A 57,671-nucleotide genomic window follows, 5' to 3' on the forward strand; every position below is an offset into this window, starting at 1 on the left:
GGTTACATTCCGAACCCGGAAGCTAAGCCTCACAGCGCCGATGGTACTGCAGGGGGGACCCTGTGGGAGAGTAGGACGCCGCCGAACTAATTTTAGGGAAAAGCCCGGACCGGGATACGGTCCGGGCTTTTCTGCGTTTAGGGTCGAATTCAAGCATCGTCCATTGGCCCGCCCATCCGGTCAAAGGCGACCGGCGGATTTCAGGGCCAGGTAGGCGTCCGCAAGGGCTGGAGCCAATTCGGATGGGGTGGCGTCCACGACGGTGACGCCGTGGCGGGTGAGTTGTTCGGCTGTGCGGAGACGTTCGGCCTTTGCCTGGGCTGCTGACGCGGCATCGTAGATGGCTTCTGTGGTGCCCCGGGACGATGCCATCGATTCGATTTTCGGGTCGGCCACCGATGCCAAGACGACCGTGTGACGTTTCGTGAGGCGCGAGAGCACGGGGAGGAGGCCCTCTTCGATGGGGGCCGCGTCCAGGGACGTAAGAAGGACGATGAGGGAGCGGCGGTGCGCTGTGTGCAGAGCTGTTGCCGTGAGGCCGCGGGCGTCCGTTTCGATCAGTTCTGGTTCCAGCGGAGCCATGGCGTTGACCAGGGCAGGGAGGACGTCGCCTGCGGTTCGGCCCTGGACCAGGGCGCGGATACGGCGGTCGTAGGCCAGCAGGTCCACGCGATCGCCGGCTCGGGAGGCCAGGGCGCCCAGGAGGAGTGCGGCGTCCATGGAGGCGTCGAGACGCGGGGCGTCACCGACGCGGCCGGCGGAGGTACGGCCGGTGTCGAGGACCAGGAGGATGTGGCGGTCGCGTTCCGGGCGCCAGGTGCGGACGGCCACGGCGGAGTGGCGGGCCGTTGCGCGCCAGTCGATGGAGCGGGTGTCGTCTCCGGGGACGTACTCGCGGAGGCTGTCGAATTCTGTGCCCTCGCCTCTGGTCAACACGCTGGTGCGGCCGTCGAGTTCGCGTAGGCGGGCCAGCTTGGAGGGGAGGTGCTTGCGGCTGTGGAAGGGCGGCAAGACGCGGACCGTCCAGGGGACCCGGTGTGTGCCCTGGCGGGTGAACAGGCCGAGGGGGCCGTAGGAGCGGATGGTGACGCGGTCGGCCGTGCGGTCGCCTCTGCGGGTGGGCTGGAGGCGCGTGGTGACGCGGCGCCTTTCGCCCGCGGGGATGTTCACGCGGTGGCGGGACGACTCGTACTCCATGCCGGCCTGCCAGCTGCTCGGGGGCCAGGCGTCGCGGAGTGCGGCGCGCAAGGGGCGGCGCGCGGGGTTGGTGATCGTGAGCGTGACGTCGGCCGGGTCTCCGAGGCGTACGGAGGTGTCGCCCGAGCGGGTCAGGCGCAGGCGACGTACGGGGGCGGCCAGGGCGAAGTCGCAGGCGCAGGCCAGGGCCAGCGGGGTGTTGACGGCCAGGATGCCGGTCCAGCTGGGGTCCCAGATGCCGACGGGGAGGGAGCCCAGGGCTGCGAGAAGGGCCGTACGTCCGGTCAGTGCCATGGTGGTGTCGTCCTCCGTTGGATGTCGGGTCAGCGGGGGACGGGGACGTGGGTCAGGATCGCGTTGATGACGGAATCCGGGGTGACGCCTTCCATTTCGGCCTCCGGGCGCAGTTGGATGCGGTGGCGGAGGGTGGGGAGGGCGAGGGCTTTCACGTCGTCGGGGGTGACGTAGTCGCGGCCGGTCAGCCAGGCCCAGGCGCGGGCTGTGGCGAGGAGGGCCGTGGCGCCTCGCGGGGAGACGCCGAGGGTGAGTGACGGGGATTCGCGGGTCGCTCGGCAGATGTCGACTACGTAGGCGGTGATTTCGGGGGAGATCGTTGTTTTGGCGACTGCCGTGCGGGCCGTCTCCAGGTCGGCTGCCGTGGCCACCGGGCGGATGCCTGCCGCTTGCAGGTCGCGGGGGTTGAAGCCGGAGGCGTGGCGGGTCAGGACGTCGATCTCATCCTGGCGGGTGGGCAGTGGAACGTTCAACTTGAGGAGGAAACGGTCCAGTTGGGCCTCGGGGAGGGGATAGGTGCCCTCGTACTCGACCGGGTTCTGGGTCGCGACCACCATGAACGGGTCCGGAAGCGGCCGCGGTGTGCCGTCCACCGTCACCTGGCGCTCCTCCATCGCTTCGAGTAGGGAGGACTGGGTCTTGGGTGGCGTGCGGTTGATTTCGTCCGCGAGGACGAGGTTGGTGAAGACCGGGCCCGGCTGGAAGGAGAAGCGGGCGGTGTTGGTGTCGTAGACCAGCGAGCCCGTCACGTCGCTGGGCATCAGGTCGGGGGTGAACTGCACACGCTTCGTGTCGAGTTCGAGGGATGCGGCGAGGGCGCGGACGAGGAGGGTCTTGGCCACGCCGGGCACGCCTTCGAGGAGGACGTGGCCACGGCAGAGCAGGGCCACGACCAGGCCCGTGACGGTGGAGTCCTGGCCGACCACGGCCTTGGCGATCTCCGTGCGCAGGGCCTCCAAAGACGCCCTTGAGCTGCGGGGATCCGTCGCGGGCCCGGCGTTGTCAGTGGTCGGGTCCATCATGAATTCCGTACCTCTCTTTCGAGGGCGTCGAGGTGGTCGGCGAGTGCGATGAGTGCTGCGTCGGTCGCGGGTGGCGGGCCGAAGAGGAGGGTGTGCGGGTCCCGGGCGGGCGTGGGGAGTTGGCGTGCCAGGGCCGGGAGGAAGGTCTCGGGCGAGTGGGCCTGGGAGACGGGGACGCCGATGAGGGGGGCGAGCTTGGTGCGGGTGGAGATACGCAAGGCCGTCGCCGCGCGGTCGCGGGCGTTCGCCTTGCGGTAGAGGCGGGCGCGGCCTTCGACGGTTTCGGAGGCGCGAATCGCGACGGGCAGGCGCTCCTGGACCAGGGGGCCAAGACGGCGTGCGCGCCAGAGCGCGGCCAGTGCTGCCGCGATGAAGAGCTGAAGTGTGCCCCAGAGCCAGCCCTTGGGGATCAGGTCGACGAAGCTGCGGTCGTTCTGTGCGCCGTCCGCAGCCGAGTCGTCGGAGAGGGAGGGGAGGTACCAGACCACATGAGGGCGCGAACCGAGGAGTTGAAGGGCGAGCGAGGCGTTGCCCTGTTCGTCGAGGCGGTCGTTGAGAAGGATGTCGGGGGCGCCGAGGACGATCGTGTCGCCTTCGCCGGAGGGGGACGGCAGGCGCAGGAGCGTGGGGGAGCCGTGGCTCTGGTAGCAGGAGTCGGCGCCGGTGAGTGTCGTGCTGTAGCGGTGGCCGCCGGTGTCCGCGGGGCCGGCGCGGCGGGCCTCGGGCAGCGCGCAGCCGGGTGCGAGGGGCTTGTCGGCGGCGGGCTCGGGGTCGGTGGAGACGCCGGGGGCCAGCGTCTCGACCGCGGCGGCGCCGGGGGCGACGAGGACCGTACGGCCGTCGGAGTCGGCGGTGGCGGCCTGGAGCCGGGACTGCTGGTGGGCCGTGAGCCGGTCGGGCGTGGCGACCAGGAGGGTCGTGTCGGGGCCTGTCGCCGCGCGGGCCTCGGCGGTTGTGGTGACCACGCGCGTGTCGACGCCCCGGTCGGCGAGGAGTTCGGCGACGGCGCGGCTGCCGCGCTGGTCGGCGGAGCGGGGGTCGAGGGCGCCGTGCTGGTCACTGGAGCGGGCCACCGCGAGGAGCACGGCCGCGGCCAAGAGGAAGACCAGGGCCAGGGCGATGCCGCGGGTGCGGGTCCAGATTTGGCGGGCGGTGGGGGTGGTGGATGTGGTGCCGTTGGGGGGCGGCGGCGGTGGTGCAAGTGGGCCGTCCTCAGGCCGCGGGGCTCCGCCCCGGACCCCGCTGCTCAATCGCCGCAGGGGTTTGAAATGCCCACCTGTGCTCAGGGGGTTGATTTGATCATCCGGGCCCAGGGGGTTGATTTGTTCACCTGTGCCTCGGGGGGCGGTTGGTTCACCCGTGCCGCGGGGGTCGGTCGGTTCGGTCACCGGGAGGCTCCCGCGGCGGGCGTGAGGTTGGGGGTCGTGCGTTCCACCTCGGTGTCCAGGGTGGACAGGCGCTCGTACGTCTCCGGGGTCGCGGTGCGGCCGCCGTACGCGATGTCGTCGAAGTCGCGGGCTGCCGCGCGGAGGCGGTCCGCGTGCTGGGGCAGTGGGCGGGCGGCTTCGGCGGCGGCCTCGTCGGCGGTGCGGCCGGGGCGTGGGTCGAGGAGGGCGCGCTCTTCCAGGGAGCGTACGAGGGCGCGCATCCGTTCCTGGACGGCCTGGTTCCAGTGGCCCTGGGCGGCGTGCGCCGCGGCGGCCGAGCGATGTTCTGCGGCGCTGCGCGGGCGGTCGTCGAAGAGCGGGGGCGCGGAGGTGGGAGAGCGGCGCGGTGTGCCGAGGCGCCACCACAGGGCGGCCGCCACGGCGACGACGGCCAGCAGGATCACGAGCAGGCCGACGGTGCCGCCGGGGGCGGCGCCGGACGCGGCGGAGAAGAGCTCGTCGATCCAGTCCCAGAACTTGTTCAAGGCGCGGATGAACCAGTTCGGGTCGTCCTGGTGGTACGCGGGTTTGGACAGTTCGTCTTTCGCCGCTTCCCGCGCGGGGGCGCGCGGGATCCTCACCGGCGGCTCGTCGCCGCCGGTGAGGACCGACGAGATCGTCGTGTGGAGCACTCCCCCAAGTGCGCTCACCCCATCAACTCCCCGGAGTGGCGCCGGGGGCGGACCCGTAATCGTGCAGGCCTGCGGCGCGGGCGAGTTCGAGGTCGAGGGCCTCGCGGCGGATCCGCTGGTCGATGTAGAGGAGCACGGTGACGCCGGCCGTGATCGGGAAGGTGATGGTGGAGCCGACGACCGAGCCGATGCCGGTGATGATGAGGAAGGCCCAGCCGAAGTTCCCGCCGCTGTCCAGGAGTCCGCTGAAGCCGTCTCCGCTGACCGCCCCGGCGATGGCGGTGAACGGGAAGATGATGATCTCCGAGACGATCGCGGCGATCAGGGATGCCAGGATCGTGATTCCGAAGACCCGCCACCAGGAGCCGCGGACCAGCTTGGTGGAGCGGCCCATGGCCTTGCGGACGGTCTGCTTCTCCAGCATCAGCGCGGGCGAGGCCAGGGACAGGCGGACCATCAGCCAGATCGTCACGGCAAGGCCGACGAGACCTCCGACGACCCCGAGTGCGATGCCGCCCGCGGTCGAGCCGAGTGCGCCGACGAGGATGCCGGGCGCGATGCTCACGAGCATGATCGCGGCGGCGATCAGCGGGAGCAGCAGCGTCAGACCGAGCAACCTGAGGATCTGCGGCCGGGCGTCGCGCCAGGCCTCTCCTATGGTGACGGGCCGGCCGAGCACGGCGCGGCTGGTGACCGTCGTCAGCAGGGCCGTCGCGACGATCGTGCCGAGCAGCGTGACGACCGCGACGAGCGCGGAGCCGATCAGGAGCGTGCCCAGGGCGCTGAGGATCTCGCGCGGGGTGGCGTCGGGGTTGTCGAGGGTCGTGGTGGTCGCCGCGTCGTTGAGAGCGAAGCCCTGGAGGAGGACCGCCAGGAGTTGGGTGACCACGGCGACCGTCAGCGAGATGCCGAGGACGGTGCGCCAGTAGGTGCGCATCGTCGACACCGCGCCGTCGAGAATCTCGCCGACGCCGAGCGGGCGCAGCGGGACGACCCCGGGCTTGGCCGCGGAGGGCTTGCTCTGCCAGCCGCCGCCCCAGCCGGGGTAGCCGCCGCCTGCGGGGCCGCCCGGCCCCTGGCCGTAGCCACCGCCTCCGCCTTGGCCGCCCCAGCCTTGGCCGCCCCAGCCCTGGCCCTGGCCGGGAGCCGGCGGGGGCGGGGGAGGGGTCTGGGCGGGGCCGGAGGGTGCGGACCACTGGGCGGGCGGCGGCTGCTCCTTGGACCACTTCGGGTCCTGGCCTGCGGCGTCCTGCGGGGCGGCGTCCTGCGGACCGGTGCCCGGCGCGTCGCCGTTCTGGTCGGGGCCGTCCTTGCGGTTGCCGTCCGGGCCGTCGGAGGGGGCAGATCCGGGCGATGCCCAGCCCGGAGTGTCGTTCATCGTCGCTCCTTCAAAGTGCCCGTCCGCGGTCGCGGCAGCAGGTTGGCTGCCATCGTGCCATGGGGCGGGTGCCGGATGACCTGGCCCCGTGAGGGCTGCACGCCTTCAATTGTCGGGTCGGTACGGGGCAGACTGGGCGGATGGCTGATCAGTACGCGCAATCCGGCGGGGGCATACGGCCCATCGACGGCATACGGTCCGAGGCTGTCGACATCCCGGCGATCCGGTGGGAGGAGCCGGCGGAGGGGCCCGTTCTGGTGCTGCTCGACCAGACGCGGCTGCCCGCGGAAGAGGTCGAGCTGGTGTGCACGGATCCGCAGGCCTTGGTGCAGGCGATCCGTTCCCTGGCCGTGCGCGGTGCGCCGCTGCTGGGGATCGCGGGGGCGTACGGGGTGGCGCTCGCGGCCGCTCGCGGCTTCGACGTCGAGGAGGCGGCGGAGGCCCTGGCGGACGCGCGGCCCACCGCGGTCAATCTGGCGTACGGGGTGCGCAGGGCGCAGGAGGCGTACCGGTCCGCGTTCAGTGGCGGGGCGGATGCCGGGCAGGGTGTCGGGGCGCGGGAGCGGGCTGCCGCGGCGGCGCTCGCCTCGGCGCGGGCGCTGCACGCGGAGGACGCCGAAGCCAGCGTCGGGATGGCCGAGCACGGCCTGCGGCTCCTGGACGAGCTGGTGCCCGGTGGCAATCACCGCATCCTGACGCACTGCAACACCGGGGCGCTGGTCTCCGGCGGTGAGGGCACGGCGTTCGCGGTCGCGCTCGCCGCGCATCGGGCGGGGCGGCTGCGCCGGCTGTGGGTGGACGAGACGCGCCCGCTGTTGCAGGGTGCTCGTCTGACCGCGTACGAGGCCGCGCGCAACGGGATGGCGTACACATTGCTCACGGACAACGCGGCGGGTTCGCTGTTCGCCGCGGGTGAGGTGGATGCCGTGCTCATCGGCGCGGACCGGATCGCGGCCGACGGTTCGGTGGCCAACAAGGTGGGGAGCTATCCGCTCGCGGTGTTGGCGCGTTATCACCATGTGCCGTTCATCGTGGTCGCGCCGGTGACGACGATCGACCCGGAGACCGCGGACGGGGCTTCCATCGAGGTGGAGCAGCGGGCCGGGCATGAGGTGACGGAGGTCACGGCGCCGCGGGTGCCGCTGGCAGGAGTGGAGGCAGGTGGCGGGATTCCGGTGGCACCACTGGGGACGCAGGCGTACAACCCCGCGTTCGATGTGACGCCACCGGACTTGGTGACGGCGATCGTCACGGAGTGCGGCGTTGTGTCGCCTGTGACAAGTGATGGCTTGAGTGAACTGTGTGCCAGTTCACTTCAGGCAACGATGAGCTAATGGGATGATGTGGTCCATGAAGGGACGAGTCCTTGTCGTCGACGACGACACCGCACTGGCCGAGATGCTCGGCATTGTGCTGCGTGGTGAAGGTTTTGAGCCGTCGTTCGTAGCTGACGGCGACAAGGCGCTGGCCGCTTTCCGTGAGACCAAGCCCGATCTGGTGCTGCTCGATCTGATGCTGCCGGGCCGGGACGGTATCGAGGTGTGCCGCCTGATCAGGGCGGAGTCCGGGGTGCCGATCGTGATGCTCACGGCGAAGAGCGACACCGTGGATGTGGTGGTGGGCCTCGAGTCGGGGGCCGACGACTACATCGTCAAGCCGTTCAAACCGAAGGAGCTGGTCGCCCGGATCAGGGCGCGGCTGCGGAGATCGGAGGAACCTGCGCCGGAGCAGCTCGCCATCGGTGACCTGGTCATAGATGTGGCCGGGCATTCGGTGAAGCGGGACGGGCAGCCGATCGCGCTGACGCCGCTGGAGTTCGATCTGCTGGTCGCGCTCGCGCGCAAGCCCTGGCAGGTGTTCACGCGTGAGGTGCTCCTCGAGCAGGTCTGGGGCTACCGGCACGCGGCGGACACCCGCCTGGTCAATGTGCACGTCCAGCGGCTGCGCTCCAAGGTCGAGAAGGACCCGGAGCGGCCGGAGATCGTGGTGACCGTCCGAGGCGTCGGTTACAAGGCAGGACCGAGCTGACGTGTCCCGAAACAGTGCCGCTTCGGCGCCCGGGACCCCGGGGTCCCGCCCGGAGCGGCCTGTGGGACCCGCGGCGGGGCCGACCGCCGCTCGGGGTTCACGGCTGCGCCGCGCCGTCGACGGGAGTCTGCTGCTCCAGGGCGGGATGAAGGGCAGCCCTGTGCTGCGCCTGTTCGCGCGCTGGGTGCGGCGTCCGTTGCTGCCCGCGATGCGGCTGTGGCGGCGGAACATTCAGCTGAAGGTCGTCGTCACGACACTGCTGATGTCGCTCGGTGTCGTGCTGCTGCTCGGCATCGTCGTCATCGGCTCGGTGCGCAACGGGCTGCTCGACGCCAAGGTGAAGGCGTCGCAGAGCCAGGCCGAGGGTGGCTTCCGCGCGGCCAAGGACAAGGCGGACTCCGCGGCGGCCGGGGTGCGGGACGGCGCGTCCGGTGACAGTCGCACCACGTTGAACCCCAACAACTGGATGAGCGAGCTCGTCACGCAGCTCGCGAGTGGCGGCAAGGGCGCGTTCGACGTCGTGACCCTCAGCTCGAGCGATGCCGACAGTGGCAACGGGCGGGCGCCGCGCGGCTCAGGTCTGGTGGACCCGAACCGCAGCGTGCCCGACGACCTGCGGGGACAGGTCGACCGGATCGCCGGCGCGTCGCAGCAGTACACGAAGATCGTTTACGACGGCGGCAAGGACGCACAGGCGGGCCTCGTCGTCGGCAAGCGGCTCAACGATCCGCAGGGGCACGCCTACCAGCTGTACTACCTCTTCCCGCTGACGCAGGAGGAGAAGTCCCTCGGCCTGGTCAAGGGGACGCTCGCGACGGCCGGGCTCTTCGTCGTGGTGCTGCTCGGGGCCATCGCCTGGCTCGTCGTGCGGCAGGTCGTCACGCCGGTGCGGATGGCGGCAGGTGTCGCGGAGCGGCTCTCCGCGGGCCGTCTCCAGGAGCGTATGAAGGTCACCGGCGAGGACGACATCGCGCGCCTGGGCGAGGCCTTCAACAAGATGGCGCAGAACCTGTACTTGAAGATCCAGCAGCTGGAGGACCTGTCGCGGATGCAGCGGCGGTTCGTCTCGGACGTGAGCCATGAGCTGCGTACGCCGCTGACGACGGTACGGATGGCCGCCGATGTCATCCATGAGGCGCGGGTCGACTTCGACCCCGTGACCGCGCGGTCCGCGGAGCTGCTGGCCGACCAGTTGGACCGGTTCGAGTCGCTGCTGGCCGACCTGTTGGAGATCAGCCGGTTCGATGCCGGGGCGGCGGCGCTGGAGGCCGAGCCGATAGACCTGCGGGAGGTCGTACGGCGCGTGGTGGGCGGCGCCGAGCCGCTCGCGGAGCGCAAGGGCACACACATCCGGGTCGTCGGCGACGACCAGCCGGTGGTCGCCGAGGCGGACGCGCGGCGTGTGGAGCGCGTGCTGCGCAACCTGGTGGTGAACGCCGTGGAGCACGGCGACGGCCGGGACGTCGTGGTGCGGCTCGCGGCCGCGGGAGGCGCGGTCGCCGTCGCGGTACGCGACTACGGAGTGGGGCTCAAGCCCGGCGAGGCGACCCGCGTGTTCAGCCGCTTCTGGCGGGCCGACCCGGCACGCGCGCGTACCACGGGTGGAACGGGACTCGGCCTGTCGATCGCCCTGGAGGACGCGCGGCTGCACGGCGGGTGGCTGCAGGCGTGGGGCGAGCCGGGCGGCGGCTCACAGTTCCGGCTCACGTTGCCGAGGACGGTGGACGAGGCGCTGCGCGGTTCGCCGATACCGCTGGAGCCGGAGGATTCGCGGCGGGGCCGTGGACTCGGTGACGCCGGTCCGCAGGGCGCCGACGGCAAGAAGCTGGCCACCGTGCCGGCCCAGGCATCGCCCGCACCGGCCAACGCCCCGATCGCCCCGCGCGCCGCGCAGGCGGCGGTGTCCGCCGACCCCACGGCGCTGCCCGGCAGCGGCGCGCGCGTGGTGGCGCGCGGCGGGGCGACGAGCGAGCCGCGGCAGGCCGACGACCATGACGAACACGGTGCCCCGGAGGGGCACGGTGGGCGTGACGAGCGCGGCGGGCCGTACGCGGCGGACGACGAGGTGTCGGCGGAATCCGGGGCGCCCGCGCGGGCGCGTACGGAGCGGACCGCGGCGACATCGCGCGGTGAGGGGAGCGACGGCGGTCGTGGATGAACAGCGGATGCCGCGACAGCGGCGCGGGATGCGGGCCGGAATCCTGGCCGGGTGCGGGGCGCTCGTACTCGCCGGGTGCGCGTCGATGCCGGACAACGGAGGCCTCGAATCGGTCGAGGCCTCGCAGCGCCCGGACTCGCAGGTGCGGGTCTTCGCCCTGCCGCCGAAGGACAACGTCGGGCCCTCCTCCATCGTCGAGGGCTTCCTTGAAGCGCTGACCAGTGACGACCCTTCGTACACGATGGCGCGCAAGTACCTGACGTCGAAGGCCGCGAAGAACTGGGAGCCCGGGCGGCAGACCGTGGTGCTCGACGAGGGCCCCAGCACGCGCCCGGCGGGCCGGCCGAATTCCGGGAACGACGGCCGCTCCTACGAATTGACCGGGCATCAGGTCGCCACGGTCGACCAGCAGCAGGCGTACCAGCCGGGGGGCGGGTCGTACCAGGGGGGTCTGCACCTGACGCAGGTGAACACCTCCAAGGGCAAGCAGTGGCGGATCGATGCCCTCCCGGAGGGGGTCGTTCTTGGCGAGTCCGACTTCCAGCGGATCTACAGTTCCGTCAACAAGTACTACTACGCGGTGGATTCCACGTCGGGCGGCGAGGCCGGGCAGCGGCGTCTGGTCGCGGACCCCGTCTTCGTACGGCAGTGGACCGATCCGCTGACGGAGACCGTCAAGGAGCTGTTGCAGGGGCCGACGCGCTGGCTGAATCCGGTGGTGCGGACGGCGTTTCCGACACATGCCGCGCTGAAGAAGGGCACCGACTCGCTGGCGCCGGACGACGCCAACAAGCTGACGGTGCCGTTGAACGAGGCGGGCAGCAGGGCCGGGCAGGCCAAGTGCAAGGAGATGGCGGCCCAACTGCTGTTCTCGCTGCGGGACCTGTCGTCGTCGAGCGTGAACGAGGTGGAACTGAAGCGTTCCGACGGCCGGTTCATGTGTGCGATGACCGAGGACGGGGCGGACGCGCTCGCGGCGCCGCGCTCCACCGGGCGCGTCCCGGACCAGTACTTCCTCGACGCCAAGGGCCGCTTGGTACGGATGCCGGGCAAGAGCAGGTCGGACAAGAGCCCCGAGCAGGTGCCGGGGCCGCTGGGCGAGGGCGAGCAGGTGCTGCGTTCCGTGGCCGTCTCGCGCGATCAGGAACGGGCGGCGGGGGTCTCGAACGACGGGCGCTCGCTGTACGTGGCGTCGCTGATCTCGGGCGCTTCGCTGGGGGACCCGGTCGCGCGCAGTCACGCCAAGGCGGAGAAGAACGGCTTCACGACGCCCAGTTGGGACGGGAACGGCGACCTGTGGGTGGCCGACCGTGATCCGAAGCATCCGCGGCTGCTGATGTTCGGGCAGGGCCAGGCGGACAAGGTGCAGAAGGTTCGGGTCGAGGGGCTCGGCGACGACGCCACCATCGAGACGGTGAAGGCGTCCGCCGACGGAGCGCGCATCGCGCTCCTTGTGGCGGAGAAGGACACCACGTCGCTGTGGATCGGGCGCGTCGAGCGACACCCCGACGCGAACGGCGACACGGAGGCCTCGGTGACCGAACTGCGCCGGGCCGCACCGCAGATGGAAGAGGTCACGGCCGTGTCGTGGGCGGGCGACAGCCGGCTCGTCGTCGTCGGCCGGGAGCCCGGCGGGCTGCAGCAGATGCAGTACGTGCTGAGCGACGGATCGATGCCGACCGGGCAGGCGCTGCCGGGTCTGACCAGGGTCAGCGAGATCGCGGCATCGGACAACGACGAGTTGCCGCTGCTCGCGCACTCCGACGACGGAATCGTCCGCCTGCCCTCCGGGGCGGCGTGGCAGTCGGTGCTCAAGGACGGGACGGCTCCGGTCTATCCGGGGTAGCGACGCGTAGTGACCCCGGGCCGGCGACCCGGGTGTCACCCCTACGAGCTCAACCCCTGGTCACAACCGTCGAGTTGTCCACAGGGCGTTGTCCACAGGGCTGGTGGGGCGGCCCGCGGGTCGGCACAGTGGTGGGTATGCGGGGGTGGTGGCAGGACCTCTCCGATCTGGTGCTGCCGGCCGAGTGCGCCGGATGCGGCAGATCTCGTACGACGCTGTGCGCGCGCTGCTCGGCGGCGTTGCGCGGCGCCGGGCCGGGCAGGGTGTGGCCGCGCCCTGCTCCGCCGGGGATGCCGGTCGTGTTCGGTGCCGTCCCGTACCGGAACGCGGTGCGGGCCGTGCTCCTCGCCCACAAGGAGCGCGGTGCGCTCGGCCTCGCCCGGCCGCTGGGCGTGGCGCTGGCCGGGGCTGTGCGGGCCGGACTCGCGGACGGCGGGGATGGTTGTGGCGGCGCGGTCGGGAGGGCCCCTGGCGGCCCTGTGGGCCCCGTGACGCTCGTCCCTGTGCCCTCCGCGCCGCGGGCCGTGCGGGCGCGCGGGCACGACCCGACGCGGCGGATCGCGTACGCGGCGGCCGCCGAGCTGCGCCGTGCGGGGGTCGCGGCGCGGGTACTCGCCGTGCTGCGGCAGCGGCGCGCGGTGGCCGACCAGTCGGGCCTGGACGCCCGGCAGCGGCTGGTGAATGTGACGGGGGCTCTGGAGGTGGTGGGCGGTGGCAGCGGGTTGCTCACCGGAGATGGCCGGATCGTGCTGGTCGACGACCTGATCACGACGGGCGCCTCTTTGGCGGAGGCGGCGCGCGCAATAGCGGTCGCGACCGGTTACGTGAAGATCGATAGGGAACGCGGGGCGGATCGGGGCCGCTCGGAGGCAGGTCCGGGAAAGGCCGGCGAGATCGCCGGGAGCGCGTTTCGGGCGGCCGTGGTGGCAGCGTCTCCGGAATCCTTCGAAATAAACCGGAACTAGTTGGGAATCTGCATCGTTGCAGGTAGAGACAGGGTTCATTCGCTCGGTTGGAGGTACGTGTCAGTAGAGGGTGCCGACAACCGTCCGGGCGAGATATGTTCGGTTGTGAGGAACTCGGCAGGAAAGATCTCAGCCGCTCCTCACCATTGGATTGCCGTGTCAGGCGCATTGCACAGACAATTTCGCAATCAGTCGTCGTGGTGGGGTGTAGATCTTGTCCACGGGGGAGGAGGAGGTGGAAGTCACCGAGTCCGAGACTCCGGAAGTGGCCGGAGTCTGGTGCAAGAGGGAGATGCTCCGCCCAAGGAGTGGGGCTATCCGGGAACGGAGTTCTGCGTGGACATCGTCGTCAAGGGCCGCAAGACCGAGGTACCAGAGCGGTTCCGTAAGCACGTGGCCGAGAAGCTGAAGCTGGAGAAGATCCAGAAGCTCGACGGCAAGGTGATCAGCCTCGACGTCGAGGTGTCCAAGGAACCGAACCCCCGGCAGGCGGACCGGTGCGAGCGCGTGGAGATCACTCTGCGCACGCGTGGCCCGGTGATCAGGGCGGAGGCCGCGGCAAGCGACCCGTACGCGGCGCTGGACCTGGCCACGGACAAGCTCGACGCGCGCCTGCGCAAGCAGCACGACAAGCGGTCGTCGCGGCGCGGCAAGCGGATCTCGGCCGCGGAGGTCGCCGAGCACGTTCCGGACGCCGCTCTGCTGAACGGGGACGGCACGATCGCCAAGGCCGAGGAGGCCGAGCCCGACGGCGTACCGACCACCAAGATGGGCTCGCTCGAGGTCAAGGGCGAGGGTCCGCTCGTCGTCCGTGAAAAGACCCACGTGGCGGCGCCCATGACGCTCGATCAGGCGCTCTACGAGATGGAGCTGGTCGGGCACGACTTCTATCTGTTCGTCGACTCCGAGACCAAGGAACCCAGCGTCGTCTACCGGCGGCACGCCTACGACTACGGCGTCATCCACCTCAGCACCGACCCCATGGTCTCCCAGGTCAGGGGGGCCGACGGGGGCGACGCCATCGGCGGCTGACCACAACTGACACCCACTCATCGGGTGCCCCTGAGGTGCGTATGCGCCCCCAGGGGCACCCTTGTGCGACCCCCTTGTGTACCGCACGGCCATCGCGCCGAGGCCGCGGCATGAAATCATGGCCGGGCCGGGTCAACCGGCGTGCTGGTGCCTCGGGTTGGCGCGGCACAGGAAGACGGGCCGCGGCCTTCAGGGGGAGGAACGATGGCGGACAGCTTCGGACTGATGCGGGGCGAGGACGCCGGTGCCGGCGAGGACGGCGCCGGCATGGGGCCGGATGCGGGTTCCTCGCGCGAGGAACCCATCCGGGTGCTTGTGGTGGACGATCATGCCCTGTTCCGGCGCGGCCTGGAGATCGTCCTCAAGGCCGAGGAGGACATCCAGGTCGTCGGTGAGGCGGGTGACGGGGCGGAGGCCGTGGACAAGGCGGCCGATCTGCTGCCGGACATCGTCCTCATGGACGTACGGATGCCCAAGAGAGGCGGCATCGAGGCGTGCACCTCCATCAAGGAGGTGGCGCCCAGCGCCAAGATCATCATGTTGACGATCAGTGATGAGGAAGCCGATCTCTACGACGCGATCAAGGCGGGCGCGACGGGATATCTGTTGAAGGAGATCTCGACCGACGAGGTGGCCACCGCCATTCGCGCCGTGGCCGACGGGCAGTCGCAGATCAGCCCGTCCATGGCGTCGAAGCTGCTCACCGAGTTCAAGTCGATGATCCAGCGCACGGACGAGCGTCGGCTCGTGCCCGCGCCCCGGCTGACCGACCGGGAGCTCGAGGTGCTCAAGCTGGTGGCCACGGGTATGAACAACCGGGACATCGCCAAGGAGTTGTTCATCTCCGAGAACACCGTGAAGAACCACGTGCGCAACATCCTGGAGAAGCTGCAGCTGCACTCCAGGATGGAGGCCGTGGTGTACGCGATGCGGGAGAAGATCCTGGAGATCCGCTAGGGCTGCTGGGACAGGGCTTCGATCAGGGACTTCTTCAGGGGTGCCGACTCCATGTGTTCCACCCTCACGCTGTCGCAGCCGACCCAGCTCGCCGCTTCGTGGAGTGCCGTCGCCACCGCCGGGACGGCCTTCGGGCCGTCCAGGGAGACCTGCTTGGCGACCAGGGTGCTGCCCGCTCGCGCGGGGTCCACGCGGCCCACGAGGCGGCCGCCGGACAGGACCGGCATCGCGAAGTAGCCGTGGATCCGCTTCGGCTTGGGGACGTAGGCCTCCAGGCGGTGCGTGAAGCCGAAGATCCGCTCCGTACGGGCGCGTTCCCAGATGAGGGAGTCGAAGGGCGACAGGAGTGTCGTGCGATGGCGGCCGCGGGGTGCTGATTCCAGGGCCGCGGGGTCGGCCCAGGCCGGTTTGGAGCCCCAGCCCTCCACCGTCACCGGGACGAGGCCGGTGTCCTCGATCACCGCGTCGAACTGTTCGCTCTTCAGTCGGTGGTAGTCCGCGATGTCCGAGCGCGTGCCGACGCCGAGCGCCTCGCCGGCCTGGCGGACCAGGCGGCGGACGCACTCGGTGTCGTCGAGGTCGTCGTGCAGCAGGGCCGACGGGATCGCGCGCTCCGCCAGGTCGTAGATCCGCCTCCAGCCGCGGCGCTCCACGCAGACCACCTCGCCGTACATCAGCGCGCGCTCGACGGCGATCTTCGACTCGGACCAGTCCCACCACTCGCCCTTGTTCTTCGCGCCGCCCAGTTCCGTGGCGGTGAGTGGGCCCTCCGCGCGGAGTTGCTTGATCACCTGGTCGTAGGCGCCGTCGGCGAGGTGGTGGTGCCAGTGGGGGCGGGTGCGGTAGGCGCGGCGGCGGAAGGCGAAGTGCGGCCATTCCTCGATGGGGAGGACGCAGGCGGCGTGCGACCAGTATTCGAAGGCGTGCGGGGTGGGGGACGTCCCTGTGCCCGGTGTCCAGTACGCCGATTCGACCTTGGTCCGGGGGACGGCGCCCAGGCGGGCGTAGGGGATCAGCTCGTGCGAGCGGGCGAGTACGGAGATCGTGTCGAGCTGGACCGCGCCGAGGTGGCGGAGTACGCCGCGGACGCCGGCCTTGCGGTCGGGGGCGCCGAGGAAGCCTTGGGCGCGGAGGGCGATGCGGCGGGCCTCGTCGGCGGACAAGGGGGTGGTGGGACGGGGCGAGGTCGTCATGGCCGGAACGATAGGGGGAGGGTCTGACAACGGGGTGGGGGCCGAGGGTGGAGTGCCGAGGGTGGGGTGCGCGGCGTCGGGGTTTCCGGCTGTGGCGGGGTGGGCGCTGACCGTGGTGGCTGACCGGCACCGGGGTTTCCGGCTGCGGCGGGGTGGGGGCCGACCGTAGCGCCTGCCCGGCGCCGGGGTGCCGCCTTGCCCACCCTGCCGCCCCTGGCGGCAGGGTGCCCAAGGCGGCCGGGAAGGCGGCCGGGGCGGCAAGGGCTGGGTCAGTTGGGGGCTGGGAGGTAGGGGAGGGGGGTGGGGAGGGAGAGGTCGGTGGGGAGGAGGGAGGCGAGCCAGCAGTCGCGTAGGACGCCCTTGTTGGGCATGGCCGCGCGGAGGGTGGCCTCCAGGGTGAAGCCCGCGCGTTCCGCCACCGTGAGGGAGCCCACGTTGCCGACCTCCGCGCGCCACTCCAGGCGCGAACAGGAGAGGTCGGTGAAGGCCCAGCGGGCCACGCCCAGGACGGCCTCCGTCATATAGCCGCGGCCGCGGAACCGTTTGGCCGTCCAGAAGCCGATTTCCCAGGCACCCGCGCGCGGGTGGTGGAGCGCGACCGCACCGACCACCGGGCCGCGGGCCTCGGTCCGTATCGCGAAGGTGTACTCCGTGTCACCGAGCCAGCCGTCCGCGACGACGCGGTTGATGAAGTATTCGGCGTCCACGCGCGCGTACGGCGAGGGAATCGTGGTCCAGCGCTGGATGTCGGGGTCCTGGGCCGCGACGTACACCTCGTCGATGTCGGCGGGCACGAAGGTGCGCAGCTGCAGGCGGTCGGTGGCGAGCGTCACGGGGTCCATCGCCCGATTCTGCTCGGCACGCGGCAGGGGCGCCATGACTTTTCGTGGGCTGTACCGGCACCTTCGCGGCGGCCCGCGCGTTGGACGTGATGGCAGACCTCCCGGCACGGTGGGGTCCTCGCATACGATGGCCGTTGCTCTAGTAGTCCTTAGTAGTTCCAGTAGTCCCCAGTAATACCTAGACGTTTTAGAGAAACCGACCGTGCCAGGCCCGACCGGCAAGGAGACCAACCCCCGTGTCCGTCCTCCAGAAGATCATGCGTGCAGGCGAAGGCAAGATCCTGCGCAAGCTGCACCGCATCGCGGACCAGGTCAACTCCATCGAAGAGGACTTCGAGAGTCTCTCCGACGCCGAGCTGCGCGCCCTCACGGACGAGTACAAGCAGCGGTTGGAGGACGGGGAGACTCTCGACGACCTGCTGCCCGAGGCGTTCGCCACCGTCCGTGAGGCCGCCCGGCGCGTGCTGGGCCAGCGCCCGTACGACGTGCAGCTGATGGGCGGCGCCGCGCTCCACCTCGGTTACGTGGCGGAGATGAAGACCGGTGAGGGCAAGACCCTGGTCGGCACGCTGCCGACGTACCTGAACGCGCTGTCCGGCAAGGGCGTCCACCTGATCACGGTGAACGACTACCTGGCCGAGAGCCAGTCCAAGCTGATGAGCCGTGTTCACAAGTTCCTCGGCCTGTCCGTCGGCTGCATTCTTGCCAACATGACGCCGGCGGAGCGCCGCGAGCAGTACAACTGCGACATCACGTACGGCACGAACAACGAGTTCGGCTTCGACTACCTCCGCGACAACATGGCGTGGTCCCAGGACGAGCTCGTCCAGCGCGGCCACAACTTCGCGGTGGTCGACGAGGTGGACTCCATCCTCGTCGACGAGGCCCGTACGCCGCTGATCATCTCCGGCCCCGCCGACCAGGCCACGAAGTGGTACGGCGACTTCGCCAAGCTCGTCACGCGCCTCAAGAAGGGCGAGGCGGGCAACACCCTGAAGGGCATCGAGGAGACCGGCGACTACGAGGTCGACGAGAAGAAGCGCACCGTGGCCATCCACGAGCCGGGTGTGGCCAAGGTCGAGGACTGGCTCGGGATCGACAACCTCTACGAGTCGGTCAACACGCCGCTCGTGGGTTACCTGAACAACGCGATCAAGGCCAAGGAACTCTTCAAGAAGGACAAGGACTACGTCGTCATCGACGGCGAAGTCATGATCGTCGACGAGCACACCGGCCGTATCCTCGCCGGCCGCCGCTACAACGAGGGCATGCACCAGGCGATCGAGGCGAAGGAAGGGGTCGACATCAAGGATGAGAACCAGACCCTCGCCACCATCACCCTTCAGAACTTCTTCCGGCTCTACGAGAAGCTCTCCGGCATGACCGGTACGGCGATGACCGAGGCCGCCGAGTTCCACCAGATCTACAAGCTCGGCGTCGTCCCGATCCCGACCAACAAGCCGATGGTCCGTGCGGACCAGGCCGACCTGATCTACCGCACCGAGGTCGCCAAGTTCGACGCGGTGGTCGACGACATCGCGGAGAAGCACGGGCAGGGTCAGCCGATCCTGGTGGGTACGACGTCCGTCGAGAAGTCCGAGTATCTGTCGCAGCAGCTCAACAAGCGCGGTGTTCAGCACGAAGTGCTGAACGCGAAGCAGCACGATCGTGAGGCCGCGATCATCGCCCAGGCAGGCCGCAAGGGCTCCGTCACCGTCGCCACGAACATGGCCGGTCGTGGTACCGACATCAAGCTCGGCGGCAACCCGGACGACCTCGCCGAGGCCGAGCTGCGCCAGGCCGGCCTCGACCCGGTCGAGCACGTCGAGGAGTGGGCGGCCGCGCTGCCCGCCGCGCTGGAGAAGGCGGAGCAGGCGGTGCGGGCCGAGTTCGAGGAGGTCAAGGACCTCGGCGGGCTCTACGTACTCGGTACGGAGCGGCACGAGTCGCGGCGTATCGACAACCAGCTGCGCGGTCGTTCCGGCCGTCAGGGCGACCCGGGTGAGTCCCGCTTCTACCTGTCGCTCGGTGACGACCTCATGCGGCTCTTCAAGGCGCAGATGGTCGAGCGCGTGATGTCGATGGCCAATGTGCCGGACGACGTACCGATCGAGAACAAGATGGTGACCCGCGCCATCGCCTCCGCGCAGTCGCAGGTCGAGCAGCAGAACTTCGAGACGCGTAAGAACGTCCTGAAGTACGACGAGGTGCTCAACCGGCAGCGCGAGGTCATCTACGGTGAGCGCCGCCGTGTCCTGAAGGGCGAGGACCTGCACGAGCAGGTGCAGCACTTCATGGACGACACGATCGACGCCTACATCGGTGCCGAGACCGCGGAGGGCTTCGCCGAGGAGTGGGACCTCGACCGGCTGTGGGGCGCGTTCAAGCAGCTCTACCCGGTCAAGGTCACCGTGGAGGAGCTCGAGGAGGAGGTCGGGGACCGGGCCGGCCTCACCGCCGAGTTCATCGGCGAGGCCGTCAAGGACGACATCCACGCGCAGTACGAGGAGCGCGAGGAGCAGCTCGGCTCCGAGATCATGCGGGAGCTGGAGCGCCGGGTCGTGCTGAGTGTGCTCGACCGCAAGTGGCGTGAGCACCTCTACGAGATGGACTACCTCCAGGAGGGCATCGGCCTGCGGGCCATGGCGCAGAAGGACCCGCTGGTCGAGTACCAGCGCGAGGGCTTCGACATGTTCACCGCCATGATGGAGGGCATCAAGGAGGAGTCCGTCGGCTACCTGTTCAACCTGGAGGTCCAGGTCGAGCAGCAGGTCGAGGAGGTCCCGGTGGAGGACTCCAAGCCCGCCGCGTCGCTCGACAAGGCCGACAGCCAGGACGCCGTGCCCGCGCAGGCCGGTGGCCGCCCGGAGATCCGGGCCAAGGGCCTGGACGCTCCGCAGCGCCCCGACCGGCTGCACTTCCAGGCGCCGAACGCCGAGGGCGGTGTCGACGAGGGCGACTTCGTGACCGAGGGCGGGCCCACGCGCTCCGCGGCGGACGGGATGACCCGCGCGGAGCGGCGCAAGCAGCAGAAGGGCCGCCGCCGCAAGAAGTGACGCGCGGCGCGCGACACGGTGCGTGAAGCGGCGTGCGACACGGTGCGTGAAGGGGCTGGGCACGGGGTGCCCAGCCCCTTCACGCGTTCTGGGGCGGGCTGCGTCACTCGTCGCCGTTCCGGGGCTCCCGCGGTGGGCGGCCGCCCAGTTCCACGGCTGTGCAGCGCCAGCGGTGGTCCTCGCCGAGGCTGAGGCGGAAGGCCAGGGCGTGGAGTCGGGGGCCGACCGCGATGCGGGCGAACACCTCGTAGCTGCCGGGGGCGGGTTCGAAGTGGCCGACGCCGTGCACGGTCGGCCGGGGCCCCGCGCCGGGCAGCAGGGCGCGGCGTTCCACCAGCCACAGCAGGTCGTCGAAGCCCTGGTGTGCGGCGTGGCGGGCGAACCAGTGCAGGGGCCTGTCGCCGCTGAGCACCTGGAGCAGGCGCTGCGTGAACAGCTCGGTGGGGTGCGGCGGGACCTGTGGCGGGACGCGCCGTGGTCCCGCGCCGGGGCGCCGGGTGTCGCGGCGGGTGGGCGGCCGGGTGATCCCGCGTGGCCCCCGCCTGTTCATGACCTTCTGCACGACGCCTCCTGATACCGGCCGGTAACTCCTCGTGGGGATCTTGTACGAGGTCGAAGGGGGCGGCGGCAAGGGCCGGCAGGCGGCGCCGGGGTGCGGCGGCGGGTTCGCCTATCAGGGTGACCGGGGCGGCGCGCGGGTCGGGCCCCCGGGGACGTACGTGGGTCGGCCGGGGGCGGGTGTTGACGTCCGGGCGGACGCGGGCGGCGGCCCGAAGGGGGACGCCCCCACGTATCCTGAAGCCCCCGACGCAGAGCAGAAAGCAGCCGGACCATGCGCGTGTACGTACCTCTGTCCCTGCCTCGACTCGCAGAGGCGTACAAGGCCGGCGAGATCGGGCCCGCGCCCGTCACCGCCTTCGCCGTGACGCCCGCGCTGCGCGAGTGGTACCTGTCCGATGACGTCGAGGAGCTGGAGTACGCGGCGCTCAACCGGGCCGCACTCGCCTCGCTGCGGCTCGTCGCCGCCGATCCCGGCGCCGCGCGCCGCCGCGTCGTCGTCGCCGTGGACGTGCCGGACGGGGCTGCCGTCGCCGACCCGGACCGGGGGATCGACCCGGCCGCGCTCGGCGAGCTGACGGTGCGCGAGACCGTGCCGCTGGCGAAGGTCGCCGCCGTGCACGTCGACTCGGGCGATGCCGACGCCGAGGTCACGGCCGCCGCCGAGGCGCTCGCCGCGGCCGACCGGGGCGACGACGACGCGCAGTTCGTCGTGGACGGCGCCGAGGACCACGACCTGCTGTGGTTCGCCACGCAGGAGATCCCGGGCCTCGTGGGTGAGGGCGAACGCTGAGGGACCCGGCTCAAGGGTGGGTAGTTTCTTGTCATGGGGAGTGACTTCGGGATGCGCACAGGTACGCACATCGTCTGGGACTGGAACGGCACGCTGTTCCATGACAACGACGCCGTCATCCGCGCCAGCAACGCGGCCTTCGCGGCGGTCGGTCTTGAGCCGATCACGCTGGAGAAGTACCGCGAGCTGTACTGCATACCCATCCCCAAGTTCTACGAGCGGATGATGGGCCGGCTGCCCACCGAGGCCGAGTGGGTGGCGATGGACGGCGCGTTCCACCAGCACTACGCGCGGTACGCGGTGGACTGCAGGCTCACCGAGGGCGTCGAGCTGCTGCTGGCCGGCTGGCAGGAGGCCGGGCGCAGTCAGTCCATCCTCAGCATGGCGGGGCACGAGGAACTCGTGCCGCTGGTACGGCAGTTGGGGATCGCGGAGCGGTTCGTGCGGGTCGACGGGCGGACGGGGCCCTCCGGGGGGAGCAAGACCGAGTACATGGTGCGGCACCTGGGGGTTCTCGACGGTGTGGCTCCGGAGCGGACTGTGGTCATCGGGGATGCGGCTGATGATGCGGTGGCGGCGATTGCCGCGGGGGCGCGGGCTGTGCTCTATACCGGTGGGTCGCACAGTCGGGCCAGCCTCGAAGGGGTGGGGGCGCCTGTCGTCGACACGTTGGCGGATGCGGTGCGTGAGGCGGAGCGGATGGTTGCGGCGGCCTGAGTCGTGTCCCGGTCGCCGGTGGGCCTAAAGATCGGGGCTCTGCCCCGGACCCCGCTGCTCAATCGCCGCAGGGGCTTGAATGGCTTGCCCGGTCGCCGCGGGGCTTGAAAAGGTCTGCTCAATCGCCGCAGGGGCTCGAAAGGCCTGCTCAATCGCCGCAGGGGCTTGATCGGGCTCGAGCGCCGGCGAGGAGTGATTTAGGTATACGGATCCCGGGCCCCGCGTGTAGATGCGTATACGGGTCCCCGGCGATACCGATGTCGATGAGTGGCGGGACCGGCAGGGTGTAGAGGTGTCGCGTGCTCTGGAGGAATGGCGCGGCGGGGCGCCGGACGGCAATGGTCAACTCCCCACGGCTGTCGTGGCATCGGCCCCTCGTCGCTGCGTCCGGGGCACCGCGCGTTTCGGTGGCTGCCCTCGTCGGCGGGGCAGCCACCGCACCCGTCTACCCGCCGGCCGGCGCCTTCGCCCGCAGCACCGTGAGGAACTCCCGCATCCAGTGGGAGTGGTCCGGCCAGGCGCGGGAGGAGACCAGCGTGCCGTCGACGACCACCTCTGTGTCCCGGAAGGCGGCCCCCGCCGCCTGCATGTCCGTCTCGAGCGCCGGGTACGCCGTGACGCGCCGGCCCCGCAGCGCGTCCACCGCCGCCGTCAGGAGCGGGCCGTGGCAGATCTGCGCGACGGGCCTGTCGGTGTCGAAGAAGGACTTGATGATCTTGCGGAGTTCGGCGTCCGCGCGCAGGTACTCCGGCGCCCGGCCCCCCGGGATCACCAGAGCGGCGTACTGGCCCGGGTCGACTTCCGAGAAGGCCAGGTCGGCGGGCCAGGTGTAGCCGGGCTTCTCCGTGTACGTGTCGAAGCCGGGTTCGAAGTCGTGGACCACGAACTGGAGCTTCTTGCGGGTCGGGGCCGCGATGTCGACCTCGTAACCCTCCTCGCGCAGCCGCTGGTACGGGTACAGGACTTCCAGCGACTCCGCCGCGTCGCCGGTGACGATCAGGATTTTGGGTGCCATTGGTCACACGCTCCCCTCGCCGGGATCCGCCGTGTCGTGCGCCCAACGTGTCGCCACGCCGCTCGGCTGGCAAGAGCCCGTACTACGCAAGGGCTTCAGGGGTTCTGTGCAGACTGTCAAAGTTCGACCCCCTGTTTTGTACACAAGCGGCTCATGACGACGCCCCCTCGGGGAGCGATAGCCTGGTGCCGTGATCAGCGCGATATCTCGCGGGGGCATCGTCGCCCCCTGCCCGCGCCGGGAGCTCACGACCCGCCACAGCAGTGGTCGTGCCCGGCGCTCAGTCGCTGATCATTTCGGGCGGATGGCCTCTTCGTTGAAAACGGCGCATTGTGGTCCGCTCTTCTCTCATCCCGGCATAACGTCGTCTCAGACCGGAAACCCCGCGTCGAGGCGTTGTGTCGAGCGATTCATCTACGCGACATCTACGTCTCGCAACGGCGCGCGACAGGAGCCAGAGGACAATGCAGACCAAGCTGGACGAAGCCAAAGCCGAGCTGCTCACCAGGGCCGCACGGGTAGCTGAGAACAGCCCGGTAGGGGGGAACCTACCGACCGGGGCGACGGGCAAGGGCACGCAAGCCGCCGGAACCACCACCGATACCGACAGCGTGCTCGCGTTCCTCCAGCGCTACTACCTGCACACCGCACCGGAGGACCTGAGCGACCGCGACCCGGTCGATGTCTTCGGGGCCGCACACTCGCACTACCGCCTCGCGGAGAACCGCCCGCAGGGCACGGCCAACGTGAAGGTGCACACGCCGACCGTCGAGGAGAACGGCTGGACCTGCAGCCACTCCGTCGTCGAGGTCGTCACGGACGACATGCCGTTCCTGGTGGACTCCGTCACCAACGAGCTGTCGCGGCAGGGGCGTGGCATCCACGTCGTCATCCACCCGCAGATCACCGTCCGGCGCGATGTCACCGGCAAGCTCCTCGAGGTGCTGCCGGCCGGTACGTCCGCCGAGGGCCACGACGTGCTCACCGAGTCGTGGATCCACGTCGAGATGGACCGCGAGACCGACCGCGCCGACCTCAAGCAGATCACCTCCGACCTGCTGCGCGTCCTGTCCGACGTACGGGAGTGCGTCGAGGACTGGGAGAAGATGCGGGACTCGGCGCTGCGCATCGCCGAGGAGCTGCCGAGCGAGCCGACCGCGGGCGACCTGCCCGACCAGGAGGTCGAGGAGGCCCGCGAACTCCTTCGCTGGCTGGCCGCCGACCACTTCACGTTCCTCGGGTACCGCGAGTACAACCTCTCCGAGGACGACTCGCTGGCCGCCGTGCCCGGCACCGGACTCGGCATCCTGCGCTCCGACCCGCACCACGAGCGCGACGAGCACCACCCGGTCTCGCCGTCCTTCAACCGCCTGCCGGTCGACGCCCGGGCCAAGGCCCGCGAGCACCGCCTGCTGGTCCTCACCAAGGCCAACAGCCGCGCCACCGTGCACCGGCCGAGCTACCTCGACTACGTCGGCGTGAAGAAGTTCGACGCCGAGGGCAATGTCGTCGGCGAGCGGCGCTTCCTCGGCCTGTTCTCCTCCGCCGCGTACACCGAGAGCGTGCGCCGCGTCCCCGTCATCCGGCGCAAGGTCCAGGAAGTCCTCAAGGGCGCGGGCTTCTCGCCCAACAGCCACGACGGCCGCGACCTGATGCAGATCATGGAGACGTACCCGCGCGACGAGCTGTTCCAGACGCCCGCCGACGAGCTGCGCTCCATCGTGACGTCCGTCCTCTACCTCCAGGAGCGCCGCCGGCTGCGGCTCTACCTGCGCCAGGACGAGTACGGCCGCTACTACTCGGCGCTCGTCTACCTGCCGCGCGACCGCTACACCACGGGCGTGCGGCTGCGGATCATCGACATCCTCAAGGAGGAGCTCGGCGGCACCAGCGTCGACTTCACCGCGTGGAACACCGAGTCGATCCTCTCCCGGCTGCACTTCGTCGTCCGCGTTCCGCAGGGCACCGAGCTGCCGGAGCTCTCCGACGCCGACAAGGACCGCATCGAGGCCCGCCTCGTCGAGGCCGCCCGCTCCTGGGCCGACGGCTTCGGGGAGGCGCTGAACGCCGAGTGCGGTGAGGAGCGCGCCGCCGAACTGCTGCGCCGCTACGGCCAGGCGTTCCCCGAGGGCTTCAAGGCCGACCACTCGCCGCGCGCCGCCGTGGCCGACCTGGTCCACCTCGAACAGCTCACGCAGGAGAACAAGGACTTCGAGCTCTCCCTGTACGAGCCGGTGGGCGCGGCCCCCGGCGAGCGCCGCTTCAAGATCTACCGGATCGGCGCGCCCGTCTCGCTCTCCGCCGTCCTGCCGGTGCTCCAGCGCCTGGGCGTCGAGGTCACCGACGAGCGCCCGTACGAGCTGCGCTGCAGCGACCGCAAGACCGCGTGGATCTACGACTTCGGCCTGCGCATGCCGAAGCCGGCGAACGGCAACGGCGACGACCTCGGGGCCGACGGCCGCGAGCGCTTCCAGGACGCCTTCGCCGCCACCTGGACCGGCCTCGCCGAGAACGACGGCTTCAACTCCCTCGTCCTGGGCGCCGGTCTGAACTGGCGTCAGGCGATGGTGCTGCGCGCGTACGCCAAGTACCTGCGCCAGGCGGGGTCCACTTTCAGCCAGGACTACATGGAGGACACCCTCCGGACGAACGTGCACACCACGCGCCTGCTGGTGTCGCTGTTCGAGGCGCGGATGTCGCCGGACCGGCAGCGCGCCGGGACCGAGCTGATCGACGGGCTGCTCGAGGAGGTCGACGGCGCCCTCGACCAGGTGGCGTCCCTCGACGAGGACCGGATCCTGCGGTCCTTCCTCACGGTCATCAAGGCGACGCTGCGCACGAACTTCTTCCAGGAGGCGCTGGGCGGCAAGCCGCACGCGTACGTCTCCATGAAGTTCGACCCGCAGGCCATCCCGGACCTGCCCGCGCCGCGGCCCGCGTACGAGATCTGGGTGTACTCGCCCCGCGTCGAGGGCGTGCACCTGCGCTTCGGCAAGGTCGCGCGCGGTGGCCTGCGCTGGTCGGACCGGCGGGAGGACTTCCGTACGGAGATCCTCGGCCTGGTGAAGGCGCAGATGGTGAAGAACACCGTCATCGTGCCGGTCGGCGCCAAGGGCGGCTTCGTCGCCAAGCAGCTCCCCGACCCGTCGGTGGACCGCGACGCCTGGATGGCCGAGGGCATCGCGAGCTACAAGACGTTCATCTCGGCGCTGCTCGACATCACCGACAACCTGGTCGGCGGCGAGGTCGTGCCGCCCGCCGACGTCGTCCGTCACGACGAGGACGACACGTACCTCGTGGTCGCGGCCGACAAGGGCACGGCGTCCTTCTCGGACATCGCGAACCAGGTCGCCGAGTCGTACAACTTCTGGCTCGGTGACGCGTTCGCCTCCGGCGGCTCGGCCGGCTACGACCACAAGGGCATGGGCATCACCGCCCGCGGCGCCTGGGAGTCCGTGAAGCGGCACTTCCGGGAGCTGGGCGTCGACAGCCAGTCCGAGGACTTCACGGTCGTCGGCGTCGGTGACATGTCCGGTGACGTGTTCGGCAACGGCATGCTGCTCTCCGAGCACATCCGCCTGGTCGCCGCCTTCGACCACCGGCACATCTTCATCGACCCGAAGCCGGACGCGGCCACCGGCTACGCCGAGCGCCGCCGGATGTTCGAGCTGCCGCGCTCTTCGTGGGCGGACTACAACAAGGAGCTGATCTCGGCGGGCGGCGGCATCTTCCCGCGCTCCGCCAAGTCGATCCAGCTCAACGCGCACATCCGCGAGGCCCTCGGCATCGAGTCCGGCCAGGCGAAGATGACCCCGGCCGAGCTGATGAAGGCCATCCTCCAGGCGCCCGTCGACCTGCTGTGGAACGGCGGCATCGGTACGTACGTCAAGTCGTCGGTCGAGTCCAACGCGGACGTCGGCGACAAGGCCAACGACCCGATCCGCGTCGACGGCCAGGACGTGCGCGCCAAGGTCATCGGCGAGGGCGGCAACCTCGGCGCGACCCAGCTGGGCCGCATCGAGTTCGCCCGCAGCGGCGGCCGGGTGAACACCGACGCCATCGACAACAGCGCCGGCGTCAACACCTCGGACGTCGAGGTGAACATCAAGATCCTGCTCAACGGTCTGGTCTCCGACGGCGACATGACGGTCAAGCAGCGCAACAAGCTGCTCGCCGCCATGACGGACGAGGTCGGCCACCTGGTGCTGCGCAACAACTACGCGCAGAACACGGCACTGGCCAACTCCTGCGCCCAGGCGCCGTCCCTGCTCCACGCCCACCAGCGGTTCATGCGCCGCCTCGGCAAGCAGGGCCACCTCGACCGGGGCCTGGAGTTCCTGCCGAACGACCGGCAGATCCGTGAACTCCTCAACTCCGGCCGGGGGTTGAGCCAGCCGGAGCTCGCCGTCCTCTTCGCGTACACGAAGATCACGGCGGCGGACGAGCTGATCCAGACGTCCCTGCCCGACGACGACTACCTGCGCCGCCTGCTGCACACCTACTTCCCGAAGCCGCTGCGCGAGAAGTACGCCGAGGCGATCGACGGGCACGCGCTGCGCCGCGAGATCATCACGACGGTCCTCGTCAACGACACGGTGAACACGGGCGGTTCGACGTTCCTGCACCGCCTCCGTGAGGAGACGGGCGCGTCCCTGGAGGAGATCGTGCGGGCGCAGCTCGCCGCGCGCGAGATCTTCGGCCTCAGCGAGGTGTGGGACGCGGTCGAGGCGCTCGACAATGTCGTCGCCGCCGACGTCCAGACCCGGATCCGGCTGCACTCGCGCCGCCTCGTCGAGCGCGGCACGCGGTGGCTGCTCAACAACCGCCCGCAGCCGCTCCAGCTGGCCGAGACCATCGACTTCTTCAAGGAAGACGTCACCAAGGTCTGGGCCGAGATGCCGAAGATGCTGCGCGGCGCCGACGCCGAGTGGTACCAGGGCATCGTCGACGAGCTGACCGGCGCGGGTGTGCCGGAGGAGCTGGCGGAGCGCGTCGCCGGGTTCTCGTCCGCGTTCCCGACGCTCGACATCGTGCAGATCGCCGACCGTACGGGCAAGGACGCGCTGTCCGTCGCCGAGGTCTACTACGACCTCGGGGACCGGCTCTCCATCACCCAGCTCATGGACCGCATCATCGAGCTGCCGCGCTCCGACCGCTGGCAGTCCATGGCCCGCGCGTCGATCCGTGAGGACCTGTACGCGGCGCACGCCGCGCTCACCGCCGACGTGCTGGCGGCGGGCAACGGGACCTCGACGCCGGAGCAGCGGTTCAAGGCGTGGGAGGAGAAGAACGCGGCGATCCTGGGCCGGGCGCGCTCGACCCTGGAGGAGATCCAGGGCTCGGACTCGTTCGACCTGGCGAACCTCTCGGTCGCCATGCGCACGATGCGCACGCTGCTGCGTACGCACTCGTAGCGGATACGCGAAAGGGGGCGCCCCGGGCCGGAATCCGGCCCGGGGCGCCCCCTTTTCCGTACGGAGAGGACCTACGCGGCGACGGGCGCCTTCGCCTTGGCCTTCGGCTTCGGCTTGGCCGGGCCCGCGGCATTGGTGAACGCCTCGTACTCCTTGAGGACATCCTCGGTCGGCCCGTCCATCCGCAGCTCGCCGCGCTCCAGCCACAGCACCCGGTCGCAGGTGTCGCGGATGGACTTGTTGCTGTGGCTGACGAGGAAAACGGTCCCCGCACGCTGCCGCAGCTCCTTGATCCGCTGCTCGGACCGCTTCTGGAACGACCGGTCGCCCGTGGCCAGCGCCTCGTCGACCAACAGCACGTCATGTTCCTTCGCGACGGCGATCGAGAACCGCAGCCGAGCCGCCATGCCGGACGAATAGGTCCGCATCGGCAACGTCACGAAGTCGCCCTTCTCGTTGATCCCGGAGAAGTCGACGATCTCGTCGTACCGGTCCCGCACCTGCTCGCGGGACATGCCCATCGCGAGCCCGCCGAGCCGTACATTGCGCTCGCCGGTGAGGTCGTTCATGAGGGCCGCGTTGACGCCGAGCAGCGAGGGCTGCCCGTCGGTGTAGATGTGCCCGTTCTCGGTCGGCAGCAGCCCGGCGACGGCCTTCAACAGGGTGGACTTCCCCGACCCGTTGGTCCCGATGAGCCCGATGGCCTCGCCGCGGTAGGCGGTGAACGAGACGTCCCGCACGGCATGCACCTTCCGCACACCCGCCCGCTTCTCGGCCTTCTTCCTGCCGCCGAGGATGCGGTTGAGGGCGGCGGTCGCGGCGCCGCGGCCCGCGCCGGTCCCGTTGACGCGATAGACGATGTCGACGCCGTCGGCGATGACGGTGGGTACTCGTTGCTCGCTGGTGTTGTCAGCCACGTCCGTACGTCTCCTCGGCCTTCCAGAAGTAGATGAACCCGCCGATTCCGGCGAGCAGTGCCCAGCCGGCCGCCAGCGCCCAGATGTGCGGCGGCAGTTGACCCGCGGTGAAGCTGTCGATGAGCGCGAAGCGCATCAGGTCGATGTAGACGGCGGCCGGGTTGGCCTGGAGCAGCGTCGTGACGACCGCCGGCATGCCGCGCCCCTCCGTCAGCCGGGTCAGGCTCCACATCACGCCGGACGCGTACATCCACGTACGCAGCAGGAACGGCATCAGCTGCGCGAGGTCCGGGGTCTTCGAGCCGAGCCGCGCCATGATCAGCGCGAGCCCGGTGTTGAACATGAACTGAAGCGTGAGCGCGGGCACCACGAGCACCCAGGACGGCGCGGGCGGCACGCCCGTCGCCAGCAGGATGACCACCAGCGCGCACATGGAGAACAGCAACTGCTGGAGCTGCTGCAGGCAGAACGAGACCGGGAGCGCCGCCCGCGGGAAGTGCAGGGCCCGCACGAGCCCGAGGTTTCCGGAGATCGCCTTCGTCCCGGCCATCACGGACGACTGCGTGAACGTCCACACGAACACACCCGTGACCAGGAACGGGATGTAGTCCGGCACGCCCCGGCTGGTGCCCATGAGCTTGCCGAAGATGAGGTAGTACACCGCCGCGTTCAGCAGCGGCGTGAGCACCTGCCAGACCTGCCCGAGCTTCGCCTGGCTGTACTGGGCGGTGAGCTTGGCGGTCGAGAAGGACGTGATGAAGTGCCTGCGCTGCCAGAGCTGACGTACGTACGCGGGCAGCGAGGGCCGCGCGCCGCTGACGCTCAGCCCGTACCGGGCGGCCAGGGCCGCCGGATCCTCGGGGACGGGGACGGACCGCGGTGCCTCCTGCGGGGAAGGCGTGTCCAGGACCTGGCTCACATCCGCTGCTTTCGGTCGGGGGTTCGGCTCCGGCTGTTCAGCTGCCGTTCACGTCGGGACGGGCCCGTATCGTCGTGACGTGAGAGTAGGGCGGATCGACGTCGGAACGCAACCGTTTCGTCGTGGCCGTCCTATGCTTTGCCATATGACGACCAACGCCGACTCTTCGAAGCCGACGCGCCGCAGGGCCCCCGCCGGCGCGGCCGTCCTGCGCGAGGACGTGACGGAGGCCATCCGCGCGGCCGTCTTCGAGGAGCTGGCCTCGGTCGGCTACGCGCGCATGTCCATCGAGGGCATCGCGCGCCGCGCGGGCGTCGGCAAGACGGCGGTCTACCGCCGCTGGAAGTCCAAGCTCCACCTGGTCCTCGACCTGGTCTCGGCGATCGCCGTGCAGGGCCTGCCCGCCCCGGACACCGGCTCCCTGGAGGCCGACCTCCGTCTCCTCTACGAGGTCACGTCACGCGCGCTGCGTCACCCCGTGGCCGGCCAGGTCATCCCCGACCTCCAGGCGGAGGCGGCCCGCAATCCGGAGATCGCCGAGGCCCTGCAGAAGGCGCTGCGCGAGGGTCAGCACGGAGTGGCGAGCGGCATCGTACGGGCGGCGGTGGAGCGCGGGGAGCTGCGCGAGGGCCTCGACGAGGACCTGGCGCTCGACCTGATCTCGGGCCCGCTGTACTGGCGCGCGGTGGTGGTCCGCACGCCGAAGCTGCCGAAGGGGCACCTTCAGCGCTTGTCGGCGGCGACGGCCGCGGCGCTCAAGGAGCTGTGAGGGACTGTGACGTGCAATGACGATCCGGTCGTCATTGCACGTCACAGTCCCGGCGTCGGCGGCTCGCGGGTCAGGTGGTGGCCAGGAGGAAGTCCTCGCCGCTCGACGGGCGCAGGGCGTCCTCGCGCGCCGCGAAGTAGCGGGTCGCGAGGTGCGTGCCCGGGGTGTGTTCGGCCGTCCTGAAGCCTGCCTCGTGGGCCAGGGTGAGCATGTCCTCGGGGGCGTAGAAGCTGAGGAAGGGCGTGCCGGCGGCGCTCGCGCCCTTCTTGCTGGTCTCCATGCCCGACCGGTCCGCCGCGTCGAGGAGGTCGGCGGGGAGGATGAAGGAGAGCGCGAGGGTGGAGCCCGGGGCCAGCTGCGCGATCTGTTCCAGGGTGGCGGCGGTGGCCTCGCGGGTGAGGTACATGACGACGCCCGTCGAGACGACGACCGCCGGCCGGCGCGGATCGAAACCGGCCGCCGTGAGCCCGTCCCACCAGGACTCCCGCGCCTCGAAGTCGACGGGGACGAGGTGCAGGCGGGGCGGCACGCCGTAGCCGAGTGCTTCCAGGCGGGCGCGCTTCCAGGACTGCGGGCCCGGCTGGTCGACCTCGTAGATGTCGAGGCGGGCGACGAGTCCGGGGCGGCGCTGGGCCAGCGTGTCCAGGCCCGCGCCGAGGATGACGTACTGGTCGACGCCGCGCTCCGACTCCCGCTCCACGAGGTCCTCGATGAAGCGGGCCCGCGAGACCATCGCGGCACGGAAGCCGCGGGTCGCCGTCGGCTCCATGTCGGGGCGCTCGCGCCAGTCGGGAGCGGGGGCGAGGAGGCGCAGGCCCACCTCGTCCTCCAGTACGTGCGGCGCGTCGTCGACCTGGACGTGCATCGCGCGCCACAGTGCGCAGCGCTCCGCCGTGTTGTCGGGTGCGGGCGCCGGGGACGGCTGCGTACTCACGCCCACTCCTTGGTGAGGTCGAGTTCCTCGTTGCGCTCGGTCAGCGAGTACCAATTGCCGTTGTCGTCGCGGAAGACGGCCTCGGTGCCGTACGGGCGTTCCTTCGGTTCCTGGAGGAACTCGACGCCGCGCGCCCTGAACGTCTCGTAGTCGCCGCGGCAGTCGTCCGTGCGCAGCGCGACGCCGCCGAGGACGCCCTTGGTGACCAGTTCTGCGAGGGCCCTGGCGGACTCGGGGTCGACACCGTGGCCGTCGGGGCGCATGAGCGCGAGCTCCAATTCCGGCTGGCCCTTGGCCCCGACGGTGATCCAGCGGGAGTCGCCCATGGACATGTCGGTGCGGAGCTCCATGCCGAGCTTCTCGGTGAAAAACGTCTTCGTACGCTCCTGGTCGAGCGTCCAGATGGTGGTGATGCCGACGCCTTTGATCATGGGTGCTCCCGCGGTGTGCTTGTCCTGGTCGGTCCACCGTAGGCAGCGGGAGTGTCAGTCGGCTTCTTCAGAATTGCTGTCTTTGGTGGGGTGGAAGCCGCCTGCCCACAGCAGGGCGTAGCAGCCCGGGATGAGTGCCGCCCCGCGGGCGATCTTCGACCGGCGGTACTCGCCAGGGGTCTGACCCATGTGCTGCTTGAAGCGCGTCGTGAACGTGCCGAGGCCGGCGAAGCCGACCAGGTGACAGATCTCGGTGATGCTCAGGTCGCAGGTGCGCAGCATCTCCGCCGCGCGTTCGATGCGGCGCTGGGAGAGGTACTGGCCGGGGGTCCGTCCGTAGGCCGTCTTGAAGACGCGGACGAAGTGCGAGCGCGAGTAGCCGGCGCGGGCCGCCACCGCGTCCAGGTCCAGGGTCTCGTCGGCCCAGTCGCGGTCCATCACGTCCTTGGCGGCGCGGAGCCGCCGGAGGTGTGCGAGGTGTCCGTCCGCGGCCCTGCCGTCCGCGGCTCTGCCTTCCGTGGCCCTGCTCTTGGGTCCGTCCATCGCTGCGCATCCTGGCACGAAACTCTTAAGTCGTTTAAGTGTGATGTCCGTTACGCTCCATTTGTATGCTTTCGAGGACTCGTTCCGTCGCTTCCGTCGCTTCCGTCGACCGCTCCGACCCCTGGCTCACCAAAGCGCTGCCCCGGCTGCGCGGCATCGAACCGATCAGAAGTTACGGGTACGGCGGCGAGCTGCTGCACGACGACGGGCGGGCCGACATGGAGGCCTACGGCGCCCGCGTCGCCGAGCTCGCGACGCGGCTCGGCGAGGCGCTCCTGTCGTACGGGGCCTCCGCGGAGGAAGCCGTCGCCGGGATGCTGGTCGTCGCCGAGACGTACGGGCTCAGCTACTGCGAGCCGGGCGTCACGCTCGCCTCCGTGTCGCTGTCCGCGCACGCGCCCGGCGAGCTGACGCCGCTGCACGCGAACCGGGTGATCCGCAAGCACGCCACCGACTTCCGGATGCTGGGGCGCATTCACGCGCTCGTGGAGCGGATCAGCGCGCGGCAGTTGGACCTTGGCGAGGCGCGGGCCGCGATCGCCCGGATCCTCGACGCGCCGGTGGAGCGGGGGCGGTGGGCGTTGTGCCGCGTGCCGGTGCAGACCGGGTTCGTCGCGGCCGGTGGTGGTATCGCCTTCGGTGGTGGCGCGCTGACCTCGGTGTGCGCGTTCGTCGCCGGGTTGCTCGGGGCGCTGCTGAGCGGCTGGTTGGGGCGCAACGGCGTCCCCGCGTTCTACCGGTCGGCCGTCGCCGCGATGCCGACCGCCGTGCTCGCCGTCGCGATCAGCCACAGCGCGCCGCCGACGACCGTGCAGTCCGTCGTGGTCGCCGGGGTGCTGGGTTTGCTGCCGACCGTCACCTTCGTCAGCGCCGTGCAGGACGCGCTCACCGGGCACTATCTGACCGCCCTCGGGCGGCTCTTCGACGCGATGCTGGTGTTCGCCGCCGTCGTCACGGGTGTGGTGGCCGTGCTCGGCGTAGGGCGGCTCGTCGGGTTCGAGGCGCCGGTAGTGCCGACGGCCGAGCGGGCCGAGTATCTGGGGGCGCCCGTCGTGGGTGCCGCCGTGTTCTCGGTGGCCGTGGCGGCGCGGGCGCGGACGCCGCGGCGCGACTGGGTGCCCGCGGCGCTGCTCGGGCTCGGCGGGTTCATGGTGGCGGCCGAGTTCGCCGTCCTCGGGCTTCCCTCGCTCGTCGGTACGGCGGTGGTGGCGGCGGGGGTCGGGTGCGCCGCGCATGCCGTGGGCCGGCGGCGGCGGGAGTCCGCGCTGCCGCTCGTCGTTCCCGGTATCGCGCCGTTGCTGCCGGGCAGTGCGTTGTACGTGGCGTTGGCCGCGCTTGCCTCCGGGCGGACCACGGCGGGGGTCGGGGGGCTTGTGCATGCGGCGGCGGTGACGTTGGCGATCGCGGTGGGGGTGGGTCTTGCGGGGGAGGCGGCGCAGCTCTTCCGGAGGGTCCGGGGGGCGGGTTCCTCGGGTTCCGGTGTAGTGGCGCCGCGCCGGGGTGGACGTCACGGGGCTCTGCCCCGGGCCCCGCGCCTCAATCGCCGGCGGGGCTTGAATTGGCGGGGCTTGGGTGTCAGAGGGCGGCGGAGTCCAAGGCGTGGGTCAGGCGGTCGAGGCGGGAGCGGAGGTCTTCTATTTCCTTCAGGTCGAAGCCTGTTGCTGTGGCGATCTTGCGGGGGACCTCGGAAGCGTGGGTTTTGAGTGCCGTGCCGGACGTCGTGAGGGCGACCGTCACCGAGCGTTCGTCCGTGGCGCTGCGCTCGCGGCGTACGAGGCCGTTCGTCTCCAGGCGCTTGAGGAGCGGGGAGAGTGTGCCGGAGTCGAGGCGGAGGCGTTCCCCGAGGCGCTTGACCGGGAGCGGGCCCTCCTCGGGGGCGGCCTCCCAGAGCACCAGCATGACCAGGTACTGGGGGTACGTGAGGCCCAGATCCTTGAGCAGTACCCGGTAGATGCCGCCGAAGGCGCGCGACGCCGCGTTGAGCGAGAAGCAGATCTGGCGGTCGAGCCGGAGGAATTCGTCGGCGCTGGGGGTACTGGGAGTGCTCGGCGTGCTGGGCATGCATCCAGGGTAGCGCTCGCGCGATTCAGTTGTGCACAACTGAATTGTGTGCTCTATTTGAGGGGTAGGAAGTGACTCACCAAGAGGTTCATCGACCGAGAGGCAGGTCCCCCATGGACGCCATCTACACCGCCGTCGCCACCGCCACCCACGGCCGCGACGGGCGCGCCGTCTCCTCGGACGGCGTGATCGATCTTCAGCTCGGCATCCCGACGGAGATGGGCGGCAACGGTCAGGGCTCCAACCCGGAGCAGCTCTTCGCCGCCGGTTACGCCGCCTGCTTCGGCAGTGCGCTCGGGCTCGTCGGCCGGAGCGCCAAGGTGGACGTCGCCGACGCCGCCGTCACGGCCGAGGTCTCCATCGGCAAGCAGGGCGAGGGCTTCGGGCTCGCCGTCGTGCTCCGCGTCGAGCTGCCCGAGTCGGTCGACGCCGAGACCGGCCGCAAGCTGGTCGAGCAGGCGCACCAGGTGTGCCCGTACTCGAACGCGACGCGCGGCAACATCGACGTGCAGCTCGTCGTCGAGTAGGGATGCCGGGGTGCCGGAACGCCGGGGCGTCGAGAGTCAACTGGCTCTGGATGAACCGCCGTTGATCCGCGCGAGTACCTCGCCCGTCTGCGGACTCCACGCCACCAGTACCGCCTCCGGCGGCAGTCGCTCGGCCCGGTCGAGCAGCAGCCAGCGGATGCGGTAACGGTCGGCGACGGCCTGCCGTTCGGCGCGGGTGGACGCGGGGGAGAGGTAGGCGCGCACCGCCGCCCGGCGCCGGTCCAGGTCGGCGCTGTCGACGACCGGGTCGGGGCGGGCGGGCGCGACCAGCGTCGGCCCGTGTCCGGGCAGGGAGCGGGTCGGGCGGTAGCCGTTCGTCAGAACCACGTCGCCGGGCGGGATGTGCTGCGCCGCCCAGGTGTACGCGGGCCAGCTCGGCGGCGGGTCGAGGACCGTGGCCAGAAAGCCCAGTGCCGCGCCCGCCGCCGCCAGCGCGCCGAGCACCCTGCGCCGCCGTGGCCACGGTCGGGGCGCCGCGAGGGCGATCGCCAGGGCGAGCTGGAGCGGCACCACCGTGAGCACCATGGCCGCGCCGTACGCGGAGGGGTGGGCCAGAGCCGCGTACGCGAGGGCCGCGATGCCGGCCGCGCACAGGAGGACGAGCGGGTCCCCGCGGTCGCGGCGCAGGCGCAGCCACAGCGGCGGGAGGCCGGTCAGCGCGAGCCACGGGACGTGCGGCGACACGGGGTCCGAGTCCGGCCACAGCCACACCAGGCCCACCGCCGCGACCCCCGCCACGGTCCACCTGGCCCACTCCCGTCGCAGCCGCCACGCTCCCGCCCACACCCAGAACGCGAGCCCGATCGCGAACGTCGACGGGTAGCCGAGGTCGATCATCAGGGAGCGCAGCGCGAGCGGTTCCGTCTGCCAGTGCGTGCTCGTGCCCCAGAGGAGCGTCAGGGTCAACAGGGCGAGGACCGGGGCCCATTGGCGTTGCGTGAGCGTGCGGACGAAGCGGTGCAGGCCCGTCAGCAGGACCAGCAGATTGGCGGGGCCCGCGAGCTTCATGACCTCCCAGCCCGTCAGGCCCGTCGCCCGCGCGAAGGCGCCCTCCACCATCGCGTACGGGGAGGAGACGTACCAGTTGCCCGCGCCCGGCAGGTCGACCAGCGGGTGGCGCGGGTGCAGCAGGCTCACCTTCAGGCGTTCGATCACCGCCGCGTGCAGCCCGTAGTCGTAGGCCATCGGCACCCACCAGTACGCGAGCGTCAGCAGCAGCCAGAACAGGCCGCCGAAGACGAAGAACGGCGTCGGGCGCCAGAACCGGCCGCCGCGCAGCGCCGTCGCGCCGCGCGCCGTTCCCCGGACGAGTGCGGTGGTCGTCATGTACGGCATGGGGCATGCGTGCCCCGCCGAGGCGGTCCGCCCCGCCTTTCGTGGGCCGTGCGGGTGAGGACCCGCGGTCCCGGTCCACGAAGGGCGGGGCTCCCGCGTCAGCGGCCCAGCAGCGAGCGCAGCAGGCCCTTCGCGCGCGGGGTCTGCGTGGGCACGGCCGACGCGGCCGGCTCGTGGCGCGACACCGGCTGGGCCGGGCGCTTTGCCTTCCGGCCGTCGATACGGATCATCGAGTGCCCGGCGACCTCCTCCGCGCCGTGCCAGAAGTCGTCGCGCCCCGCGAGCATCGCGCCCAGCTCGGTGCGTACCGGCTCGAACGCGCCCCACGTCCCGTAGAACTTGGTCGCCGTGATGCACAGCGGCTTGAGCCCTGTCGTGGCGACGGCGCCCCACGTCGCGGCCGCGACGCCGGGACAGTGCTCGGCGCGGAAGTCGTCGAGTACGACGATGCCGTCCTCGCCGAGGAGTTCGCGGGACGCCTCGATGTCGCCGTGCACGTGCTCGTACAGATGCGAGGCGTCGACGTGAACGAAGCGGCAGGTGGCGGGGGCGACCAGGGACGTGATCACGTGCGAGGGGCCCTGCACCACCTCGGGCAACTCGTCATGGAACGCTTGGTAGTTGGCCTCGAAGGCGGTACGCGTGAGGGTGCTGTAGGACTTGTTCATCTCCTTGTCGTTCGCCTTGTCGTCGGCGGGTGAGTCGAACAGGTCGCAGACGGTGAAGGTCTCCTTCTCCTCCAGGTACTGCCCCATGAAGATGGCGCTCTTGCCCAGGTAGACGCCGAGTTCGAGGAGATCCCCGCCCTGGCCGAGCGCGCGCTGCCGGCTCAGGAACCAGTCGAAGAGCACCTGGTCGATGTTGTGGAACCAGCCTTTGACGTCGTCGAGCGCGGCCGGGCGCGGCAGCTCGGCGGGCGCGGTGTGGGACTCGTGCTGCATGTCAGCTCCAGTACGGATGACGTGGGTGCGGGGCCGGCGGACGACGCGCTCGCCGGCCGGCCCCGGGAGGCCATCAGCTCTGGGTAGGTGCACGGGGTGTCCGGGCGGTGGCCGGGATGGAACGGGAGACCCTCTCGCTCGATAAATCCCGGTTGTGTGTCTTGTTCCTATCCTCCCGGGTCATATGCGCCGCCCTACTTGACGGCGCCCGCCATCACTCCGGACACGAACTGGCGCTGGAACGCGAAGAACACGGCCAGCGGGACCACCATCGAGATGAACGCGCCGGGACCGAGCACATCGACGTTGTTGCCGAACTGCCGCACCTGGGTCTGCAGCGCGACCGTGATCGGCTGGCTGTCGGTGTCCGTGAAGATCAGCGCGACCAGCATGTCGTTCCACACCCACAGGAACTGGAAGATGCCGAGCGAGGCGATCGCGGGGGCGCCGAGCGGCATCACGACCCGTACGAACACGCGCACCTCACCCGCGCCGTCCAGGCGGGCCGCCTCCAGGAGTTCGCGCGGGATCTCCGCGAAGAAGTTCCGCAGCAGGAACACCGCGAACGGCAGCCCGAACCCGACGTGGAAGAGGATCACGCCGAGGATCGAGCCGAAGATGCCGATGTCGCCGAAGAGCCGGGCGATCGGCACCAGCGCGACCTGCACGGGAACCACGAGCAGCCCGACCACGATCAGGAACCACCAGTCGCGGCCAGGGAACTCCATCCACGCGAACGCGTAGCCGGCCAGCGAGCCGATCACGATCACGAGCAGGGTCGCGGGCACCGTGATCAGGGCCGTGTTGACCAGGGAACGCGTGATGTCCGAGTTCTCCAGGAGGCTGCTGTAGCTCTCGAAGGTCAGCTGCGCCGGCTTGCTGAACACCGTCCACCAGCCGCTGTCCGCCATGTCCTCCGGGGAGCGCAGCGAGGAGAACAGCAGGCCGATCGTGGGCACCAGCCACAGCGCGCCGACCAGCAGCAGCACGAACTGGACGAACCCGCCGCTGAGCAGGTCGCCGATCCGGCGCGCGAGCGAGCGTGGGGCCTTGACGCTCTCGTCGAGAGTGCTCATCGCCGTGTCTCCTGCCGCAGCCGCCGCAAGTTGAACCACATCACCGGGATCACGAGCAGCAGGAGCAGCACCGCGATCGCGCTGGCCAGGCCCTCGTTGTCCTCGCTGAACGCCGAGCGGTACAGCTGCAGGGCGAGCACGTTTGCGTCGTCCTGCGAGGAGCCCGGCGCGATGATGAAGATCAGGTCGAAGATCTTCAGTACGTTGATCATCAGCGTGACGAGGACGACCGCGAGCACGGGCGCGAGCAGCGGCACCGTGACCCGGCGGAACACCTGCCACTCGGAGGCGCCGTCCACGCGGGCGGCCTCCAGGAGTTCGCGCGGGATGCCGGCGAGCCCCGCCCCGATGAGCACCATCGCGAACCCGGCCCACATCCACACGTACGCGACCATGATCGAGGTCGTCACGATGTTGAGGTACAGATCGAATCCGCCGAGGTGGACCGTGAAGAACTTCTTGTCGCCGAGCCAGTCGGCGCCGTTGTACGGCTCCTTGAAGTTGGCTGCGGGAAGCCGGAGTTGGGCGCCGTCCGCCTTGGCCGGGAGGGCGAAGGTGCCGTCGGCGGCGGCCGTCGTGGAGGCCACGACCTTGCCTTCCTTGACGGCCTCGATCCGCATGCCGGGGTAGCCGTCCTCGGTCGCGTCGACCTTGTTGAGGCCGCCCGCGCCCTTGCCGAGCGTGAAGTCCTGCCACACCGTGCCGGTGACCCCGGCCTTCCCGGCGGCGGGCTCCTTCGCCGGTTTCGCGTCCTTGGGCATCTGGTCGGCGGCGACACCAACGAGGGGCAGCAGCACGGGAGTTCCGGCCCGCACCGGTTCCTTCGTGAGGTACGGGCCCCCCGGCTTCCCGGTCAGCGTCTGGTTGCCCCGCGGATGCGCCTTCGGGAACGCGGAGGCGTCGGCGAACGTGTCGTGCACCCCCGTCATGACCGCGTTCACCGCGCCCTTCTCGGGGTCCTGGTCGTAGACGAGCCGGAAGATGATGCCCGCGGCCAGCATCGAGATGGCCATCGGCATGAAGACGACCAGCTTGAACGCGGTGGCCCAGCGGATCCGCTCGGTGAGCACGGCGAAGATCAGGCCGAGCGCCGTGGCGACCGTCGGGGCGAGCACCACCCACCAGATGTTGTTGTTGATCGCGGCCTTGGTGTCCTCGCGCGTGAACAGCGTCTCGTAGTTGTCGAACCCGATGAACGAGCCGCCCGACGCGTTGAAGAAGCTCCGGATGACCGAGTACCCGATCGGGTACACGACCAGAGCGCCGAGCAGGATCAGCGCGGGCAGCAGGAAGAGCCCGGCGACGGACTTGCGGGTGCCGGTGACGCTCTTACGGATGCGTGGTGACGTCGCGGCGGCAGCCCCGGAATCCGGGGTGCCGCCGCCGGTGGCGGAGGTCATCGCCGCGTCAGTCCTTAAACGCCTTGGCCGCTTCGGCCTCCAGGGTCTGCTGGGTGCCCGCGATGTCCTTGGGGTTCATCAGGAAGTCCTGCAACGCCTTCCACTCGCCCTTGCCGGGCGTCCCGCCGAACGCCTGCGGCATCTGGTCCGACATGTCGAAGCGGAAGTCGTCGCCCGCGCCCACGAGAGCCTTGGCGATCTCGCGCTGCACCGCGTTCGGGTACGAGGCGAGGTCCACGTTCTTGTTGGGCGAGAGGTAGCCGCCCAGCTTGGCCTGGATGGTCGCGGCGTCCGGGGATGCCAGCCACGTCACGAGCGCCTGCGCCGCCTCGGAGTCCTTGAGGATGACTGCCGCGTCGCCGCCACTGACCACCGGCTTGTCACCGGAGCCGACCGCGGGGAACGGGAACACCTTCGCGTCCGTGCCGACCTTCGCCTTGGTCTGCTGGATGTTGACCTGCGCGAAGTCGCCCTCGTAGACCATGGCGCCCTTGGGCTGCTCACCACCGGTGAAGGTCTGCTCGACCGACTTCGTGAACTCGGTCTGCACGGCTCCCTTGTTGCCGCCGGCGAGGAAGTCCTTCTTGCCCCACAGCTGGGCGAGCGTGGTGAGCGCGTCCTTCACGGACGGATCGGTCCACTTGATCTCGTGCTTGGCGAGCTGGTCGTACTTCTCGGGCCCCGCCTGCGACAGATAGATGTTCTCGAACCAGTCGGTCAGCGGCCAGCCATCGGCCCCGCCGACGGAGAACGGCGTGACGCCGGAGTCGTAGATCGCCTGCGAGGTGGCGAGGAGTTCCTTCCAGGTCTTCGGCTCCTTGGCGGCCGCGTTCTCGAAGACCTTGGTGTTGTACCAGACCAGGGACTTGTTGGCCGCCTTGTAGTACGCGCCGTAGCTCTTGCCGCCGACCTTGCCGAGGTCCTGCCAGCCCTGGGCGTAGTTCTTGCTCAGCTGCGCCTGGACGTCCGCGCCCAGCGGCTTGGCCCACTTCTTGTCGACGGCCTGCTTGATGGCGCCGGGCTGCGGCAGCATCGCGATGTCCGGCGGGGCGCCGCCGGCCACCTTCGAGCCGAGGAAGTTGATGATCGGGTCCTGGGCGGGGACGAAGGTGACCTTGGCGCCCGTCCGCTTCTCGAACTCCGCGAGCACCTGCTTGAAGTTCTTCTGCTCGTCGCCGGTCCACACGGCGGCGATCTCCAGTGACTTGCCGTTCAGCTTCGGCAGCTTGAGCGAGGACGCGGGTGACTTGCTGCCGTCTCCGCCGGACTTGCCGTTGTCGTCGTCGCCTCCACAGGCGGTGAGCGTGAGTGCGAGGGAACCGATGGCGATGCCCACGAGGGCCCTGCGGGTCCGGTGGGTGCCGTGGGTGCGTATGCGTATGCGCGTGTGAAGAGTGCTGCGAGTGCTGCCCATCACTGCCCCGTTCTCGTCCTGAACGCTGAACGTACGTACTGAGCGCTGTCCCGTGGGCACTGGTCTACGCCCGGCCAGGGAGGAGCGGCAAGGGTGCCAGTGCTGTAAAGCGGGTGATCGTGACGGGGTCGTGATGCGTCAAGCCGGCGCGGGCGGCGGGAAGTTGGGCAGGCGGCGCCCGATGCCGCGGCCGCCGGCCCCACGCCACGGGGCTCCGCGGGTTCTCGTCCCGAGGGCGGGCTTGATTTTGCGGAGCTCGCGGGGCTGGTTTCGCCGAACCGGGGTTACGGCCACGGGGCTCCGCCCCGGACCCCGCTGCTCAATCGCCGCAGGGGCTTGATAGGCCCACCCGTCCGCGGGGGCTTGATGTGCCCCGCTCGTCTCCCACCACCCGCCCCCTCCGGGGGCGTCGGCCCGACGGGGTGCCACCCGTTGCGGTCGGCCGCACCTCGCCTTCGGCAACTTGGCGTCAGCCACGGCTTCCTGCCCATTGCGGTCGACGCCGTCGCCGCCTTGGGCAATCTGCCTTCCCCAAGCTCTCGAACAACCTCGAGCAGGGGATACCCCATCGGGCGGCAGGGTGGGCAAGGCGGCGCCCCGGTGCGGCGCACCCCGTACGGCAGGGCTCGGCCCCGGTGCTGCCGTACGGGGTGCGGCCTTGCGTGGGGCCTGGCCCCGGTGCTGCCGGTGTGGCGCAACCCTTACGTAGGGCTCGGCCCGGTGCTGCCGAAGTGGCACGGCCCCGTGTGCCGGCTAGAGGAGGGACGGGACCTCGGTCGCCGACACGGAGCGTGCGGCGCGTTCGAGTGCGCTGGCCAGGAGGGCCAAGTCCGTGGGCCCGTTGCCCAGTTCGCGGACCGGGCGGCGGTCCGGGGGGTCGCCCATGCGGGCCCACTCGAGCGCCACCACGGTGGGCCGCTGCGTGGCCGTACGAGGAATGCGGCCGGTCACCCGGCCCGCCTGCACCTCGACGTCACGCCCGTCCGCCCCGTGCAACACCCCACGCCCCGGCGCAGGATCCTCACTCCCGGCCCCCGGCGCGTCCAGCACCACCCGCGGCCGGGCCGTCCACCCCCCGGCCCCGCCGGGGGCGAACGCCGCGACGAGGTGCACGCCGAGCCGCTCCCCGTCCCGCACGACGGCTTCCAGGGCCCGGACCACGGACCCCGCGGCCGGCCGCCCCATCGACCCGAGCGGCGGCGACAGCAACGCGTCCAGGTCGTCCACGACGACCACGAGCCGCGGCAGCGGAGGCCCGGCCTCCGCCCTCTCCCGCGTGGCCCCGGGACGGAGCCGCATCGTCGAACTCGGCGGCACGTCCACATCCCCGGCACTCTCGGAGGACGGCGCCCCGCGCTGGGACACGACCCGCCCGGACACGGCCCGCTGCGTGTGCCACTCCGCGAAGTGCGTACGCCCTATGAGCTCGGCCCGCCGCTTCAGCTCGGTGCTCAGCGCCTGGGCGAACTCCCGCATCCGTACGGGATCGTTGGCACCGAGGTGCGTCGTGACGTGCGGCAGATCCGTGCAGACCCGCAGCCCCTCCGCCCGCTCCCCGCCCGACGCCCCGTCGACCAGCACCATCCCGAGCCGGTCGGGACGTTCCGCCGCGGCGAGCGACGCGGCGACCGAACGCAGCAGCTCCGTACGGCCACTTCCCGCGGGTCCCTCGACCAGTAGATGCGGCCCTTCGGCGGCCAGGTCCACGGTCAGCGGTCCGCGCGGCCCGGCCCCGAGCACCGCCCACACCCGTCCGCCGATCGATTCGGGATCGTCCCCGGCCGCCGCCCAGCGCGCCATGAGGGACGCCGGGGTGGCACGCGCGAGCCCCAACTCGTCCAGGAGACGGGAGGTTTGGGGCAGCGGTGCCGACACGCGCGAGCCCGGCCGGTCACCGGAGCCGCCCACCGCGTCCGTGCGCAACGGCGCGAGCGCCCGCGCGAACCGCTCCGCCCAGGCGAGCGACACCGCGTCGGCCGTACCGACCGTCCCGTGCCCGACGAGCTGGCCCTGCGCCGCCCGGTGCAGGCGAAGTGTCGTCGCGACGTCGCCGCTGAGCAGCGCCACCGCACCGCACGCGCGGAACGCCGGGCTCTGCGCGCAGGCCGCCTCGTAGCTCTGCGTGGCCGGCGACGCGGGCGAGGCGGCGGGCGCCTCGGCCAGGCACACCACGTGGATCCCGGCCGCGGCCCCTTCGGCGGCGAGCCGCACCGTGGCCTCGCGCAGCGAAGCGCTCCCGGGGTCGCCGTCGATCACGACGACCGTGGCGGCCACGGGCTCGTCGGGCGTCTGCGCCGCTGGCCTGAACCCCGCCGCGTGGTCGTCGAGGCGCCGCAGCAGCTCGTTCGTACGGGCCGCCGCCTGCTCCCGGTCGTACGCGAGCAGCAGCCGGCAGTCCTGGCCGTGGGCGGGCCGGACCTGGGGCAGCCAGCCGAGCCAGGACCAGTCGGCGACCCGCTCCTCCAGGGAGCGCGCCCGGTCGGTCGAGATCAGTACGAGTTCCAGGCGCTCCGGCGCATGCAGCGTCGTGAGCTGGGCGACGGCGCAGCGCGCCAGACCCGCGAGCCGCGCGCGCGGCCCCGCGAGCCCCAGGGCCCCGGCCTCGGCGAGGCCCACGGTCACCGGCACCGCGGGCAGCAGCCCCACCCCGCCGGGGCCCGGCCGGTCGACGCTGCCGAGCCGCACCGCGAGCGCCTCCGCGTGGCCGGGACCGCGCTCCCACAGTCGCGGCCCGGGGCCGAGCGCGGTGAGCAGCAGCGCGGCGGCGTCGGGCCAGGTTTCGGCGGTGCCTGCGACGGGCCTGGGTTCCTCCTCGTACAGGGGAGTCTCAGGAGACGTGGCGGGGCCGGCGGCGGGCTCGGAGCGTTGCGGGGTGCGCAGCACGTGCGGCTCGTGGATCTCGTGATGCTGGTCGTCCATGTCGAAGCCATCGCGCTCGTCACGTTTGCCGCGGCGCAGCAGCCGCGAGAGCCCACCGCGCTTGCGCGGGGCGCGCGGCAGCGAGGTCCCGCGCGCGGGGGTGCCCACGCGCGTGCCGTCCGCCTCTTCGTCCGGCTCCGGCTCGGGCACCAGCGGTTGTGCGCCCTCTTGAGCGGCATCACTGGCCGCGCCCCAGGCGGAGTCCCCGTATGCGTGCCGGGTCTCCTGGGCGGGGTCGGGCGCGGAGGTCTGTGCGGGCGCGTCCACCGGCTGCTCGGCGAACAGCACCCGTACGTGCCCCTCGCCGTCCGGCGCCGTCCGCAGCGGCCTGGGGCGGGCGGCGTCACCCGCGACGGAGACCCGCAGCGCCGATTCGCCGAGGCGCACCAGTGAGCCGGGGGACAGGCGGACGGGGCGGGAGCCGAGGGGGCGGCCGTCCACCGACGTCCCGTTCGTCGACTCCAGGTCCTCCACCGAGATCCGGCCGTCGGTGCCGAGCGTCACCGCGCAGTGCAGGCGTGACACGTCCGGGTCGTCGAGGGACACGTCCGCGTCGGCGGAGCGGCCGATGCGGATCTGGCCGCCGTGCAGCAGGTGGACGCCGCCCGCGTCGGGACCCGCCACCACATGGAGCTGGGCCGCCGCGTCGTCCGGCTCGGGACCCGGGTCCACGGGGGCGCCGAGAGCGATCACCGCGCCGTCGATCAGCGGGGGCTCACCTATGACGCAGCGCTGTGCGTCGAGCCGCTCCGTGCCCGCGTACAACGTCGCGGACCCCGCCTCGCCGCCCGCGACGGCCGTGGCCAGGCCGGAGGCGACCGCTGCGAGTGCCGTGCCCGCGGGGGCGGTGACCAGCACGTCGACACCGCGCGCGAGCGTGTCGTCACCACGTGCGAGCATGTCGGGGCGCGTGCCCAGGGGGTCTACGACGGTAAGCCGGATCTGCATCGCCGCCTGCGGTCCCTTCTGCGCGGGCGCCCGGAAACGAGGGGCTGCCCCGCGGTCCCCCACCGCAGATTCCCCCCACCGCCACGGGCACGTCAGCCAGTGTTGAAGGCATCCTTGCACTTGCCGCTGACAACACGCCCGCCCCCCACCCGTAAGTGATCTTGATTGGTCGGCTCTGCCCGTAAAAGTGCCTGCTCGTTGCCTGCTTGAGATCGGTCACGTCGTCTCCCGGCAACCAACCGCCCCAGCCGTGCGTCTTTCCGTCGAACACGGGTAGGCCCGTCACGGCCGAAGCCACAGAAGATCGACAGCCCAGTACCGCGGAATCCGCCACTAGAGTGGGTCGGAACACCCGGAACCAGGTGGGCCAAGCAAGTACCGATGCAGGGAGCGCATGACGTGCGGCCGGTAGGCAGCAAGTACCTGCTCGAGGAGCCGCTCGGACGCGGCGCCACGGGCACCGTCTGGCGAGCCCGCCAGCGCGAGACGGCGGGCGCGGAGGCGGCCGTCGCCGGGCAGCCCGGCGAGACCGTCGCGATCAAGGTCCTCAAGGAAGAGCTCGCCAACGACGCGGACGTGGTGATGCGCTTCCTCAGGGAGCGCTCCGTCCTGCTGCGGCTCACCCACCCGAACATCGTGCGCACCCGCGACCTGGTCGTCGAGGGCGAGCTGCTCGCCCTGGTGATGGACCTCGTCGAGGGCCCGGACCTGCACCGCTACCTGCGTGAGAACGGGCCGTTCTCACCGGTCGGCGCCGCGCTCCTGACGGCCCAGATCGCCGACGCGCTCGCCGCGTCGCACGCCGACGGTGTGGTGCACCGGGACCTGAAGCCGGCCAACGTCCTACTGAAGCAGGACGGCGGTGAGATGTACCCGATGCTCACCGACTTCGGCATCGCCCGCCTCGCCGACTCCCCGGGCCTGACCCGCACCCACGAGTTCGTCGGCACGCCCGCCTACGTGGCGCCCGAGTCGGCCGAGGGCCGCCCGCAGACCAGCGCCGTCGACATCTACGGCGCGGGCATCCTGCTGTACGAGCTGGTCACGGGCCGGCCGCCGTTCTCCGGCGGCTCGGCGCTCGAAGTCCTGCACCAGCACCTCAGCGCCGAACCGCGCCGTCCCTCGACGGTCCCGGACCCGCTGTGGACGGTCATTGAGCGCTGCCTGCGCAAGAACCCGGACGAACGGCCGAGCGCGGAGAACCTCGCGCGCGGCCTGCGCACCGTCGCCGAGGGCATCGGCGTGCACGCGAACAGCGCGCAGATCGCCGCCGCCGAGGGCGTCGGCGCGCTCCTGATGCCGGACCCCACCCCGGCCCAGGTGCCGGGCACCCCTGGCACCTCGGACGCGGACCCGACGCAGGTGCTGCCGAACAACGCAGCGGCGGCGGGCTTCGCCGGAGCGGCAGGGGCGGCGGCCGGTGCCGCGGCGGCGTCGGCGTACGACCCGAACGCGGCCACCAGCGTCATGCAGCAGCAGGGCAACGACCAGAACGCAGGCGCGGCCGATCCGACGGCCGTGATGCCGCCGATGCCGCAGGGCCCGCCGGAGCAGATGCCCGACGCCTGGGGCGACCAGCTGCGCGCGGCCCGCGACCGCAACGAGCAGACGCAGGTCCAGTACCTCGACCCGAACGAGGACCCGCTGCGCCGCCGCCCGCAGCGCCAGGTCGCGCGCCCGCAGCAGCAACAGCCTCAGCACCAGCAGCCGCAGCAGTACGCGCCGCGACAGCCGCAGCAGCAGCCCCAGCAGTACGCGCCGCCGCAGCAGCCGCCGCCCCGCCAGGCCCCGCGCCCGGCACCGGAGCCGCGCGAGCCGCGCCGCCGCAGCCCCAACCGGATGAGGATCCCGGGCCTCGGCTGCCTCAAGGGCTGCCTGTTCATGATCGTGATGCTCTTCGTGGTGAGCTGGCTGGTCTGGGAGTTCACCCCGCTCCAGGACTGGATCGGCACCGGCAAGGGCTACTGGGCCCAGATCTCCGACTGGTTCTCCACGGTGTCCGGCTGGATCGGCGATCTGGGGAGCAAGACCGGCAACTAGGGCCTGTCCGGCGGATCATGGCGCGGTCGCGGGCTCTGGCACGCCCATCTGCGGCGTTGTCGTCAATCACCATCGCTCCGCGATGCCTCAATCCTCCGCCTTGCAGCTGCACGCACCAGAGCCCGCTTGCCTGCACCGATCGTTCGAGGCCACCCGCATGCGCCATGATCCGCCGGACAGGCCCTAGCCGGTCGCCGAATGGCAACTGGTGCGTGACGTTGGCGATTTGTCGACACCCAGCGGGTGAATTCCCCCTCTGATGCGTAGGTTGGCGTCCGAGCCGCGTAGCTTGGGCGCCAACACGCGTCTGTAGGAGCAGCCTTGGCACGGAAGATCGGCAGCCGGTACACCGCACACCAGATCCTGGGGCGCGGCAGTGCGGGCACGGTGTGGCTGGGCGAGGGACCCGAGGGTCCGGTCGCCATCAAACTGCTGCGCGAGGACCTCGCCGCGGACCAGGAACTGGTCGGCCGCTTCGTCCAGGAGCGCACCGCCCTGCTGAGCCTCGACCACGCGCGCGTGGTGGGCGTGCGCGACCTGGTGGTCGACGGCAACGACCTGGCGCTCGTCATGGACCTCGTACGGGGGACGGACCTGCGTACGCGGCTCGACCGCGAGCGCCGGATGCCGCCCGAGGCCGCGGTCGCCGTGGTCGCGGACATCGCCGAGGGCCTCGCCGCCGCGCACGCCGCGGGCATCGTGCACCGCGACGTCAAGCCGGAGAACGTACTGCTCGACATGCAGGGCGAGCTCGGCCCCGGCGGCTCCCACCCCGCGCTGCTCACCGACTTCGGCATCGCCAAGCTGATCGACACCCCGCGCCGCACCCGTGCAACGAAGATCATCGGTACGCCCGACTACCTCGCCCCCGAGGTCATCGAGGGACTGCCCGCGCGCGCGGCCGTCGACATCTACGCGCTCGCGACGGTCCTGTACGAACTCCTCGCCGGCTTCACGCCGTTCGGGGGCGGCCACCCCGGGGCCATCCTGCGCCGGCACGTCACGGAGACGGTGGTCCCGCTCCCCGGCATCCCCGACGAGTTGTGGCTGCTGCTCATCCAGTGCCTCGCCAAGGCCCCGGCCTCCCGCCTGCGCGCCTCCGAGCTGGCCGCGCGCCTGCGCGAACTCCAGCCGATGCTCACCGGCCTGCCCCCGCTCGACGTGGACGAGCCGGAGACGGAGCCCGCCCCCGACGACGAACCGGAGCAGCGGACCGAGACGCCGGAGGAACCGCCGGAGCGGCCCCGCCGCGGCGCCGTCTCCCTGATCCCCGGCTCCGCGCCCAAGGACTCCAACCGCGACACCCATACGTCGATGAGGGTCCCGGCGCCGGACGAACTGGCCGGCGGCGCCCGCGGCACGGCCCGCGCGCCCCGCGCCCACGGTTCGCCCCGGCCCGGCTCGGCCCGCAACCGGAACGCGCCACCTCGACGGGCACGCAGACGGATCACGTTCGGGGTGGCCGGACTCGTCCTGGTCGCCGCGGTCGGCGGCGGCGTATGGGCGGCCACCTCCTCGGGCTCCGACGAGGCACCCCCATCGGACAGCAACAATTCCGCGCCGAGCGAGCCATAGGCCGACCCGGGGGCGGCCGACACCGATCACTTGCGCCACCCCTTACGCTTGTCCTGTGGCAGTCGTCGATGTATCCGAAGAGCTGAAGTCCCTCTCCTCGACCATGGAGTCGATCGAGGCCGTCCTGGACCTCGACAAGCTGAGGGCAGATATCGCCGTGCTCGAGGAGCAGGCGGCCGCGCCGTCCCTGTGGGACGACCCGGAGGCGGCGCAGAAGATCACCAGCAAGCTGAGCCACCTCCAGGCGGAGGTCCGCAAGGCCGAGGCGCTGCGCAGCCGTCTCGACGATCTCGGCGTGCTGTTCGAGATGGCCGAGGAGGAGGACGATCCGGACACCCGCGCCGAGGCCGAGTCCGAGCTCAAGGGCGTGAAGAAGGCGCTGGACGAGATGGAGGTCCGCACCCTCCTCTCCGGCGAGTACGACTCCCGCGAGGCCCTCGTCAACATCCGCGCCGAGGCCGGCGGCGTCGACGCGGCGGACTTCGCCGAGCAGCTGCAGCGCATGTACCTGCGCTATGCCGAGCGGCACGGGTACAAGACGGAGGTCTACGAGACCTCGTACGCGGAAGAGGCCGGCATCAAGTCGACCACCTTCGCGGTCAAGGTCCCCTATGCCTACGGAACGCTCTCCGTCGAGCAGGGCACGCACCGCCTCGTGCGCATCTCGCCGTTCGACAACCAGGGCCGCCGCCAGACGTCCTTCGCGGGCGTCGAGGTGCTCCCGGTCGTCGAGCAGACCGACCACGTCGAGATCGACGAGTCGGACCTGCGCGTGGACGTCTACCGCTCCTCGGGCCCCGGCGGCCAGGGCGTGAACACGACGGACTCCGCGGTCCGTCTGACGCACATCCCCACCGGCATCGTGGTCTCCTGCCAGAACGAGCGCTCGCAGATCCAGAACAAGGCCACGGCCATGAACGTGCTGCAGGCCAAGCTCCTCGAGCGCCAGCGCCAGGAGGAGCGCGCCAAGATGGACGCCCTCAAGGGCGACGGCGGCAGTTCCTGGGGCAACCAGATGCGTTCGTACGTCCTGCACCCGTACCAGATGGTCAAGGACCTGCGTACGGAGTTCGAGGTCGGCAACCCGCAGGCCGTTCTCGACGGCGAGATCGACGGCTTCATCGAGGCCGGAATTCGCTGGCGCAAGCAGCAGGAGAAGTAACTCCAGGATTCAACGAATTAAAGGCAACTGCCGCTCGATGAGCGGCAGTTGCCTTTCGTTTTGGGCGCACCCGAATCCAAATGTGCCGCACTTGTGAAGACTGGCCAGGCATTTACGTCACAGTCACATGTTCGTATGGCGGTCGATCCACCTCAATTGTGGACATAACGTGCGCAACGCCCTTGACGTTGATCCCAAAAGTGGAAAGGGTTGTGCGCGGCATGCGTATTAGTGGGACGCGTGTGAACGGGGGAGGGGTGCACGAGGCCTCTGCTGTCTCCGGTTGAACGCGGTCCCTGGCGCTGCTCCACTGACGATTGGCTACTGGGGGTAGCAGACAGATGACCAAGAAGACGCGGATCCGCGTTGCGCGGATAGCGGCCGGCGCGGTGATTGCGGCCGGTGCCTCGCTGACCGCCGCGGGTGCGGCATCCGCCGCCACCGTCGACGAGAAGAGCGGCGAGACCTGCGGCCCGCTCGGAATTATTTGCTGGCCCACCGAGGACGACGGCGCGGACGACGAGCAGCCGCCCGGCGACGACGACCCGGGCAACGGCATCGCCGGTGTGACCGAAGGGAACACCAACGGCGGCGTCGCCGGTGTCACCGAGGGCAACACCAACGGTGGCGTCGCGGGTGTCACCGAGGGCAACGGCAACGGCGGCGCCACGACCGGCGGCGACGACTCCACCGGCGGTGCCACCACCGGCGGCGACGACTCCACCGGTGGCAACGGCAACTCGGGTGGCAACGGCAACTCCGGTGGCAACAGCACCGGCGGCGACGACTCCACCGGCGGTTCGTCCTCGACTGGTGGTTCCTCCACCGGTGGCGACGACTCCACGGGTGGCGGCTCCAGCACCGGTGGCTCCTCCACCGGCGGTGGCGACAACACCAACCCCGACGGCAACAACAACCCCGTCGAGCAGGGTCAGGGCAAGGACAGCCTGCAGGACACCGGTTCCGCTCCCACCGAGCAGACCGGTGCCGCCGCCAAGCCGAGCGGCGAGCTGGCCGAGACCGGCTCCTCCGGCACCACGTTCCTGGTGATCGGTGCGGCCACGATGATCGCGGGCGGTGTCGGCTTCCGACTCCTGCCGCGCCTCGCGAACAACCGCGGCGGCGCCGCCGCGTAGTACTGCGCACACGCAAAGGGCCCGGAGCCGATCGGCTCCGGGCCCTTTCGCATGTCTGTGTGCGGCGGCTACACCGTCTGATGGGCGAGGAGCGCCATCGCTGCCACGAGCACCGCCACCAGGGCGACCAGCGCCATGGGGCTGAGCGCGGCCCACGGGTTCTGCTGCTGAAGCCGGTCGCGATTCGCCCGGCACACCGGGCAGCGGCCCTCGCTCACCGGGGCCGCGCAGTTCGCGCACACCAATCGGTCGTAGGTCATGCGCTTCTCCTCCTCCCGCGCGGCGGAGCTTGCCACCGGGCACCCCTGGGTTCTCTCCGCTCAACGCTCCGGGAAACGCAACCGTTCCCCCTACCACTGTGCCAGTTTCCCGGAATTTCGGCGCGTCCCCCTGGAAGTACCGCCCCTGACCAGGTACGGGGCGGACAATTCCGGCGCCGAATCCGGCATCGCGGCGGGACAAAACGCTCAACGAGGGACGGCGCCTGCGCTCCGTGCGCGGCTTCGCGTATGGTCACGCACACCTATCTCCGGCTACCCGTGGTGCACCCGTGATCCGATTCGACAACGTCTCCAAGGTCTATCCCAAGCAGACCCGGCCCGCCCTCAGGGATGTCTCCCTGGAGGTCGAGCGTGGTGAGTTCGTCTTCCTGGTCGGCTCGTCCGGCTCCGGCAAGTCGACGTTCCTGCGCCTCGTGCTGCGCGAGGAGCGGGCCAGCCACGGCCAGGTGCACGTCCTGGGCAAGGACCTCGGCCGCGTATCCAACTGGAAGGTCCCGCAGATCCGCCGCCAGCTCGGCACGGTCTTCCAGGACTTCCGGCTCCTGCCCAACAAGACGGTCGGCGAGAACGTCGCCTTCGCCCAGGAAGTCATCGGCAAGTCCCGCGGTGAGATCCGCAAGTCCGTGCCGCAGGTCCTCGACCTCGTCGGCCTCGGCGGCAAGGACGACCGGATGCCCGGCGAGCTCTCCGGTGGTGAGCAGCAGCGCGTGGCCATCGCGCGCGCCTTCGTCAACCGGCCGAAGCTGCTGATCGCGGACGAGCCGACCGGCAACCTCGACCCGCAGACCTCGGTCGGCATCATGAAGCTGCTCGACCGGATCAACCGGACCGGCACCACCGTGATCATGGCCACCCACGACCAGAACATCGTGGACCAGATGCGCAAGCGCGTCATCGAGCTGGAGCACGGCCGCCTCGTGCGCGACCAGTCGCGCGGCGTGTACGGCTACCAGCACTGACCGCACCGAGAACCGCGAGAAGTACCGAGAAAAGAAAGCTGCGAAAGGCGTTAGTGACGCTATGCGTGCCCAATTCGTTCTGTCGGAGATCGGCGTAGGACTCCGCCGTAACCTCACGATGACCTTCGCCGTGATCATCTCGGTTGCCCTCTCGCTCGCCCTGTTCGGCGGCTCGCTGCTCATGAGCGACCAGGTCAACCAGATGAAGGGCTACTGGTACGACAAGGTCAACGTCTCGATCTTCCTGTGCAACAAGGGAGATGCCGACTCCGACCCGAACTGCGCCAAGGGCCCGGTCACGACCGAGCAGAAGAACGAGATCCAGCGGGACCTCAAGAAGCTGCCCGTCGTCGACTCCGTGGCGCACGAATCGCAGGACCAGGCGTACAAGCACTACAAGGAGCAGTTCGGCGACTCCCCGCTGGCCAGCTCGCTCACGCCGGACCAGCTCCAGGAGTCGTACCGGATCAAGCTGAAGGACCCGGAGAAGTACAACGTCATCGCGACCGCGTTCAACGGGCGGCCCGGTGTGCAGTCCGTGCAGGACCAGAAGGGCGTGCTCGACAACCTCTTCCGGCTGCTCGGCTACCTGAACTACGCGGCGAGCGCGGTGATGGCGGTGATGCTCGTTGTCGCGCTGCTGCTGATCGTGAACACCGTCCGGGTGTCCGCGTTCAGCCGCCGTCGCGAGACCGGGATCATGCGGCTCGTCGGCGCGTCCGGCTTCTACATCCAGGCGCCGTTCATCATGGAGGCGGCGGTCGCCGGGCTCATCGGCGGCGGCATCGCCTGTGTCTTCCTCGCGGCCGGCCAGTACTTCGTGATCGACAACGGCGTGGCCCTCTCCGACAAGCTGCAGCTCATCAACTTCATCGGCTGGGACTCGGTGTTGACGAAGCTGCCGCTGATCCTCGCCGTGAGTGTGCTGATGCCGGCGCTTGCCGCGTTCGTCGCGTTGCGCAAGTACCTGAAGGTGTGACGAGAGTCCTTCGCGCCACGGGGCGTCGTGCGGGTCAACGCCCCGTACGGCGCCCTCGGTTGTCCTAGACTCACCGACATGTCAGGTCCGGAGCTGTACTCCAGGCCCCGCCGCATCGGCCGCGGGGCGAGCCTGACATTGATCTTCATGACGGTCCTCGCGGCGGGCGCCGCGACCGGCTCCTGGCCGGGGGAGCACCAAAGACCCAAGGAGAGCGCGGACAGTTCGCTCGTCGCCGCGCACGAGAAGCCCATCGCGGGACCGACCGATCCGCGCGACGCGGCGGCCGAGGCGATGGCCGACGGGAAATCGCCCACGAAGGCCGCCCAGGACGCCGTCAGCCGCAGCGGCGACCGCTGGGGCTCCGTCTACTCGCAGGGCGAGTACGAGGAGTTCGAGCAGGCCCTCGACGGCGAGTACACCGGCATCGGCCTGCGGGCCCGCCGCACCGCCGACGGGTGGGTGCAGGTCTCCAAGGTCCGGCAGGGCTCGCCAGCGCAGCACGCCGGCATCCGCGAGGGCGACCGGATCGCGGCGGTCGACGGCGAGCCGGTCACCGGGCACCCCGTCACCGAAGTCCTCGCGCTCCTGCGGGGCAAGCACGCGGGCACCCCTGTCCACGTCGGCCTCCAGCGCGGCACGCGCGCGTGGAGCGAGACCCTGCGCCGCGCCAACCTGTCGACCGACTCCGTCACCTCCACGCGACTTCCCGACGGCGCGACGCTCGTGAAGGTCAGCGCCTTCACGAAGGGCGTCGGCGACCAGGTGCGCACGGCAGTCGGCGCGGCACCCGCGCGCTCGGGCGTCGTACTCGACCTGCGGGGCAACGCGGGCGGACTGGTCACCGAGGCGGTCAGGGCGTCCTCCGCGTTCCTCGACGGCGGGCTCGTGGCGACGTACGACGTACGCGGGGCGCAGCGGGCCCTGCACGCACAGCGCGGGGCCGACACGACCAGACCGGTGGTCGTGCTCGTCGACAGCGGGACGATGAGCGCGGCCGAGCTGCTCACCGGCGCCCTTCAGGACCGCGGCCGCGCGGTCGTCGTGGGCTCCAGGACCTTCGGCAAGGGTTCGGTCCAGATGCCGAGCCGGCTGCCCGACGGCTCCGTGGCGGAGCTCACCGTCGGGCACTACCGCACCCCCTCGGGCCGCGCGGTCGACGGCCGCGGCATCACCCCCGATCTGGAGGCCGACGCGGACACCCTGCGGCGGGCGGAGACAGTATTGACTGGCCTCGGGGCCCCCTCGTAGTGCGAAAATGGCCAGCACTATGGCCAAGGCAATGTATGTACCGAAGGAGTCCCAGCCCAAGCAGGGCAAGGGGGCGTCGTCCGAGAAGAAGGACGGCAAGCGCAAGATGGTCGCGCAGAACAAGAAGGCGCGCCACGACTACCTGATCATGGACACCTACGAGGCCGGCATCGTGCTGACCGGCACGGAGGTCAAGTCGCTGCGGCAGGGCCGCACCTCGCTGGCCGACGCCTTCGTCCAGATCGACGGGGGTGAGGCGTGGCTGCACAACGCCCACATCCCCGAGTACAACCAGGGCACCTGGACGAACCACGCGGTGCGTCGCAAGCGCAAGCTGCTGCTGCACCGCGAGGAGATCGACAAGCTGGAGTCCAAGTCCGAGGAGACCGGCCACACGATCGTGACCCTGGCGATCTACTTCAAGGACGGCCGGGCGAAGGCCGAGATCGCGCTCGCCAAGGGCAAGAAGGAGTACGACAAGCGGCAGACGCTGCGCGAGAAGCAGGACCGGCGGGACTCGGACCGGGCGATCGCGTCGGCGAAGCGGCGGCAGCGCAACAACGAGCGGATGGGCTGACGCCCGTCGGGCCCGTCAGGAATACGCTGGCATCGTCGGGCGTTGGTCACGTACGATGGGCACTGTTCCTCACCGTAGGGACACGGACCGCAAGGTCCACCTTTGAAAAAACAACATGGGGATGATCGGTTTCGACAGCGGATGTCGAAGCAGGTGAAGCGTGTCGAGGAAGCGGCAATGATCTCGTTAACCATATGTCGCAACCAATAATCGCCAATTCTAAGAGCGATTCCCAGTCCTTCGCCCTCGCTGCCTAATAAGCAGTGAGTGAGGGACCCTAAAGGGTGTCAGCCCGGGAGTGTTCCCGGCCCGGATCCTGGCATAATCTAGGGAACTAAACTTTTCCGTCCGGCCACGGGGCGGAAAAGGAAATCAAACAGTGGCTGGGCCCGTCGGCGACTTGTTCGCGTGATCGCCGGGGCCGAGAAAAGCGAAGCGAACTGCACACGGAGAAGCCCTGCTGCTGCACCGTTGGACGCGGGTTCGATTCCCGCCATCTCCACCACCCCATGTAAACGAAGGCCCGGCTGTGAACCACAGCCGGGCCTTCGTCGTGTGTCAGGCGGTCTTGGCGGGGCCCTGCGGTTCCGGGATGCTCCTGTGGCATGAGTAGACGTGATGGAAAGTCGTCTGTCAGAGCCCGTAAATCTGTCAGAGCCCGTAAATGGGCCTGGCCCCTCGTGCTCGTCGTGGCCGCCGCCGGACTGTCGTGGGGAGCGCCCGCCGGCGCCGACTCCACGCCCAGTGGGCTGCCGGAGGCCATCGACACGATTCTCGGGGATTCGCGGATGGAGGGCGGCGCCGCGAGTGTCGTCGTGGCCGACGCGAAGACCGGGGAGACCCTGTACCAGCACAATCCGACCGGGCGGCTGATGCCCGCCTCCAACACGAAGCTCGCCACCTCCGCCGCGGCCATGGGCGTCCTCGGCCCCGACTACCGGTTCGGCACGGACGTGCTCGCCGGCGGGCGGGTGCGCGGCGGGGTGCTCGACGGGGATCTGTATCTGCGCGGCACCGGGGACCCGACGACCCTCGCCGCCGACTACGACAAGTTGGCCGCCGACGTCGCCGCGGCCGGGGTGCAGCGGGTGAGCGGGCGGCTCGTCGCGGACGACACCCGGTTCGACGACCACCGGATCGGTGACACCTGGGGCGGCGACGACGAGTCCTCGTACTACGCCGCCCAGATCAGCGCGCTGAGCGTCGCGCCCGACACCGACTACGACACCGGGACCGTCATCGTCGAGGTGAAGCCCGGCGCCGAGGCGGGGGACCGGCCCGCTGTCAGCGTCACGCCGAAGAACCATTACGTCGATATCGACCTGAAGGCGTCCACCGTCGGGGCCGGGGGAGACGACACCGTGGCCGTCGAGCGGCGGCACGGGACCAACACCATCACCGTGAGCGGCACCGTTCCGGTGGGCGGGGACACCACCAAGGAGTGGGTGACCGTGTGGGAGCCGACCGGGTACGCGGCCGCCGTGTTCCGGGACGCGCTCGCCGCGCACGGGGTGAAGGTCGGCGGTTCCACCAAGCTGGGACGGGCCACGCCCGAGGGCGCGAAGCGGCTCGCCACGCACGACTCCATGCCCCTGAAGGATCTGCTGATCCCCTTCATGAAGCTGTCCAACAACATGCACGCCGAGTCCCTCACGAAGGCCATGGGGTACAAGACGACGGGGAAGCCCGGGAGTTGGGGCGACGGCATCGACGCCGTCGCGGACTATCTGAAGGGCGCCGGGGTCGACGCCACCAAGCTGCGGCAGGTCGACGGGTCCGGGCTCTCGCGCAAGGACAACTTCGCCGCCCGCCAGCTCGCCGACCTCCTCCTCTCCGTACAGGACGAGCCCTGGTACGCCGACTGGTACAAGTCGCTGCCCGTGGCCTGCGATCCCGACCGGTTCGTCGGCGGGACGCTGCGGAGCCGGATGTGCGACACGCCCGCCGCGCTCAACGCCCGTGGGAAGACCGGGTCGTTGACGGGCGCGTCCGCGCTCTCCGGCTACGTGAAGGACGCCGACGGGCGGCTGCT

44 protein-coding genes, 1 rRNA gene, 1 other RNA gene and 1 pseudogene (1 of these 47 running past the window's edge) are annotated in these 57,671 nt (G+C 70.6%); 25 read left to right on the forward strand and 22 right to left on the reverse strand.

The window, feature by feature from the left end; genetic code table 11:
• Window positions 1–87: ribosomal RNA gene (gene rrf, locus ACIRHA_RS36530) — 5S ribosomal RNA — on the forward strand; the annotation flags it as partial.
• Between the two features lie 93 nt (window positions 88–180).
• On the opposite strand, the gene ACIRHA_RS36535 is transcribed toward rrf, so the two are convergent.
• From ACIRHA_RS36535 to ACIRHA_RS36555, 5 genes are all read right to left on the reverse strand, one after another.
• The gene (locus tag ACIRHA_RS36535; RefSeq protein ID WP_403854966.1) at window positions 181–1,491 is read right to left on the reverse strand and encodes a DUF58 domain-containing protein; all 1,311 of its coding nucleotides are present in this window, start codon (window positions 1,489–1,491) and stop codon (window positions 181–183) included.
• Window positions 1,492–1,520: 29 nt separating this feature from the next.
• The gene (locus ACIRHA_RS36540; RefSeq protein WP_403854968.1) at window positions 1,521–2,510 is read right to left on the reverse strand and encodes an AAA family ATPase; all 990 of its coding nucleotides are present in this window, start codon (window positions 2,508–2,510) and stop codon (window positions 1,521–1,523) included.
• On the reverse strand, window positions 2,510–3,655 hold the full coding sequence (locus tag ACIRHA_RS36545; RefSeq protein ID WP_403855334.1) for a DUF4350 domain-containing protein: 1,146 nt from the start codon (window positions 3,653–3,655) through the stop codon (window positions 2,510–2,512). Before ACIRHA_RS36545 ends, ACIRHA_RS36540 begins: the two co-directional genes overlap by 1 nt.
• A gap of 242 nt (window positions 3,656–3,897) precedes the next feature.
• Complete coding sequence (locus ACIRHA_RS36550; protein WP_403854970.1) at window positions 3,898–4,590, reverse strand: DUF4129 domain-containing protein; 693 nt, start codon at window positions 4,588–4,590, stop codon at window positions 3,898–3,900.
• Window positions 4,591–4,594: 4 nt separating this feature from the next.
• The gene (locus ACIRHA_RS36555; RefSeq protein ID WP_403854972.1) at window positions 4,595–5,950 is read right to left on the reverse strand and encodes a glycerophosphoryl diester phosphodiesterase membrane domain-containing protein; all 1,356 of its coding nucleotides are present in this window, start codon (window positions 5,948–5,950) and stop codon (window positions 4,595–4,597) included.
• A 140-nt stretch (window positions 5,951–6,090) separates the two neighbouring features.
• Here ACIRHA_RS36555 and mtnA point away from each other — a divergent pair, with 140 nt between their 5' ends.
• From mtnA to ACIRHA_RS36590, 7 genes are all read left to right on the forward strand, one after another.
• Complete coding sequence (gene mtnA / locus ACIRHA_RS36560) at window positions 6,091–7,284, forward strand: S-methyl-5-thioribose-1-phosphate isomerase (RefSeq protein ID WP_403854974.1); 1,194 nt, start codon at window positions 6,091–6,093, stop codon at window positions 7,282–7,284.
• Window positions 7,285–7,288: 4 nt separating this feature from the next.
• Window positions 7,289–7,978, forward strand: coding sequence for a two-component system response regulator MtrA (mtrA, locus tag ACIRHA_RS36565; protein WP_306324333.1), 690 nt, complete (start codon window positions 7,289–7,291; stop codon window positions 7,976–7,978).
• Window position 7,979: 1 nt separating this feature from the next.
• Window positions 7,980–10,136, forward strand: coding sequence for an MtrAB system histidine kinase MtrB (mtrB, locus tag ACIRHA_RS36570; RefSeq protein ID WP_403854976.1), 2,157 nt, complete (start codon window positions 7,980–7,982; stop codon window positions 10,134–10,136).
• Between the two features lie 28 nt (window positions 10,137–10,164).
• Window positions 10,165–11,982, forward strand: a complete 1,818-nt coding sequence (locus ACIRHA_RS36575; RefSeq protein WP_403855336.1) for an LpqB family beta-propeller domain-containing protein — start codon at window positions 10,165–10,167, stop codon at window positions 11,980–11,982.
• Window positions 11,983–12,119: 137 nt separating this feature from the next.
• Window positions 12,120–12,947: a ComF family protein gene (locus ACIRHA_RS36580; RefSeq protein ID WP_403854978.1), complete on the forward strand. Its 828-nt coding sequence runs from the start codon at window positions 12,120–12,122 to the stop codon at window positions 12,945–12,947.
• Window positions 12,948–13,283: 336 nt separating this feature from the next.
• Entirely contained in the window at window positions 13,284–13,979 is a 696-nt protein-coding gene (gene hpf / locus ACIRHA_RS36585; protein WP_351341985.1) for a ribosome hibernation-promoting factor, HPF/YfiA family, read from the forward strand.
• A gap of 204 nt (window positions 13,980–14,183) precedes the next feature.
• The gene (locus tag ACIRHA_RS36590; protein WP_403854980.1) at window positions 14,184–14,936 is read left to right on the forward strand and encodes a response regulator; all 753 of its coding nucleotides are present in this window, start codon (window positions 14,184–14,186) and stop codon (window positions 14,934–14,936) included.
• Here ACIRHA_RS36590 and ACIRHA_RS36595 read toward each other — a convergent pair.
• Complete coding sequence (locus tag ACIRHA_RS36595) at window positions 14,933–16,129, reverse strand: winged helix-turn-helix domain-containing protein (RefSeq protein ID WP_403854982.1); 1,197 nt, start codon at window positions 16,127–16,129, stop codon at window positions 14,933–14,935. The genes ACIRHA_RS36590 and ACIRHA_RS36595 overlap by 4 nt on opposite strands.
• A gap of 269 nt (window positions 16,130–16,398) precedes the next feature.
• Window positions 16,399–16,971, reverse strand: a complete 573-nt coding sequence (locus ACIRHA_RS36600) for a GNAT family N-acetyltransferase (protein WP_403854984.1) — start codon at window positions 16,969–16,971, stop codon at window positions 16,399–16,401.
• A gap of 236 nt (window positions 16,972–17,207) precedes the next feature.
• Here ACIRHA_RS36600 and secA point away from each other — a divergent pair, with 236 nt between their 5' ends.
• Window positions 17,208–20,027, forward strand: coding sequence for a preprotein translocase subunit SecA (secA, locus tag ACIRHA_RS36605; RefSeq protein ID WP_403854986.1), 2,820 nt, complete (start codon window positions 17,208–17,210; stop codon window positions 20,025–20,027).
• 103 nt (window positions 20,028–20,130) lie between these two features.
• On the opposite strand, the gene ACIRHA_RS36610 is transcribed toward secA, so the two are convergent.
• Window positions 20,131–20,589, reverse strand: a complete 459-nt coding sequence (locus tag ACIRHA_RS36610) for an Rv3235 family protein (protein ID WP_403854988.1) — start codon at window positions 20,587–20,589, stop codon at window positions 20,131–20,133.
• Window positions 20,590–20,859: 270 nt separating this feature from the next.
• Here ACIRHA_RS36610 and ACIRHA_RS36615 point away from each other — a divergent pair, with 270 nt between their 5' ends.
• Both ACIRHA_RS36615 and ACIRHA_RS36620 read left to right on the forward strand, forming a co-directional pair.
• Window positions 20,860–21,378: a DUF6912 family protein gene (locus ACIRHA_RS36615; RefSeq protein ID WP_403854990.1), complete on the forward strand. Its 519-nt coding sequence runs from the start codon at window positions 20,860–20,862 to the stop codon at window positions 21,376–21,378.
• A gap of 51 nt (window positions 21,379–21,429) precedes the next feature.
• Complete coding sequence (locus tag ACIRHA_RS36620) at window positions 21,430–22,095, forward strand: HAD family hydrolase (protein ID WP_403854992.1); 666 nt, start codon at window positions 21,430–21,432, stop codon at window positions 22,093–22,095.
• A gap of 445 nt (window positions 22,096–22,540) precedes the next feature.
• Here ACIRHA_RS36620 and ACIRHA_RS36625 read toward each other — a convergent pair whose 3' ends face one another.
• A complete protein-coding gene (locus ACIRHA_RS36625) occupies window positions 22,541–23,110 on the reverse strand; it encodes a DJ-1/PfpI family protein (RefSeq protein WP_403854994.1) in 570 nt (189 codons plus the stop codon).
• 464 nt (window positions 23,111–23,574) lie between these two features.
• On the opposite strand from ACIRHA_RS36625, the gene ACIRHA_RS36630 reads away from it, so the two are divergent.
• Entirely contained in the window at window positions 23,575–28,524 is a 4,950-nt protein-coding gene (locus ACIRHA_RS36630) for an NAD-glutamate dehydrogenase (protein ID WP_403854996.1), read from the forward strand.
• A gap of 71 nt (window positions 28,525–28,595) precedes the next feature.
• On the opposite strand, the gene ACIRHA_RS36635 is transcribed toward ACIRHA_RS36630, so the two are convergent.
• Both ACIRHA_RS36635 and ACIRHA_RS36640 read right to left on the reverse strand, forming a co-directional pair.
• Window positions 28,596–29,441, reverse strand: a complete 846-nt coding sequence (locus ACIRHA_RS36635; RefSeq protein WP_403854998.1) for an ABC transporter ATP-binding protein — start codon at window positions 29,439–29,441, stop codon at window positions 28,596–28,598.
• Entirely contained in the window at window positions 29,434–30,360 is a 927-nt protein-coding gene (locus tag ACIRHA_RS36640) for an ABC transporter permease (RefSeq protein ID WP_403855000.1), read from the reverse strand. Before ACIRHA_RS36640 ends, ACIRHA_RS36635 begins: the two co-directional genes overlap by 8 nt.
• Window positions 30,361–30,505: 145 nt before the next feature.
• Here ACIRHA_RS36640 and ACIRHA_RS36645 point away from each other — a divergent pair, with 145 nt between their 5' ends.
• Window positions 30,506–31,129 carry a TetR/AcrR family transcriptional regulator gene (locus tag ACIRHA_RS36645; protein WP_403855002.1) on the forward strand — a complete coding sequence of 208 codons (624 nt, stop codon included), beginning with the start codon at window positions 30,506–30,508 and terminating at the stop codon, window positions 31,127–31,129.
• A gap of 70 nt (window positions 31,130–31,199) precedes the next feature.
• On the opposite strand, the gene ACIRHA_RS36650 is transcribed toward ACIRHA_RS36645, so the two are convergent.
• The 3 genes from ACIRHA_RS36650 to ACIRHA_RS36660 are packed head-to-tail and all read right to left on the reverse strand — an operon-like array spanning window position 31,200 to window position 32,932.
• A complete protein-coding gene (locus ACIRHA_RS36650; protein WP_403855004.1) occupies window positions 31,200–32,063 on the reverse strand; it encodes a class I SAM-dependent methyltransferase in 864 nt (287 codons plus the stop codon).
• Window positions 32,060–32,494 (reverse strand): VOC family protein, encoded by a 435-nt coding sequence (locus ACIRHA_RS36655; RefSeq protein WP_403855006.1) that lies wholly within the window; start codon window positions 32,492–32,494, stop codon window positions 32,060–32,062. The genes ACIRHA_RS36650 and ACIRHA_RS36655 overlap by 4 nt, the downstream gene beginning before the upstream one ends.
• A gap of 54 nt (window positions 32,495–32,548) precedes the next feature.
• Complete coding sequence (locus ACIRHA_RS36660) at window positions 32,549–32,932, reverse strand: helix-turn-helix transcriptional regulator (RefSeq protein ID WP_403855338.1); 384 nt, start codon at window positions 32,930–32,932, stop codon at window positions 32,549–32,551.
• Between the two features lie 323 nt (window positions 32,933–33,255).
• On the opposite strand from ACIRHA_RS36660, the pseudogene ACIRHA_RS36665 reads away from it, so the two are divergent.
• Window positions 33,256–34,449: pseudogene (locus tag ACIRHA_RS36665) on the forward strand (threonine/serine exporter ThrE family protein); the annotation flags it as partial.
• A gap of 163 nt (window positions 34,450–34,612) precedes the next feature.
• Here ACIRHA_RS36665 and ACIRHA_RS36670 read toward each other — a convergent pair.
• Window positions 34,613–35,098 carry a MarR family winged helix-turn-helix transcriptional regulator gene (locus ACIRHA_RS36670; protein ID WP_403855008.1) on the reverse strand — a complete coding sequence of 162 codons (486 nt, stop codon included), beginning with the start codon at window positions 35,096–35,098 and terminating at the stop codon, window positions 34,613–34,615.
• A gap of 113 nt (window positions 35,099–35,211) precedes the next feature.
• Here ACIRHA_RS36670 and ACIRHA_RS36675 point away from each other — a divergent pair, with 113 nt between their 5' ends.
• Window positions 35,212–35,625, forward strand: coding sequence for an organic hydroperoxide resistance protein (locus ACIRHA_RS36675; RefSeq protein ID WP_266710896.1), 414 nt, complete (start codon window positions 35,212–35,214; stop codon window positions 35,623–35,625).
• A gap of 36 nt (window positions 35,626–35,661) precedes the next feature.
• Here the strand turns inward: ACIRHA_RS36675 and ACIRHA_RS36680 are convergent, their stop codons facing one another.
• From ACIRHA_RS36680 to ACIRHA_RS36705, 6 genes are all read right to left on the reverse strand, one after another.
• Window positions 35,662–36,972 carry a hypothetical protein gene (locus ACIRHA_RS36680; protein WP_403855009.1) on the reverse strand — a complete coding sequence of 437 codons (1,311 nt, stop codon included), beginning with the start codon at window positions 36,970–36,972 and terminating at the stop codon, window positions 35,662–35,664.
• A gap of 107 nt (window positions 36,973–37,079) precedes the next feature.
• Window positions 37,080–37,922, reverse strand: a complete 843-nt coding sequence (locus ACIRHA_RS36685) for a class I SAM-dependent methyltransferase (protein WP_403855011.1) — start codon at window positions 37,920–37,922, stop codon at window positions 37,080–37,082.
• 194 nt (window positions 37,923–38,116) lie between these two features.
• Window positions 38,117–38,998, reverse strand: coding sequence for a carbohydrate ABC transporter permease (locus ACIRHA_RS36690; protein WP_403855013.1), 882 nt, complete (start codon window positions 38,996–38,998; stop codon window positions 38,117–38,119).
• Entirely contained in the window at window positions 38,995–40,398 is a 1,404-nt protein-coding gene (locus ACIRHA_RS36695; protein WP_403855015.1) for a carbohydrate ABC transporter permease, read from the reverse strand. Before ACIRHA_RS36695 ends, ACIRHA_RS36690 begins: the two co-directional genes overlap by 4 nt.
• A 7-nt stretch (window positions 40,399–40,405) precedes the next feature.
• The gene (locus ACIRHA_RS36700; protein ID WP_403855017.1) at window positions 40,406–41,812 is read right to left on the reverse strand and encodes an ABC transporter substrate-binding protein; all 1,407 of its coding nucleotides are present in this window, start codon (window positions 41,810–41,812) and stop codon (window positions 40,406–40,408) included.
• A gap of 753 nt (window positions 41,813–42,565) precedes the next feature.
• Window positions 42,566–45,679 (reverse strand): FHA domain-containing protein, encoded by a 3,114-nt coding sequence (locus ACIRHA_RS36705; protein ID WP_403855019.1) that lies wholly within the window; start codon window positions 45,677–45,679, stop codon window positions 42,566–42,568.
• A 399-nt stretch (window positions 45,680–46,078) separates the two neighbouring features.
• Between ACIRHA_RS36705 and ACIRHA_RS36710 the strand changes: the two genes are divergently transcribed.
• The 4 genes from ACIRHA_RS36710 (at window position 46,079) to ACIRHA_RS36725 (ending at window position 51,592) form a co-directional block, all read left to right on the forward strand.
• Window positions 46,079–47,719 carry a serine/threonine-protein kinase gene (locus ACIRHA_RS36710; RefSeq protein ID WP_403855021.1) on the forward strand — a complete coding sequence of 547 codons (1,641 nt, stop codon included), beginning with the start codon at window positions 46,079–46,081 and terminating at the stop codon, window positions 47,717–47,719.
• A gap of 321 nt (window positions 47,720–48,040) precedes the next feature.
• Window positions 48,041–49,294, forward strand: a complete 1,254-nt coding sequence (locus tag ACIRHA_RS36715; protein ID WP_403855023.1) for a serine/threonine-protein kinase — start codon at window positions 48,041–48,043, stop codon at window positions 49,292–49,294.
• A 55-nt stretch (window positions 49,295–49,349) separates the two neighbouring features.
• A complete protein-coding gene (prfB, locus tag ACIRHA_RS36720; protein ID WP_403855025.1) occupies window positions 49,350–50,456 on the forward strand; it encodes a peptide chain release factor 2 in 1,107 nt (368 codons plus the stop codon).
• 341 nt (window positions 50,457–50,797) lie between these two features.
• Entirely contained in the window at window positions 50,798–51,592 is a 795-nt protein-coding gene (locus ACIRHA_RS36725; RefSeq protein WP_403855027.1) for a hypothetical protein, read from the forward strand.
• Between the two features lie 68 nt (window positions 51,593–51,660).
• Here ACIRHA_RS36725 and ACIRHA_RS36730 read toward each other — a convergent pair whose 3' ends face one another.
• The gene (locus ACIRHA_RS36730; protein ID WP_403855029.1) at window positions 51,661–51,852 is read right to left on the reverse strand and encodes a hypothetical protein; all 192 of its coding nucleotides are present in this window, start codon (window positions 51,850–51,852) and stop codon (window positions 51,661–51,663) included.
• A 290-nt stretch (window positions 51,853–52,142) separates the two neighbouring features.
• On the opposite strand from ACIRHA_RS36730, the gene ftsE reads away from it, so the two are divergent.
• The 6 genes from ftsE to dacB form a co-directional block, all read left to right on the forward strand.
• Window positions 52,143–52,832 (forward strand): cell division ATP-binding protein FtsE, encoded by a 690-nt coding sequence (gene ftsE / locus ACIRHA_RS36735; protein WP_266710884.1) that lies wholly within the window; start codon window positions 52,143–52,145, stop codon window positions 52,830–52,832.
• Between the two features lie 61 nt (window positions 52,833–52,893).
• A complete protein-coding gene (ftsX, locus tag ACIRHA_RS36740; RefSeq protein WP_266710883.1) occupies window positions 52,894–53,811 on the forward strand; it encodes a permease-like cell division protein FtsX in 918 nt (305 codons plus the stop codon).
• A gap of 78 nt (window positions 53,812–53,889) precedes the next feature.
• Window positions 53,890–55,062, forward strand: coding sequence for a S41 family peptidase (locus tag ACIRHA_RS36745; protein ID WP_403855031.1), 1,173 nt, complete (start codon window positions 53,890–53,892; stop codon window positions 55,060–55,062).
• Between the two features lie 31 nt (window positions 55,063–55,093).
• The gene (smpB, locus tag ACIRHA_RS36750) at window positions 55,094–55,639 is read left to right on the forward strand and encodes an SsrA-binding protein SmpB (RefSeq protein ID WP_351338241.1); all 546 of its coding nucleotides are present in this window, start codon (window positions 55,094–55,096) and stop codon (window positions 55,637–55,639) included.
• Window positions 55,640–55,756: 117 nt separating this feature from the next.
• Window positions 55,757–56,144: a transfer-messenger RNA gene (ssrA, locus tag ACIRHA_RS36755) on the forward strand.
• 100 nt (window positions 56,145–56,244) lie between these two features.
• Window positions 56,245–57,671: the 5' portion of a D-alanyl-D-alanine carboxypeptidase/D-alanyl-D-alanine-endopeptidase gene (gene dacB, locus ACIRHA_RS36760; RefSeq protein ID WP_403855033.1), read on the forward strand. It continues 193 nt past the right edge of the window; only the first 1,427 of its 1,620 coding nucleotides appear in the window; the start codon lies at window positions 56,245–56,247; its stop codon lies off the right edge, out of view.

The organism is Streptomyces sp. NPDC102360 (genome assembly GCF_044766085.1).
In the GTDB taxonomy this organism is placed as follows: Bacteria; Actinomycetota; Actinomycetes; order Streptomycetales; family Streptomycetaceae; genus Streptomyces.

Excerpts from the sequence above, each read along its gene's own strand:
- ACIRHA_RS36600 (WP_403854984.1), bottom strand. The coding sequence starts at position 16,971 with ATGGACCCCGTGACGCTCGCCACCGACCGCCTGCAGCTGCGCACCTTC.
- smpB (WP_351338241.1), top strand. The coding sequence starts at position 55,094 with ATGTATGTACCGAAGGAGTCCCAGCCCAAGCAGGGCAAGGGGGCGTCG.
- ACIRHA_RS36645 (WP_403855002.1), top strand. The coding sequence starts at position 30,506 with ATGACGACCAACGCCGACTCTTCGAAGCCGACGCGCCGCAGGGCCCCC.
- ACIRHA_RS36685 (WP_403855011.1), bottom strand. The coding sequence starts at position 37,922 with ATGCAGCACGAGTCCCACACCGCGCCCGCCGAGCTGCCGCGCCCGGCC.
- mtnA (WP_403854974.1), top strand. The coding sequence starts at position 6,091 with ATGGCTGATCAGTACGCGCAATCCGGCGGGGGCATACGGCCCATCGAC.
- ACIRHA_RS36725 (WP_403855027.1), top strand. The coding sequence starts at position 50,798 with ATGACCAAGAAGACGCGGATCCGCGTTGCGCGGATAGCGGCCGGCGCG.
- ACIRHA_RS36660 (WP_403855338.1), bottom strand. The coding sequence starts at position 32,932 with ATGGACCGCGACTGGGCCGACGAGACCCTGGACCTGGACGCGGTGGCG.
- ACIRHA_RS36535 (WP_403854966.1), bottom strand. The coding sequence starts at position 1,491 with ATGGCACTGACCGGACGTACGGCCCTTCTCGCAGCCCTGGGCTCCCTC.
- ACIRHA_RS36705 (WP_403855019.1), bottom strand. The coding sequence starts at position 45,679 with ATGCAGATCCGGCTTACCGTCGTAGACCCCCTGGGCACGCGCCCCGAC.
- ACIRHA_RS36620 (WP_403854992.1), top strand. The coding sequence starts at position 21,430 with ATGCGCACAGGTACGCACATCGTCTGGGACTGGAACGGCACGCTGTTC.
- ACIRHA_RS36590 (WP_403854980.1), top strand. The coding sequence starts at position 14,184 with ATGGCGGACAGCTTCGGACTGATGCGGGGCGAGGACGCCGGTGCCGGC.
- ACIRHA_RS36595 (WP_403854982.1), bottom strand. The coding sequence starts at position 16,129 with ATGACGACCTCGCCCCGTCCCACCACCCCCTTGTCCGCCGACGAGGCC.
- ACIRHA_RS36630 (WP_403854996.1), top strand. The coding sequence starts at position 23,575 with ATGCAGACCAAGCTGGACGAAGCCAAAGCCGAGCTGCTCACCAGGGCC.
- ACIRHA_RS36680 (WP_403855009.1), bottom strand. The coding sequence starts at position 36,972 with ATGACGACCACCGCACTCGTCCGGGGAACGGCGCGCGGCGCGACGGCG.
- ACIRHA_RS36625 (WP_403854994.1), bottom strand. The coding sequence starts at position 23,110 with ATGGCACCCAAAATCCTGATCGTCACCGGCGACGCGGCGGAGTCGCTG.
- ACIRHA_RS36540 (WP_403854968.1), bottom strand. The coding sequence starts at position 2,510 with ATGGACCCGACCACTGACAACGCCGGGCCCGCGACGGATCCCCGCAGC.
- ACIRHA_RS36555 (WP_403854972.1), bottom strand. The coding sequence starts at position 5,950 with ATGAACGACACTCCGGGCTGGGCATCGCCCGGATCTGCCCCCTCCGAC.
- ACIRHA_RS36670 (WP_403855008.1), bottom strand. The coding sequence starts at position 35,098 with ATGCCCAGCACGCCGAGCACTCCCAGTACCCCCAGCGCCGACGAATTC.
- ACIRHA_RS36615 (WP_403854990.1), top strand. The coding sequence starts at position 20,860 with ATGCGCGTGTACGTACCTCTGTCCCTGCCTCGACTCGCAGAGGCGTAC.
- ACIRHA_RS36700 (WP_403855017.1), bottom strand. The coding sequence starts at position 41,812 with ATGGGCAGCACTCGCAGCACTCTTCACACGCGCATACGCATACGCACC.
- ACIRHA_RS36745 (WP_403855031.1), top strand. The coding sequence starts at position 53,890 with ATGTCAGGTCCGGAGCTGTACTCCAGGCCCCGCCGCATCGGCCGCGGG.
- mtrA (WP_306324333.1), top strand. The coding sequence starts at position 7,289 with ATGATGTGGTCCATGAAGGGACGAGTCCTTGTCGTCGACGACGACACC.
- ACIRHA_RS36655 (WP_403855006.1), bottom strand. The coding sequence starts at position 32,494 with ATGATCAAAGGCGTCGGCATCACCACCATCTGGACGCTCGACCAGGAG.
- ACIRHA_RS36695 (WP_403855015.1), bottom strand. The coding sequence starts at position 40,398 with ATGACCTCCGCCACCGGCGGCGGCACCCCGGATTCCGGGGCTGCCGCC.
- ACIRHA_RS36675 (WP_266710896.1), top strand. The coding sequence starts at position 35,212 with ATGGACGCCATCTACACCGCCGTCGCCACCGCCACCCACGGCCGCGAC.
- ACIRHA_RS36730 (WP_403855029.1), bottom strand. The coding sequence starts at position 51,852 with ATGACCTACGACCGATTGGTGTGCGCGAACTGCGCGGCCCCGGTGAGC.
- ACIRHA_RS36690 (WP_403855013.1), bottom strand. The coding sequence starts at position 38,998 with ATGAGCACTCTCGACGAGAGCGTCAAGGCCCCACGCTCGCTCGCGCGC.
- ACIRHA_RS36575 (WP_403855336.1), top strand. The coding sequence starts at position 10,165 with ATGCGGGCCGGAATCCTGGCCGGGTGCGGGGCGCTCGTACTCGCCGGG.
- ftsX (WP_266710883.1), top strand. The coding sequence starts at position 52,894 with ATGCGTGCCCAATTCGTTCTGTCGGAGATCGGCGTAGGACTCCGCCGT.
- ACIRHA_RS36580 (WP_403854978.1), top strand. The coding sequence starts at position 12,120 with ATGCGGGGGTGGTGGCAGGACCTCTCCGATCTGGTGCTGCCGGCCGAG.